Genomic DNA, 55,255 nt, shown 5'->3' on the forward strand with positions numbered 1-55,255 from the left:
GGCCTGGGCGTGCGCGACATCATCCTGCCGGGTGAAATGAAGACCCTGCTGGCGCAGGTGGTGGAGGCTGAGAAGGCGGCCCAGGCCAACGTGATCCGGCGCCGCGAGGAAACCTCGGCGACCCGTTCGCTGCTCAACACCGCCAAGGTCATGGAAGACAACCCGACGGCCCTGCGCCTGAAGGAGCTGGAAACCCTGGAGCGGGTGGCCGAGCGCATCGACCGGATTTCGGTATTCGGCGGGCTGGATCAGGTGTTGAATGGGCTGGTCAGCCTGAAAACCGCATGACACCTGCCAGGCCTTCGGGCCTGGCGGGCTACAAGGACAATTGAGATGAAACACATGAACATCCTCGAAGTGGCCAACGGCAAACCGATCAAGCTCTGGACCCAGGGCGTGCCGGTGGACGAGGACGCACGCCAGCAACTGATGAACACCGCGCGCCTGCCGTTCATCTTCAAGCACCTGGCCGTGATGCCCGATGTGCACGTGGGCAAGGGCTCGACCATTGGCAGCGTGATCCCTACCCTGGGCGCGATCATCCCGGCGGCGGTGGGCGTGGACATCGGCTGCGGCATGATCGCGGCGCGCACCTCGCTGGTGGCGGCCGACCTGCCCGACAACCTGCAAGGGCTGCGCAGCGCCATCGAGAAGGCAGTGCCCCACGGCAAGACCTTCGGCCGGCGCGACCAGGGCGCGTGGAACCACGTACCGACCGCCGCCGATCAGGCGTGGTCGGCCCTGGCCGGGCGTTTCAAGGCGATCACCGACAAGTACCCGCAACTGCAGAAGACCAACAATCGCCAGCACCTGGGCACCCTGGGCGGCGGCAACCACTTCATCGAGGTGTGCCTGGATGAGGCCGACCGCGTGTGGTTCATGCTGCACAGCGGCTCGCGGGGCGTGGGCAATGCCATCGGCAACCTGTTCATCGAGCTGGCCAAGGCCGACATGCGCCAGCACATCTCCAACCTGCCGGACAAGGAACTGGCGTATTTCGAGGAAGGCAGCCGACATTTCGACGACTACGTCCAGGCGGTGGAGTGGGCCCAGGACTTTGCCCGGCAGAACCGTGCGCTGATGATGCACGCGGTGATCGAGGCAACGCGCCAGGTCATCCGCAAGCCGTTCGAGGCCAACCTGCAGGGGGTCAACTGCCACCACAACTACGTGCAGAAAGAGCAGCACTTCGGCCAGGAGATCCTGGTGACGCGCAAGGGCGCGGTGTCGGCGCAGAAGGGCCAGCTGGGGATCATTCCGGGCTCGATGGGCGCCAAGAGTTTCATCGTGCGCGGCCTGGGCAACGAGGAATCGTTCTGCTCCTGCAGCCACGGTGCCGGGCGGATCATGAGCCGTACCCGGGCCAAACAGGCCTTCACCCTTGAGGACCAGGTACGCGCCACCGCGCACGTGGAGTGCCGCAAGGACAAGGACGTGATCGACGAGATCCCGATGGCCTACAAGGACATCGATGCGGTGATGGCGGCGCAGCGCGAGCTGGTGGAAGTGGTGCACACGTTGCGTCAGGTGGTGTGTGTGAAAGGCTGATGGCCTCTTCGCCGGCCGTGCCGGCGAAGGGGTACAACGAGGATTCGAACATGAACATGGAAGACCGTCACCCCCTGCCCAGTGCGATGCGCAGCTGGGTACTCGAAGAACTGCAACGCATCGAGCGCGAGCATGACGTGCGCGTGCTCTACGCCTGCGAATCCGGCAGCCGCGCCTGGGGTTTTGCCTCCACCGACAGCGACTTCGACGTGCGCTTCATCTACGTGCACCGCCAGGACTGGTACCTGCGCATCGACGAGCCACGCGACGTGATCGAGCGCCCGCTCACCGACGAACTCGACATCAGTGGCTGGGAGCTGCGCAAGACCCTGCGCCTGCTGCGCAATGCCAACCCGACCCTGCTCGAATGGCTCGACTCGCCGCTGGTGTACCGCGCCGAGCCGGGGGCGCTGCAAGCCTTGCGCGGCCTGGCCAGGCAGTTCCATTCGCCGCAGGCGGCGTTTCACCACTACCTGTCGATGGCTACCAAGAACTTTCGCATCTACCTGCAGGGCGAAGAGGTGCGCCTGAAGAAGTACCTCTACGTATTGCGCCCGTTGCTGGCGGTGCGCTGGATCGAACAGGGCCTGGGCATGCCGCCCACCGCGTTCGCCCAACTGGTGGAGGCGACCCTGCACGACCCGCTGCTGCTGGCCGACCTGGACGAGCTGCTTCGCGTCAAACGCATCGCCAGCGAAGCCGATTACGGGCCTCGCCGCGTACTGCTGCACCAGTTCATCGAGAGCGAGCTGGCACGAGGGGGAGCCGCCCCGGCACTGCCCAGGCCCCACGGCGATGTAAAACTGCTCGACGACTATTTGCGTGATACTGTGCGCCGTTTTTCATAGGAGCCTGTATGAACAAGGATGTCGACGCATGCTGAACCTGCGGCTGGCGCAACGCTGGGAGCGCCTGGGCAATCGCGATACCGAGGTGGGCCTGATGCTGCTGTTCGCCCTGCTGGCCGCGCTGTTTGCCTGGGGCGCCTATGTCATGGCCTATCCGGAGCATGGCTGTGTGCGCATGGGCAAGGGCAACAGCGGCCCCCTGGAGTGCAACCCGCGCCAGCTGCTCAACAATGCTGTCGGGCTGCTGTTGATCGGTGTCTGCTGCGCAAGCCCCATCTTCTACATCCTGTGGCACTGGATCAAAGACATGGCGCGGCCATTGACGCTGGAAGAGGAATAGCTCGATGGCCGACAGCAAATACGAACGCCTGCCCCACGCCGGTGACTTCGAGCGGGTGGCCGGCACCGAGATCGTCTACCTCTCGCCCCTGCCGATCCCCACCGGCATGCCGGCCTACAGCAGCCGCAACCTGCACCGCGAATCCAACGAGGTGTACCTGGACTTTGCCATCGGCCAGGGCAACTTCGAGTTCATGGCGCGCTGCGGCATCGCCTCGGTGATGGGCGTGGTTACCTGTTTCATGCTCACTGCCTTGCTCGGCTCCTGGGCACGCCGCCATGTGGAGCCGTTCTGGAGCACCTTCGCCGACTTCATGGCCAACGGGTTCATCTGGGGCTTCATCGCCTGCCTGTCGTTGCTGTATGCGGGGATGTTCTGGCGGGTGATGCGCGAGGTGACGATTCACCCGCCGATACGCTTCAACCGCCAGCGCCGCGAGGTGGCGTTCGTGCCCACTCGGGGCGCGGCGCCGATCTTCGTGCCGTGGGAGTCGGTGATCGCCTGCGTCAGCGCGGGGCGCACCGTCACCGAGTACGCCGTGCTGCCCGCCTTCAACCTGATGTTCTGCCTGCGTCAGGCCGACACCGGCAATGTGCTGTGGATCAACGTGCCCAGCGGCCACCTGGGCGCGGCGATTGCCGAATGGGAAGCGATCCGGGTGTACATGGAAGAGGGCCCGGCGAGCCTGCCGCCAGCGCCCGATGAAGAGTTCGAGGAGGGCACCGTGGCGTTCTTCCACATGGCCCGCCAGGGCTATCGCGACAACTTCCCGTGGTGGCAGCACTGGTTTGGCTTTCTGTTTGTGCAGGCCTTCGGCGGCTGGACCTTGCCGTGCCATATCTCGCACTGGGTCAACAACCGGCCCAAGGCGGGCATACCTCCTGAAGTGAAGGCGTGGTCGACGCCGCTGCCGGCTGAACAGCATGCCAGGCCCAGCGCCGAACTGCTGGCGCAGAGCGAAGAGGTGCGCAGTACCTTGCGTCGTGGCCAGACCCTGCTCGACTACTTCAATGTGAAGTTTGGCGACCCGGCTGAACCGGCAGCCGAGGCGGCCTCAGGTTCAGCGCCAGCACGCTGATCAGCACCAACGGCCCGCCCAGCATCACCGAAGCCGAGGGCCGCTCGCCCAGCAGCGCTGCGGCGATCAGCATGGCGAAGGCGGGTATCAGGTACAGCGCCAGGGTCACCCGGGTGACCTCGCAGTGGCGCAGTACCCAGGCCCAGGCCAGGTAGGCCAGCGCGCTGGGGAATACCCCCAGCACCAGCACCGCAGTGTTGGCCTGGGACGGCGCGTGGCCCAGGTCGTCGAGCAGCCCCGGCAGGTACACCATCAGCAATGCAGTGCCCGACCATACGGTGTAGCAGGTGATGGTCAGCGCGTCGTAGCGGTGGCCGTGGTGTTTCTGCAGGGCGAAATAGATGCTCCACGACAATGCCGCCACCAGAATCAGCAACCCGTGCGGGTCGAACTGGCCGAGCCCGCGATCGCCGGCCACCACGATCACCGCGCCGGCCATGCCCAGCAGCAGGCAGCCCCAATGCCAGGCCCCGGCCACCTGCTTGAACACCCAGTGCGCGATCAGCAGGCTGAACAGCGGCGTGGACTGCGCCAGCACACTGGCCGCCCCGGCGCTGACCCCGCGCTGGCCGTAGTTGATGGCCACATGGTGCAGGCTGACCGCGAACAGGCCAAGCAACAGCAGGGTGGGCACGTCCCTGAGCCGGGGCAGGGTGATGCCGCGCAGCAGCGCGATGACCGCCATGAACAGCGACGCCACGATAAAGCGCGCCAGCGCCAGATGCGTGGGCGCATAGCCCTGCAAGCCCAGGCGGATGCCGGTGGGCGAGTAGGCCCAGCACAGCAGCACGAAGAGTACGGCGCAGGCAATTTTCAGTGAGCTGGGGCGGGTCATGGGGTGGGCTTCCGAAGGGCGGGTGCGCTCAGTATCGGAACGCCTACTGCTCACTACAATCGACTTATACTGAGCCAATCGTTCACTTTGGGTGATGTATGGAGCTGATGCAGATCCGCATGTTCAAGACCGTCCACGACACCGGCAGCATTGCCCGTGCGGCCGAGGTGCTGCACTACGTGCCGTCCAACATCACGGCGCGGATCAAGGCGCTGGAGGCCGAGCTGGGCGTGCCGTTGTTCCATCGCCGCGGGCGCGGGCTGGTGATCAGTCCGGCGGGGGAAACCTTCTTGCCCTATGCCACGCAGATGCTGGCCCTGGCCGAGGCCTCCAGGCAGGCGCTGGCGCCGTCCGCCAAACCATCCGGACGCTTGCGCATCGGCGCCATCGAGTCCTCGGCCAGCGGGCGCCTGCCGCGGTTTCTGGCGCAGTACCATGCGCGCTATCCCGAGGTGACGCTGGAGCTGAGCACCGGCACCTGGTCGCAGATGCTCGACGATGTGCTCAACCACCGTCTCGATGGTGCGATCGTGGCGGTGGATGTCGAGCGCCCGCACCTGCGCCGCACCCTGATGTACCAGGAAGACCTGCTGCTGATCGGCGCACCGTCACTGGGGCCGCTGCGCAGCGCCGCGGACCTGGTGGGCAAGGCCGTGTTCATGTGGCCTGAAGGCTGTCCGTATCGGGCGGCACTGGAGCACTGGCTGCAGGCCCAGGGGCACAAGCTGCCCATCGTGGGCATCGGCAGCTACGGTGCGATTGTCAGCTGCGTCAGCGCCGGCACCGGGGTGTCACTGGTGCCGCGCGGCATCTACGAGCAGTACCGCCAGGGCGCAGGGTGGATCGGGCACGAGTTCGCCGACCTGAAGGCGGTCGACAACCTGTTCTACTGGCACGAGGGGGCGGGGCGACATCCGGCGCGGGAGGCATTCGTGCAGATGCTGCGCGATGGCCTGGCAGGGAATGTGCAAGTGGATTCGCTCAGCACCGCTGACGCAGCGGGTACGTAGAACCTGGCGTCGGATCATGGCATGATGCCATTACTTTTTATATTGTTATTCACTCGATGAGCGCCCCGTCTGTGTCAACGATGTCCTTGCTGGTGTGCGATGACTCCATGGTGGCCCGCAAGCAGGTGCTGCGCGCGCTGCCCGCCAACTGGCCGGTAACGGTTACCGAGGCCAGCGACGGGCGCCAGGCCATGGACGCCATACGCCGCGGCCTGGGCCAGGTGGTGCTGCTGGACCTGACCATGCCCACCATGGATGGCTACCAGGTGCTGGCTGCGCTGCGTGACGAAGGCCTGAGCCCCAAGGTCATCGTGATCTCGGGCGATGTGCAGGAAGAGGCCGTGCGCCGGGTGCTGGACCTGGGCGCGCTGGCGTTTCTGAAAAAACCCTTCGACCAGGACGAGCTGCGCCGCCTGCTGGCCCAGCTGGGGCTGTTGGGTGAGCGCTCGGCGACACCGCTGGCCGGCGCGGCGACTGCCGTCATCGGCTTTCGCGAGGTGTTCAGCGAAACGGTCAACGTCGCCATCGGCCGCGCCGCGGCCCTGATCGCCAAGGTGCTGGGCGTGTTCGTGCAGTTGCCGGTGCCCAGCGTCAACCTCTTCGAGGTGGGCGAGTTGCACATGGCGCTGGCCGACGCGGGCAGCAGCCAGCGGCTCACGGCAATCTGCCAGGGCTTCATCGGCAGCGGCATCGCCGGCGAGGCCCTGCTGATGTTCCACGATTCGGAAATCGCCGACATGGCCAAGCTGATGCGCCACCAGAGCATCGAGTATTCCGACATGGAGCTGTTGCTGGACTTCTCCAGCGTATTGATCGGTGCGTGCCTGAGCAGCATTGCCGAGCAGATCGACGTGGTGTTCTCCCAGGGCCACCCGCAGATCCTCGGCCAGCACGGCACCATCGACGAGCTTATCCAGGTCAACGGCCAACGCTGGCAGAAAACCCTGGCGGTCGAGATCAGCTACAGCCTGGAAGGGCACGATATCCGTTTCGACCTGCTGTTGCTGTTCACCGAAGACTCCATCGAGCGCTTGACCCATAAACTTGCCTACCTGATGAACTGAGCCCATGCGCGATCCTATCGACCTGAAGGAATTTCACTGGCTGCTGAGCATCGTGCAGAGCATCGATGTGGGCGTGGTGGTGCTCGACCGCGAACATCGGGTGCAGGTGTGGAACACCTTCATGGAAAACCGCTCGGGGGTGCAGCCCAGGGATGCCTACAACCAGTGCTTCTTCAGCCTGTTCCCCGAGGTCGACCGGCAATGGTTCAGCCACAAGGTGGACAGCGTCGCGACCCTGGGCACCCCGGCTTTCACCATCTGGGAGCAGCGCCCGTACCTGGTGCGGTTCAAGAACTACCAGCCGATCACCGGCCAGGTGGATTTCATGTACCAGAACACCACGCTGCTGCCGTTGCGCTCCACCGACAGCGAGATCCGCCAGATCTGCCTGGTGATCTACGACGTGACCGATGTGGCCACCAACCGCCACCAGTTGCAGGCCGCCAACGCGCAGTTGCAGAAGCTGTCCAGCACCGATTGCCTGACCGGGCTGTACAACCGCGGGCATTGGGAGGAGTGCCTGCAACTGGCGCATGCGCGCAATCAGCGCTATGGCAATGCCACCAGCCTGGTGATGTTCGACATCGACCATTTCAAGCGGGTCAACGACACCTATGGCCACCCGGCGGGCGATGCCGTCATTCGCCAGGTGGCCAGGGTGGTTCGCGAGCAGATCCGTGACAGCGACGTGGCCGGCCGTTACGGTGGCGAAGAGTTCGGCGTGGTGCTGACGGACACCGACAAGGCCGGCGCGCTGATCTTTGCCGAGCGCCTGCGCAAGGCGGTCGAACGCCTGAGCGTCAGCCATGAGGGGCAGGACATCCGTTTCACCATCAGCCTGGGCGTGGCCGATCTGAGCCATCCCTCCAGCAGCCACGCCGAACTGATTGCCTGGGCCGACCATGCGCTGTACCTGTCCAAGCACGGCGGGCGCAACCGGGTGACAGTGCATGAACCCGCGGTGGTGGCGGGCTAGCTCACCTTAAGGCGCAGGAGCAGGCCTGATGTTTCAGTTGATAATCATTCGCAATTGAATGCAGAATAGCGGCCCTCCCAACCCGCTCCTGCCTTCAATGGTCGTCGCCGTGTCCTGCCCCAGCGATAAACTCCAGTTGTACCTTTCCCACCGTGCTGCGCTGGTCGACTATTCGGCACCCATCGTCGGCTGCCGTGCGCAGGCCGAGGACGTGGTGCAGGAGGCCTGGCTGCGTTTCTGCGGGCAGGCCGACGCCGGTGCGCAGTTGGGCAACCCGGTGGGGTACCTGTACCGCATCGTGCGCAACCTGTCGTTCGACCTGCTGCGCCGCACGACCCTGGAAAACCGCCAGCCCGATGGCGGCGAACGGCTCGATGAGCTGCCGTCGAGCGCACCGTCGCCGGAGCATCAGGCCCTGCACCGCGATCAGTTGCGTGTGCTGCAGGACGCCCTGGCGCTGCTGCCGGAGCGGGCGCGGCAGGCCTTTCACATGCACCGCTTGCAGCACATGACTTTTCAGGAAATTGCCGCCCGCTTGAATATTTCGACTAGTCTGGCGCACCAACTGGTGCGTGACGCACTGACCCACTGTGCGGAGCATCTGGCCGATGACTGATACCACCCCGTCTTGCCGAACGCCCGGCTCGCTGAAGGACGACCCGGTGTGGCAGGCCGCCATGGACTGGCTGCTGCAATGCAATGCCGAACCGGACAACGTGCTGCTGCACCAGGCCCATGCGCGCTGGCTGGCCGCTGACGAACGCCATGCGGCGGCCTGGCGCAAGGTGCAAAAGGTCTGGATGCTGAGCGCCGGCATCGACCCGCTGGAGCCACCAACGGCGCATCAGGTGCCCGCCGCACCGCGCATGGCAGCCCGCCGGCGCAGTTGGCCACGCCGGGCGCTGGCGGCGAGCGCGCTGGCGGCCTGCGTGCTGTTGCTGGTGGGGCGTGCACCGCCGGCCGACTACAGCAGCACGGCGGGCGAGCACCGGCAGGTGCGCCTGAGCGACGGCAGCCACATCGAACTGGGCAGCGACAGCGCCATCCGCGTGGCGTTCGAGCCGGGTGCGCGTGCGGTCACGCTGCTCAAGGGCCAGGCATTCTTCGAGGTCAGCCATGACGCCGCGCGGCCCTTCACGGTGCAGGCCGAAGACGTGAAGGTGACCGTCACCGGCACGGCGTTCGATGTGGACCTGAGCCGCAGCGCGGTGTCGGTAGCAGTGCAGAGCGGCTCGGTGCAGGTGCGTGACAGGCGCGGCGAACTGGCAGTGCCGGCGCTGGGTGCGGGCGACAGCCTGCGCGTGGGGCTGAACCAGGGCCCGGCGCAGCGCAGCCGGGTGCAGCTGGAGCAGGTTGCGGCATGGCGCCAATGGCAGTTGCTGGTCAACGACCGTCCATTGGCCGAAGTCATCGAGCAACTGCGTGCGTATTACCCCGGCGTGTTGCTGCTGCAGGACCGTGCCCTGGGCCAGCGGCGCATCACCGCGTCGCTGAACCTGCGGTCGCCAGGTAGCGCGCTGCAACTGGCCATCGCCCCGCTGGGCGGGCAGTTGACGCAATGGGGGCCGTACATCACGGTCATCCGTGAGCGCGCTTCGCCGCCTGGGAAAAAATAAATTCACGAAGTTCTGGAAATTCCCCATCGCCGTTCGTTTATTGCCCCGCTGAGTTAATCGTACAGATTCTCATTTACAGGCGCGTATCGTTCGCGCCGCACGGGGAGTTCACCAGAGCATGTCCATTCGCACCCAAGAGTCGTTGCAGGGTCGTCGGCGCAGTGCGCGCCTGCTGTTGCTGTCAGTGGGGCTGGCAGTGTCGTTGCCGGTGCTGGCCGATGACGAGCCGACGCGCCACAGCATCGATATCGCGCGCCAGCCGCTGGGCTCTGCGCTGATGGCGCTGGGGCAGCAGACCGGCCTTCAGATCAGTGTCGAAAGCCAGTTGCTGGGCAACCTCAGTGCCCCGCCGGTGCGTGGCGAGCTGAGCGCCGATCAGGCGCTGGCGATCCTGCTCAAGGGCAGCGACCTGGAATGGGTGCATATCGGCGACGACGCGCTGCTGCTGCAACGGGTGGTGCGTCCGCGTGCCGACCAGATCCAGCTGGAAAACACCAAGGTCCGTGAACGGGCGCTGCTGCCACAGGGTGAAACCCATATCGATCGCGAGCTTATCGAGGCAATGCCGGCCGGCAACGGCGACATCACCAGCCTGCTGCGCAGCCACCCCAACGTTCAGTTCGACGACAACCAGCTCAGCAGCAAGACACCCGGAGAAATCGCCCCGGCCAACATCAGCATCAACGGCGCGGCGTTCTACCAGAACGCCTTCCTGGTCGACGGCATCAACATGAACAACGACATCGACCCGGCCGAAGACCGCGTGCAGTTGCTGGACAGGGTGCCGGGGCGCAGCCAGGGCCTGGCGCTGGACACCGACCTGCTGGAGAACATCACGGTTCTGGACAGCAACGTGCCGGCCGCCTATGGCGGCTTCAACGGTGGGGTGATCGACGCCCAGACCCGCGCCCCGACCAAGGCCCTGCACGGCAAGTTCTCGGTACAGACCACGCGCTCGGCCTGGACCAAATACCACATCGACGAGACGGAAGAGCAGCGCATGGAGAACTCCGGCTCGCCCGACGAGCAGCTCGAGTTCGACAAGGTCATCGTGCGCGGTACCTTGCAAGGCCACCTGACCGACACCTTCGGCCTGATCGGCAACTTCAGCCAGAAGCGCTCGACCATTCCGCTGAGCCTCTACTCCTACAACAACGTCGAAGAGATGGGCTATCACAAGGAGAAGCAGGAGCGGCGCATCGACAACTACTTCCTCAAGTCGGTGTGGCAGGCCAGCGACCGGCTCACCGTCGAGACCAGCGTGACCCACGCGCCCGAGGAGAGCCATTACTTCCGGGCCAACGTCGCCAACTCCGGCTATGACAACAAGGTTGGCGGTACCCAGTTGAACCTGCGCACCGTGTGGGACGGCGACCTGGCCCGTGTCGAACAGACCCTGGCCTGGAGCCGCCAGGAACAGAGCCGCACCTCGGACTCGGCCGACTACTGGACCTGGCGCAAGTCGACCACCAAGGACTGGGGCATCGGCAGCAAGACCACCGCCAACACCCTGGAGGGGGGCTGGGGCGATATCGAACAGCAGCAGCGCACCTGGCAGTACAAGCTCAATGCCGACTGGCGCAGCTTCGACTGGCTGGGCGCCATTCACCGCCCGCAGACCGGCCTGGAGTTCTCCCGCCAGTACGTACGCTACGAGCGCCTTACCGACAGCAGTACCTACGTGGCCCCGGCCGCCACCAACAGCTGTACCAACAGCGCGGGGGTGACCGATACCGTTGCCTGCAACATGGGCGAGACCGTCAGTGGCTGGGCCGGCCAGTACATGAAGAGCCGCACCCGCTATGCCCCCGGCGAATTCGATTTCACCACCACCACCTGGGGCAGCTGGGTGCAGGACGAGATCACCCTGGGCAAGCTGACCCTGCGCCCCGGCGTGCGCGTGGACAGTGACGACTACATGGACAAGACCACCTGGGCACCGCGCTTCTCCCTGGAGTACGACGTGTTCGGTGACCGCACCACCTTGCTCAGTGCCGGTGCCAACCGCTACTACGGCCGCAGCGTCACCAGCTGGCAGTTGCAGGACGGGCGCAACCGCCTGCGCTTCAACGAAACCCGCGCGAGCCTCGACAAACCCTGGGTGACCAAGTCCAACGGCAGCAACCAGACGCTGTTCAATCAGCTCGACATCCCCTATGACGACGAGCTGATGCTGGGCGTGGTGCAGCAGTGGGCCGGCATCGAGTACGGCCTCAAGTACGTCAACCGCAAGGGCCGTGACCAGGTGGTACAGGTGTCCGGACGCACCCTGGGGCAGCCGTCCACCGACCCTGACCTGGCCAGCAACTACACCACCTACACCAACGACGGCAAGAGCGAGACCGACACCTACACCCTGACCGTGACGCCGATGCAGCGCTGGACGCTGTTGGGTACGCAGACCGGCGGCCAGCTGGCGCTGAACTGGACCGACAGCAAGGCTTCCTCGCCCAGCTATGTGCAGGCCGACGACACCTACTACCAGAACGACGTGATCCAGTACCAGGGCAGCTTCATCAACTATCAGGACCGCCCGGCGACCAACTACAACCGACCGTGGACGGCGCGCCTGACCACCATCACCGACATCCCCCAGGCCAACCTGCAGTGGAGCAACTTCTGGCGCTACCGGGCCGGCTACAAGCGCATCGGCGACACCGGGCGCAACGTCGATTACAGGGGCACCTCGGTGGATGTGTGGGAAGAGCAGAAATTCGACGCGGCGCTGACCTGGGACACGCGTCTGGGCTGGCGTATCCCCACCGCACGGGACCAGGCCATCTTCGTCAACGTCGACGTGTTCAACGTGCTCGACAAGAAGTCGGTCAATGCCAACGCCACGGTCAACAGCAATTCGGTGTCGACCTATGAAGTGGGTCGCCAGTACTGGCTGGAAGTGGGGTACACCTTCTGAGATGCGCCTGTTCCTGATTGACATCGCACTCATGCTGGCCAGCCCGGCCCTGTGGGCGCAGCACCACGCACCCCTGTGTGCATCGGCTGATGCGGCCTGCCTGCGCGAGGCCTACAGCCGCCCGCCGGCACACTGGCCGGCGCCGCAGGTGGACGCCGGCGTGGCCTGGCAGGAGCTGGGGCCACTGCCCGAGCGTGCACCCTCGCCTGCGCATAACCCCTACACCGAACAGAAGGCAGCGCTGGGGCGCACGCTGTTCTTCGACCCGCGCCTGTCGCGGTCGGGGCAGATCGCCTGTGCCTCGTGCCACGAGCCGGACCTGGCGTTCGCCGATGGTCGCCGGGTGTCGTTCGGGCATGGGCGTGCGCCAGGCCGGCGCAATGCGCCGAGCGTGGTCACCAGTGGCCTGGCCCCACAGCTGTTCTGGGATGGCCGCGCCGACAGCCTGGAAACCCAGGCGCTGATGCCGGTCGTCGATCCGGCGGAAATGGCCTTCAGCGTCGACGAACTGGTGGCCCGGTTGCGTGCCAGCGCCGATTACCCGGCACTGTTTGCCGTGGCGTTTCCCGGGCAGGCGCTGGGTGCCGAGCAGATTGCCGCAGCCCTGGCGACGTACCAGCGCGATCTGTTGCGGGTCGCGCAGCGCACGCCGTTCGAGCGCTTCCTGCGCGGTCGCACTGCTGCGCTGAGTGACCAGCAGCTACACGGGCTGCACCTGTTTCGCACCAAGGCGCGCTGCATGAACTGCCACTTCGGGCCGGGAATGAGCGACCAGCGTTTTCACAATGCCGGCCTGACGTTCTACGGGCGCAGCCGCGAGGACCTTGGTCGCCATGAAGTCACCGGCCTGGCCGCGGACGTAGGGCGTTTTCGCACCCCTTCGCTGCGTCTGGTGAGCCGCACCGGCCCGTGGTTCCACAACGGTTTCGCCAGCAGTCTCGATCAGGTGCTGGCGTTCTACAACGTGGGCATGCCGCGGCCGGTGCCGAAGCCTGGGCAGCAGGGCGATCCGCTGTTTCCTGTCACCTCGGCACAGTTCGAGGCGCTGGGGCTGGACCGGGTGGAGTTGAAGGCGTTGAAGGCATTTCTGGAGGCGCTGTGAGCGGGTGCTGCATTACGCGGTAGTATCACCGTCCTGGCCGGCAGGCGCCGTTCGGTGCTGCGGCCGGATGACCGTTGCAATGGTGTTATTGGAGAGGCAATCAGCGTGAACGATTCACAGATGCTCGAGGACCTGGTGTCCCGCTACCTGGCCGGCGAAAGGCCCGAGTTCGTATTCTTCTGGGGCCATCAGGTGAGCCGCAAGGGTGTCACCGCCTCGTGTTTCAGCCAGTGGTACGTGGCGCCGTTCGAGGTGGACGGGCAGTCGTACCAGTCGGCCGAGCACTACATGATGGCCGAGAAGGCGGCGCTGTTTGGTGATGAACAGACGCGGGCACGGATCATCGAGGCGACCGATCCCAATGCGGCCAAGGCACTCGGGCGCCAGGTGCGTGGGTTCGACGAGGCGCGGTGGGCACAGGAGCGTTTCGCGATCGTGGTGCGGGCCAACCAGGCCAAGTTTTCCCAGAACGCGGAACTGGGGGCCTTCCTGCAGGGCACCGGCACGCGGGTGATCGTGGAGGCCAGCCCGGTGGACCGGGTGTGGGGGATCGGCCTGGCGCAGGATGACCAGAACGCCCACCGGCCGGACCGCTGGCGCGGCCTGAACCTGCTGGGCTTCGCGCTGATGCAGGTGCGCGACGCGGCGCAGGCCTGACGGCCCGCCGGCCCTGCGATCAGGGCTGACTCGGCAAGCCGAGCCGCGCCTGGATGAACGCGACGAAGGCAGTGAGCTTGGGCAGTGACTTCTTCGAGCGTGGATACACCATCTGCACCGGTTTGTGGGCCGGTACATACGCCCCCAGAATGCTCACCAGCTCCTTGTTCGCCAGCGCGGCGGCCACCAGAAAGTCCGGCTGCATCAGGATCCCGCTGCCGGCAATGGCGGCCTGCAGCAGTACCTGGCCATCGTTGCTGCGAAGCACCGCCTGCTCGGGCCAGAACACCTCTTTGCCAGCCTGCTTGAGTGGCCAGGCAAAGCGGTTGTTCCAGGAGGTGTGGGTGAGAATTCGGTGGGCGTGGAGCGCCTCCGGTGTTGTCGGCTCGCCGGCCTTCTCGAGGTATTTCGGGGCGGCGCAGATCACCATCTGATAGGGCGGCAGGGGCTGCGAGACCAGGTTGGCGTCAACCAGCTCGGCGATCCTGAAGCCCAGGTCGAAGGCACTCTCGTAGAGGTCCACCACCTCGTTGCTCAGGATCAGCTCGACCTGAACCTGCGGGTAGCGCTGCATGAACTCGGTCACCAGCGGGCCGACCAGCGATACCCCCAGTGTCATCGGCGCGGTCACCCGCAGCAGGCCACTGGGTGCGTCGCTGGAGGCTTCTACCCGGTTGTAGGCGTAGGCGACCTGCTCCAGGGCGGTCCTGGCCTCGGCATAGAAGATGCGGCCTTCGCCGGTTATGGTCTGCCGGCGTGTGGTGCGTTGAACCAGCCGGGTGTTCAGGGTTTTCTCAAGGCTCTGGACATGCCGCCCCACCATCACCGCCGACATCCCCAGCGCGGCAGCCGCCCCGGCAAAGCTGCCGGCTTCGACCACGGCAACAAATACTTCCATCTGCCTGAGCTTGCTCATCGAGTGATCCGAGAGGTGATGATTACTAACGTTGAGTGAGCCAATTGCTAACCTGACGTGCGTTTATTGCGCTTTAGTTTATCCCTATAGTCCGTGGCATTGAACCAGAGCACGAGGTGTCATCCCATGCGACATGTACTGAGCCAGGCGCTGGGCGCATTCGCGCGCGCCGATCTGCTGCAGGGCGCCACCGGCATACAACGCGCCGAGCGTATCGAGCACCATCTGGGCCTGCCGGCCATGGGTGTCGGCCTGTACCTCAAGCGCGATGACCACATGCTTGTCGGCGGTGGCGGCAACAAGCTGCGCAAACTGGAGTTCCACCTGGGCGAGGCGCTGAAGAACGGCGTCGACACCCTGATCACCGTGGGCGGCATTCAGTCCAACCACGCGCGGTTGACGGCCGCCGTGTGCGCCCGGCTGGGGCTTGAATGCGAACTGATCCTCAGCCGTGCGGTGCCCAGGGCCGATCGCGATTACGAGCTCAATGGCAATGTGCTGCTCGACCAGCTGTTCGGGGCCAGGGTGCAGGTGCTGGACAGGGGCGCCGATGCACTGGCAGCGGCCGAGGCGCGCGCGCAGCAGTTACGTGCGGCAGGTCGCAAGGTGCTGGTCATTCCCACCGGCGGTTCCACGCCGCTTGGCAGCCTGGGCTACGCCCGTTGCGCCGAAGAGATCGTGCAGCAGGAAACCACGATGGGCGTGCGATTCGACGAGGTCGTGGTTCCCAATGGCAGCGCCGGCACCCATGCCGGGCTTGCGGCGGGGTTCGAGGTACTGGGGCGGGGTGCGGCGAGCGTCAGGTCCTGGTCGGTGCTGGCCGACCAGCAGACCGCGGCGGCCACGACCCTGCAGTTGACTCGCCAGGCGCTGGCCTTGCTGGGCCATGCTGCAAGCCTCGATGCGAGTGCGATCAACATCGATGGCAGCCAGTTGGGCGAAGGCTACGGGCTGCCGACCCAGGCCATGCTCGAAGCGGTGCGCCTGATGGCGCGCTGCGAAGGTGTGCTGGTGGACCCGGTGTACTCGGGCAAGGCCTTCGCCGGGCTGCTGGCCGACCTGCGACAGGGCCGCTATCGCCGCGGCGAAAACGTGCTGTTCATCATGACCGGTGGCACCCCGGGGCTTTACGCCTACAGGGAAACCTTCGCCGAGCCGGTGCAAGGCGCCAGTTGCGTGGCGTCGAGATAGCCCTTGACCGCCCTTGCCACGCCAGGCGCCTGCAGGCCGATTTCGCGCAGCTGCCCGCTCAAGGGGTTGCGGTAACCGATGAAGAACAGGCCCCGCGCAACGCTCGACTGGCCGTCATCATCCACGGTCGGCTTGCCGTCTGCCGTGAGCGCCTCGGGGTACTGGATCAGCGCCTCCAGGCCGGTGCTGTAGCCGGTGCCCGCAACGATCACGTCCATGCGCAGTGTGCAGCACTCGGTGCGGTCGATGCCGGTGTGGGCCACGGCGCCTTGCTCGTTCAGTTCCAGCAGCGGGCCGACCACCTTGATGCGGCGCTGTTTCAGGTCGTCGATCACCGGCATGAACAGCGTCGGCGTGACACTGCCCAGCCCGGACACGCCCTGTGCCGGTGGTGGCAGGCCGTAGGCCGACAGGTCGCCGACCCAGCGCCGCGACAACCAGCTCAGCACCGCGTCGCTCGCGCGGGGCGGTAGCCGACGGATCAACGTACCCAGTGCCGCCAGCGGCACGCCGAACAGGCTCTTGGGCAGAAAGTGCGGCGCGCGCCGCACCGACAGCGTGACCGACGCGGCATGGGGTACCAGGCGGCTGGCTATCTCGCAGGACGAATTGCCGCTGCCGACCACCACCACGTGCTTGCCGGCGTAGGCACGTGCATTGCCGAAGTGCGCAGCATGCACGATCTGCCCGGCAAAGCGCTGTGCCCCCGGCCACTGCGGGATCGACGGTACGCACGAGGTACCGGTGGCGACCACCAGCGCCGGTGCGCGCCACTCGCGGCCATCACGACAGCGCACCTGCCACATCGATTGCGCCTGAAGGTAGCCGACCGATTCCACGTCGCACCCGGTCAGCACCTCGAAGCCGCCCCGGGCCGGCAGTGACGCCAGCACCCGGGCCAGGTCATCGCGGCTCGGCCAGCGGCCTGCCGCCCATGGAAAGCGCCCGCCCGGCAACCCGGAAAACCAGCGCCCGGTGTTCAGGCGCAGGCCGTCATAGTGGTTGCGCCACACGTCGCCCACGGCCTGCGTGCGCTCCAGCACCAGCGGGCGCAGGCCGGCGCGTACCAGCTCGTAGGCGCAGGACAGCCCCGCCGGCCCGCCCCCCACCACCAGCACCCTGTGCGCGTTGTCAGCCATGGGTGGCGCCGCCGGTGTGTTGCACCTCCACCGTCAGGGGCACGGGACGCATGATGGTGTCGGGGATCGGCGCGGTCGGCAGCAGCTTGGCCAGCAATGCGTCCACGCGCTCGGGTGATTCCTCGGTATCGATCGACACCTGCACCTGGATGCTTTCAAAGCCCGGGTTGCCGCTGGTCACGCCAAATGCGGCGCGAAAATCCACGCGGCCGCTCACGTCCAGCACCAGGCTGTTGACCTTGACCCCGGATGCCGACAGGCCGCCGATGTAGGTGGCCGCCAGGCAGTTGCCGATACCCGCCAACAACAGTTCCTGGGGCGTGGCGCCCAGGCCGGCGCCACCGTAGGCGCAGGGCTCGTCGCCGTGCAGCACGGCACCGGACTTGACCTTGGTGAGGGTCTGGTAGCCCTCGGTCCACTGCACACTGGTGTGGTAGAGCGGGCGTGCAATGTCACCCTCGCCATCGGCCCGGATGCGTTCGCGAACTGCTCGGCCGGCGTTGGCCTGGAGGCCGTTGATGGTGACGCGGTGGGTGGTTTCACTCATGGTCTGTGCTCTTCAAGGGGCGGCATGGCGGTCGAATGACCGTGTGCCAATCAGTTAATCGGGAGGTCCCGTGTCGACTAGAAATGCTCGGCCAGCCGGGTTTCGTGGGTCAGAAACGCGTCCAGCCGTTCTTGCAGGTCAAGCAGTTGCGCCGAGCGCACCTGGCGCGGGCGCGGCAGGTCGATTTCCAGGATCTGGGCGATGCGGCCGTGGGGCGTGCTGGCCATCAGCACGATACGGTCGGCCAGCAGCAGCGCCTCCTGCAGGTCGTGGGTCACCATCAGCACCGTGGCGCCGCTGGTGTTCCAGGCGCGCAGCAACTGGTCCTGCATCAGGCGCCGGGTCTGTGCGTCCAGTGCCGAAAACGGCTCGTCGAGCAGCAGCAGGCGTGGCTCCAGAGCCAGTGCCCTGGCCAGGGCGATGCGCTGGCACATGCCGCCGGACAATGCCGCCGGCCGGTGCCGGGCGAATTCGGCCAGGCCCACGTCGGCAAGCAACTGCTCGGCGCGCCGGGTGGCCGCTTCACGGTCCAGCCCGCGGTTGAGCAGGGCGATGGCAATGTTTTCCACCGCACTCATCCACGGGAACAGGTTGTTCTGCTGGAAGATCAGCGCACTGTCGGGCTGGTTGCCGCTCACTGCCTGGCCGTCGTAAAGCAGGTGCCCGGTGCTGGGTTGCTGCAGGCCCGCGGCGATGTTGAGCAGGGTGCTCTTGCCGCACCCGCTGCGCCCCAGCAGCACGGTGAAACTGGCGGCCTTGATATCCAGGTCACCCACCTCTACCCGTGTGCCGCCTTCGAACTGCTTGCTCAGGCCACGAAAACTCAGCGTGGCGCCCCGGCTCATGACGCCCACCCGGTAAGGCGGCGTCCGAGCAACAGCATCAGGCGATCCACCACGAAACCCACGACACCAATGGTCATCACACCCACCATCACCAACGGCATGTTGTACATCTGCTGGGCCATGATGATCATGTAGCCCAACCCGGAATTGATTCCCGCCATCTCCCCGGCCAGCACCGCCATCCACGCGCCGAAGAACGCCATGCGCAGGCTGGTCATCGCGCTGGGGGCGATTGCCGGCAGTCGCACGCGCAGCCAGATCTGTTGGCGCGTGCACCTCAGGTTGCGGGCGATGTTCAGGTACTGCGGGTCGATGGCATCCAGCGCGGCGACCAGCGACAGCGTCATGGTGCCCAGCACGGCCAGGAACACCACGAACACCGCGGCCTGTCCGCCGATGCCGATCACCGCGATGGTGAAGGGGACCCAGGCCACCGGTGAGATCGGCGCCAGGGTCTGCACCAGCGGCAGGATCAGGCGGCGCAGCAGCTTCACCTCGGTGGTGATCACCGCCAGCAGCAGCGCCACCAGGCTGCCAGCCAGCAACCCGCCGCTGACCCGCAGCAGGGTCACCAGCAAGGCCTCCAGCAAGCCGCTGCGCTGTTGCCCGAAACCCACCACCGCTTCGCCGGAAAACGCATACGGCAGGGTCACGCTAGGCGGCGGGAGCACGCGGCCATCCAGCCAGCCAGACTGCACCGCCAGCTCCCATGCGCCGATCAGCAATGCCCACGCCAGCAGGAACCACAGCGTGTCGCGCAGCGCGCCCAGATAACGCGGGGCACGGCGTGCGTCGGGCTGCCGGCTCAGGGTCAGAACGGCCTGGTTCATCCCGTCACCTGGGCAGCAGGTTGATGGCGCAGGTCGAGAACCGCATCGATCGGGTTGTCGGTGAAGTAGCCGAGTTCGACCAGGTAGCCGGCGCCGCGCTTGAGGCCGGCCACGCCTACCGGGCTGATGACCGGGTTGGGCGCCTGGCGTGCCAGGGCCACCTTGAGCACCTCGTTGGATACCCCGTAGATCGGCTGCAATTGCTGGATGGCGTTGTCGAAGTCGGCTTTCATCGCAGTGGCCGATGCCTGCAGCAGTTCCAGGTAGCGTTTGAGCAGCGGCCCCTGTTCCTGGCTGGTACGCACCTGCGTGGTGATCACGCAGTCGGCGGCCTCCGGGCCCCACACCGCGTTGGAGTCGCTCAGGTAGCGTGCGCCGGTGGTGCTGACCACGTTCTGGGCATAGGGCTGTGCCAGGGTGCACACGTCGAGGCGGCCGTTGGCGATGGCTTCGCCCATCCCGGCCATGCTCGGGAAGAAGGTCATCTGATAGTCGTTGTAGGATTTGCCGTGGCGCGCCATCGAGCCGTAGCCCACCAGTTCCAGGGTATCCAGACGCAGGGTGCCGACGCGCAGCCCGCTGCCTGCGGCGGCGATGAATTCATCCAGGCTGGCCACCGAGCCGTTGCGCGCCACTAGTTCGATGCCGCCTTGCCCCGAGCCACCGATGATGCGCAGCTCCTGGGTGCCCTTGGCGTAGGCGGCTGCGGTCATGGTCCAGGGCCCGTGCATCAGTTCCAGGCGACCTGCCAACAAGGCCTGCAGGGCATCGCTTGGGCTGTTGAATTGCGTCAGCTCCACCTGCAGGCCCGCCGCCGCAAAATCACCGCGCAGCTTTGCCAGCAGCAGGTGCGACACGCAGCCGGCGGGCATGTGCCCCACACGCAGCAGCGGCCCGCCGGTGGCAGCTTCGACCTTGCTGGCCGCTGCCAGCAGCGCGGTGCCGGCGGCGCTCAGCGCCAGCATGCCGCAGCCACAGGCGCACATGAACGAGCGGCGGCTCAGGTTGGACTGGAGTGCGGGCGTCGCTTGCGCGCCACTGGTGGAGAACAATCGCTGGAAAAAATCTCTCATCACACGCATCCCAAAACAGGTAGACCGATCGTTCTCGGCAGGCGTGTGAAGTATGTGAGATCTGCGATATAAGCAGAACTAATATTTTAAGATTAGCTTATGCCTAATTAGCATATAGGCGCCGAGGCCTGCACCGGCAGCGGTGCAGGGGGCGGGCTAGGCGGCTTTCGCTTCGCGCAGCAGGGTCAGCAGGATCGAGCGTGCAACCTGTGCGCTTCTGGCGTTGCGCGAGACCATCGCGGTGGCGATGGCACCGTCGATCAGCAGCGAGATCTGCTGCGCGACCCAGGCCGGTTCCGGCAGCCCGCAGGCCGCGGCCAGTTGCTCGATGCGGTCATGCACCCGATCGAAGTGCGCCTGGGCCAGGTCACGTACCCAGCTGGAAGACTTGTCGTGTTCGGCGACGGCGTTGGTGAACAGGCAGCCGAAGAAGCGCCCGCTGGCGAACCATTCCTCGAGCAGGTCGAACAGAAAGATCAGGCGTTGCTCCGGGTCGTCGGTACGCTGAGGCAGTGACTGGTCAAACCAGCCAAACCACATCGCTGCCTCGCGATCGAACACGGCACGCAGCAGGTTCTCCTTGGAGCCATAGGTCTCGTACAGCGTGCGCCGCGCGACCTTGGCATCGCTGAGCAGGCGCGAAACGCCCGTTGCATGAATGCCTTCACGGCAGAACAGCCGTCGCGCGCTTTCCAGCAGGCGCTCGGCGGCAACGGTCGGGGGTGTGCTTTCCATCAAAATCGGTTCCGGCTGAATCAGTTTGGTGCAGAGTGCAACTTAATGGGTGGGGTGTCATCAGGGAAAGTGCTGGAGGTTGGGTTTTCGCGGGCAGGGGGAGGGGGCAGGTGCGTAGTTTGCCCTGGGCATCATCAGGCCAGATGCACACCTGGCGGGCGGATTGCCCCTTGCACGAACTGCGCTCGCCCTAAATAATGCGATCAATTACCATTTGCATATTTAATGGCCCCCTTATGTCCGCACTCGAGCCTTTGGCACTTCACCAGCTTTATTCCGAACACAACGGTTGGCTGAAAGGCTGGTTGCGCATGCGCCTGGGCAATTCGGCCGATGCTGCGGATCTGGCCCAGGACACCTTCGTGCGGGTCATGACGGCACGCAACGCCGCGCCGATCCGAGAGCCGCGGGGCTACCTGACTGCAATTGCGCGCTCGCTGTTGATCGACAAGTCGAGGCGACGGGCGATCGAGCAGGCGTATCTGGTGGCCCTGGCGCAGAAGCCTGAACCGGTCGAGGTATCACCTGAGGTGCGCTTGTCCATTCTCGAGATGCTGGTGGCGGTCGACAGCCTGCTGGACGGGCTGGGCAAGCGTACCCGGGAGATCTTTCTGTCGGTGCAGCTGGAAGGGCAGACCTATGTGGCGGTGGCCGAACGCCTCGGGGTCTCGGTCACCACGGTGAAGAACCATCTGGTGCGAGCCATGACCGAGTGCCTGTTGCTGGCGGACAACTGATGAGCGCGGCGCTCGATCGTCGGACCCTCGAGGCTGCTGCGACCTGGTACGTGCAGCTCAACGATGCAGGGGTGGACGAGGCTTGCACCCGGGCCTGGCAGCAATGGTTGGGGGCAGATCCTTTGCACGCCGAGGCATGGGCGCGGGTCGAGGCGTTCCAGCGGCAATGGGCAACGGTACCCGCACATGCCGCCCGGTCAGGGCTGGATGCGGCCCAGGCGCAACGCCGCGAGGTATTGAAGATCCTCGGCGTGTTGCTGGCGGTCGGGGGCAGCAGCTGGATGATCGGCAAACCGCTGGCGAACCATGGCCTGTTCGCTCAGCAGAGCACGGGCGCGCGCGAGCGTCGCTCGCTGCGGCTGGACGACGGATCGCAGCTGGAACTCAATGCCAACACCGCGCTGGATGCGAGCTTCGACGGTCAACTTCGGCTTATCCGTCTTTACCGCGGGGAGATCCTCGTGCAAACCGCCAAGGATCCTGGGCAGCGGCCGTTTATCGTCGAGACCCAGGACGGGCGCATCCACGCGCTCGGGACGCGCTTCAGCGTGCGCCAGATGACGGACCGGACCCGCGTGGGTGTGCTGCAGTCGGCGGTCGAGCTCCGTCCTCGCCGTCACCCGGAGCGGGCAGTGCGTCTGAAGGCCGGTCAGCAGGCGGCGTTCGATCCTGATCGCGCCGATCCTGCCGGTGTCTTGGCACAGGGTTCGACCGCGTGGGTACAGGGCATGCTGAGTGTCAACGAGTGGCGCCTCGGGGAGTTCATCGACGAGCTGGGGCGCTATCGCCCGGGCGTGCTGCGCTGCGCCGGAGCGGTTCGCGACCTGAGCATTTCCGGAGCGTTCCGTATCGACGATACAGATGCGGTCCTGGAAAACCTGACCCGGACCTTGCCGGTGAAGCTGCGTTACCTGACCCGCTACTGGGTCAGTGTCGAAGCCGTCTGAACCGTCACTGACAGAAAATACGCGGAGCACCTTGCTGATTATGATTCTCATCCGTCAATGACAGGAGCCGCGATGACAGCGGATTTCTGCCAAGACAACAGAAGGATCATTTCATGCCCCAGCTTTGCTTCTCCCCCTCGATCTCATTGCCCCGCGCAGTGCGCCTGGCGATGTTCAGCCTGACGATGGCGAGTGTGCCGGGGGTGGTGCTGATGCCTGCTGCGGCTCACGCCCAGAGCCGTATCGCCTACCACATCGGCGCAGGCCCGCTGGGTAGCGCGCTGACCCAGTTCGGCGTGCAGGCGGGTGTGACGATTTCCTTCGATCCACGGCAGATCCACGCGCTGACCACCCCGGGCCTTGATGGTGCCTATGGGGTCGATGAGGGGCTGGCGTTGCTGCTGTCCAACAGCGGCTTGCGCGCTCAGCGCCAAGCCAATGGTGGGTATCTGCTGGTCCAGGACGGTTCCTCGGACGCGGTCGTGCTCGGCGCCACCACCGTCAACGGGCAGGGCCTGGGCGCCACGACCGAGGGCACCGGTTCGTACACCACGGGCTCGACCAACACGGCAACCAAGCTCGCCCTGAGCCTGCGGGAAACACCGCAGTCGGTGACGGTGATCACCCGCAAGAGGATGGACGACCAGAACATCCAGAGCCTGGACGACATCGCGCGCACGGCGACCGGTATCACCCTCACCAAGATCGGCACTGATCGCTCCACCTATTACTCGCGCGGCTTCGAGATCAGCGACCTGCAATATGACGGCATTCCGACCAACATCTCGGAAAACTACTCCATGGACGTCATGTCCACCTCGAACATGGCCATCTATGACCGCGTCGAGGTCGTACGCGGCGCCAATGGCCTGATGCAGGGCACGGGCAACCCGTCGGCGGCGATCAACCTGGTACGCAAACGGCCGACCCAGGACTTTCGTCTGGGCGCGGAGCTGGGGGCAGGCTCCTGGGACAACTACCGTGGCCAGGTGGATGTTTCCGGGCCACTGACCCCTACGGGCAATGTTCGCGGCCGTGCAGTGGCCTACTACAACAACGCCAACAGCTATCGCGACGGCTCCGAGCGTGACAACCAGTTGCTGTACCTGGTGGGGGAGGCGGATCTGAACGATTCCACCGTACTGACGGTGGGCGCCACTCTCCAGAAAGACAACCAGAACGGCTATGACTGGGGCGGCTTGAACACTCGTCGTGACGGCTCCTTCTATCCGCTTTCGCGTTCCACCAACCTCAACGGCAAGTGGGCCCATCTGGATCGCAACAACTACACGCTGTTCAGCGACCTCACGCACACCTTCGACAACGAGTGGAAGTTGACCCTGGCCATGAATGCGATCTGGTCGGACGCCGACTTTCTCTCCGCGTACCCGAACCGGGTAGCGGGCGACAACTATCGCATGACCGTCTCCCAGGCCGATTACGAAGACACCCAGTTCGCCCTGGACCTCTATGCTACCGGGCCCTTCGAGCTGTTCGGGCGCAAGCATCAGTTGATGCTCGGGGCCAACACGCGCAAGGACGAGTTCGACGCGGTGATCAAGAGCGCCACCAACAACCCGACGATCGACATCACCGACTTCGACTACAGTGCCCTGCCCAGCCCGATCCTCAATGCTATCGGCGCAGACTACAACTACACCCGCAAGGAGCGTGGCCTGTATGGTGCCTCGCGCTTCAGCCTGACCGATGACCTGAGCCTGATCGTCGGTACGCGGGTGAGCTGGTCGGACTACAAGGTGGCCAGCCCCTACACCAATGACCAATACCGGGAGAATGGCCGGCTGGTGCCATATGCCGGGCTGGTGCTGGACCTGGACAAGCACCACACCTGGTATGCCAGCTACACCGAGATCTACAAGACACAGAGTTACTACGGTGTCGGCAATACCTTGCTTGACCCGATCGAAGGCGAGAATTACGAAACCGGCATCAAAGGTGAATACTTCGATGGTCGGCTGAACACCTCGCTGGCAATCTTCCAGACCAGCTTGGAGAACATGCCCGAGGCGTTGCCGGTGTCGCCCACCTGTGGTGTGACGGGGACGAGCAAGTGCTATGAAACAGGCGCAAAAGTGCGTAACCGTGGCTTCGAACTGGAAGTTTCCGGCGAGCCGTTGGAGAACTGGAATGTCAGCGCTGGCTATACCTATAGCGATCCCGAATATGTGGCGGGCGCCAGCAAGGGTTCGGACTACTACCGCAAGATCCCGCGCCGCCTGCTCAAGGTGGCGACCGACTACCGCTTGCCCGGTGTCCTCGACCACTGGCGTGTGGGCGGCGATGTCTATGCACAGAGCCGCACTGCCGCCGACGTGACGGGGTACGACATCAAGCAGGGTGGCTACACCTTGCTCAACCTGCATGCGCACTATCAGATCAACCAACAGTTCAGCGTGCAGTACAACCTCAACAACGTTCTGGACAAGGTCTACTACCAGTCCTTGCCCACTTCGAACAACTTCGGCGGCCTGTACTACGGTGATCCGCGCAATTTTGCGGTGACGCTGCGCTACCAATACTGATGCAAGGCCTGGGCGTGGCTTTTCGGAGAGTCCCGATGGCGTGGCCATGTCCAGGCGGCCTTTACCCGTCTCCCCATGCAAGGTTTGGGAATGGCTTCAGGGGTTGGGACGGGTTTTTCCGGGCATTAAAAAGCCGGCTTGTGGCCGGCTTCTCGGGGACAGTCTTGGCTGACTTTTGGTAAGCCGCAACCGCCTTCAAATCGTGATCCGGCGCTGGGGCCGGGGGTGGCGGGGGCAGTGTGTGCCGCGCCACGCCCTCAGGATGCAAGGCTGCAACCGGGGCTTGAGTGCGGCACAGCATACTGGGAATGGATCGCAATGCCCAGCAAAAAAACCGCTGCAACCGCTTTAGCGCGGGCGATCATCCCGCAGGTGAGCCCACCAGAACACCCACCCCAGCACCTCCAGACCCTGGTTGCGGATTTGCGACAGGCTGTAGGTTTCGCTCGGAAATTCGTCACCGTCATGGCTGTGCAGACGCAACGCGCCATTGGCCCGTTCGCTCAAGGTGTGCACCCGCAAGCGCCCGTTGTGCAGCAGCGCGTATATCTCGCCCTCGATCACGCGGGTCAGGCTGCGGTCTATCGCCAAGGTCGCGCCGTACTGCAGCAAGGGGTTCATGTTGTAGTCGGGCATGCTCACGCAAAGCGCCTGCGCAGCATCGACCCCGAGGTTGTCCAGCGCACAGCGCGGCAAACGCAGGTGGCTGCCAGGGATTTCGGCAAACTGCCGGGGCTGCGCATGGTAGAAGGGCAGCAGCACGTCCTGCTCGCCATGCGCAGCGAACAGGCTGTGGTCCGGGGCCTGCTGCTCCTGCTCGCCACGGTTGCGGCTGACCCGCGGCAGCGGGTTGTGGTGCTTGGGGCCCTCGCCGGTGCGCAGCCAGCGAGGGCGTACGCACAGCAGCTCGGCAATCTCGTCCAGACGCGCCATGGGCACGCCGCGCTGGAACCAGTTGTTCACATGCTGCGGCGTCACCCCGCGCTGGGCGGCAAAGTCGGAAGCGGTCAGGTTGCACTCGCGCAGGAGCGCTTTCAAACGATCACCAGATGTATTCATGGTGATTGAGTTTAGTGAGGGAAAAGAAGGGTTTATATAAACATTGGGTTGAAGTGTTTCGCGGGCAAAAGCGGGGGTATTACAGGGGGTTCTGTTGGTGTTGTAGGAATAATCGGACGCTGTTGGTTCAAGCAGCGAGCCGCAGATGCAAAAAAGCCCCGCAATCGCGGGGCTTTTCCTCAAGCGCAGTGCTTAGCCCTTGTAGGCTGCCACCGACTTGGTGATCTCGGCACGGGCCGCTTCTGCGTCACCCCAGCCGTCGATCTTGACCCACTTGCCTTTCTCCAGATCCTTGTAGTTCTCGAAGAAGTGCTTGATCTGCTCCAGCAGCAGTGCCGGCAGGTCGGTGTACTCTTTGACGTCGACGTACAGCTGCGACAGCTTGTCGTGCGGTACGGCGATGACCTTGGCGTCGCCGCCGCCGTCGTCGGTCATGTGCAGGATGCCGACCGGGCGAGCACGGATCACCGAACCTGGGGCTACCGGGTACGGGGTCACCACCAGCACGTCCAGCGGATCACCGTCGTCAGCCAGGGTGTTGGGGATGAAGCCGTAGTTGGCCGGGTAGAACATCGGGGTGGCCATGAAGCGGTCCACGAACAGGCAATCGCTGTCCTTGTCGATCTCGTACTTGATCGGTGCGTGGTTGGCTGGAATCTCGATGGCGACGTAGATGTCGTTCGGCAGGTCTTTGCCAGCCGGAATCTTGCTGTAGCTCATTGGGCATTGCCCCCATGTTTGGCCAAAAATTGGTCGCGATTATAGGCACATTCCGTAACGCTTGCCACGCCCGGCCAGATGCCCGGCCTGGTCAATTAGTCGTGTGCTGGTAGTGCGGATGGCTACGTTGCAGCTGTTGCAGGCGGGCCAGCGGATCCTGGCGGTAGAACGCGCTCAGTTGCGCGTAAACCGCGGGGTAGGCCTGCATCAGCAGGTCCGGGGCACTGAAGAAGTACTCGCTGGTCACGGCGAAGAATTCGGCCGGGTTTTCCGCGGCGTAGGGGTCGATGGCCGTTTCGGCATCGGGGTTGCGGTCAAGCTGGCGGTTGAGATCGTCGTAGGCCTGCTGCATGGCCTGCGCCCAGTCCGCCACGCGCATGCTGTCATGCAGCGGCGGCAGGCCATTGGCATCGCCGTTGAGCATGTCGAGCTTGTGCGCCAGCTCGTGAATCACCAGGTTGTAGCCTTCCCAGCCACCGCTGGCCAGCACCCCGGGCCAGGCCAGGATCACCGGGCCCTGCTGCCAGGCCTCGCCACTGTGTTCGCCATCCCATTCATGCTCCACACCGCTGGCATCACGGTGGCGCTGGGGGCTGACGAAGTCATCGGGGTAGAGCACGATTTCATGGAAGCCCTGGTACCAGTTCAGATCGCCCAGGTGCAGCAGCGGCAGTTGCGCCTGGGCCGCCAGGTGCAGGCGCTGCTCGGCATCGGCGTCGACGCCGGGCAGGGTGGTGAGGTGCTTTTGCTGCAGGAACAGGATGCAGGCTTCACGCAGCCAGTGATCTTCTTCGTCGCTGATGCCGTCGAGCATCGGCAGGCCCTCGCGTACCCGCTGCCACTGCTGCGGCTCGATCGGGTAGCGGGCCAGGGTACGACGGCGCCGCCAGGCGCTCAGGCTCCACATGTGCGCGGGTTACTGGGCCTTGGCCTGGCCACGGCCCATGCGGCTGCGCACCAGGCCGATGATCATCGGCACCAGCGACAGCAGGATGATCGCCACGATCATCAGCGACAGGTTGGACTTGATGAACGGCACGTTGCCGAAGAAGTAGCCCAGCGTCACCAGGCCGCACACCCACAGGATGGTGCCGGCGACGCTGAACATCAGAAAACGCGGATAGACCATTTTTGCCAGGCCCGCGACGAAAGGCGCGAAGGTGCGCAGGATCGGCAGGAAGCGCGCCAGGGTGACGGTCTTGCCGCCATGGCGTTCGTAGAAGTCGTGGGTCTGCTGCAGGTAGTCGCGGCGGAAGATCTTCGAGTCGGGGTTGCGGAACAGGCGTTCCCCGGCCGTTCGCCCGATCACGTAGTTGGTGCTGTCGCCCAGGATGGCTGCCGCCATCAGCAGGCCGCACAGCAGTACCGGGTCCATGCCGCCGCCGGCGGCCACGGCACCGGCGATGAACAGCAGCGAATCGCCCGGCAGGAACGGCATGACGACCAGGCCGGTCTCGCAGAAGATCACCAGGAACAGGATGGCGTAGATCCACGGACCGTAATTGTTGACCAGCAAATCGAGGTAGGTATCGAGATGCAGAATGAGGTCCAGCGGGTTGAAATCCATGTACGGCACCTTGTTCAAGACCCGGCTCTACGGGCATGCGAGGACTGGCAGTGCGAAGTGTGTAGCCGTTACCCGGGGTAAGGGTAAAATTTCACACAAATTGAAAGGCCGCATTATACGGGCATGGCGTGATTATGGCGGAGCAGTTTGTAGCGGCGGATTTCTGGGCCCCAGCGCAACGGGGCTGCTATGCAGCCCATCGTCAGCAAGGCTGGCGCCAGTGCGCAGACCTGTGGAAGCCGGCTTTGCTGACGAAGGATGCCCGTCAGTCGGAATGGATCGGGAGGATATAGCTCTTGAACTCGGTATCTGCCTTGAACCCCATCGACTCGTAGGTCTTCATTGCCACCTCGTTGTCGCTGCTGGTCGAGGCACGCAGGCGCACAGCGTTGGTGTCCTTGGCCAGTTTCTTCGCCTCGCGCATCAGGTTGTCGGCCACCAGCATGCGCCGCGAGTCTTCGGCCACATAGATGTCGTTGAGTATCCATACGCGCTTGAGCGACAGCGACGAAAAGCTCGGGTACAGCTGGCAGAAACCCATCAGCTTGTTGTCATCGTCGTCCGGCAGCGCCAGGTAGATGATCGACTCGTCGCGCTCCAGGCGTTTTTCCAGAAACGAGCGCGAAGAGTCCGGATAGGGCAATTGCCCATAGAACTCGCGGTATTTGACGAACAGAGGGGCGAGCAGATCCAGATGCTCAAGAGTTGCTTTGATAATTCGCATAAGCAGGCCTCGGGTCCATGGGGAGTGGCGGCGAACCTCGGGCAGCCGTCACCCCAGATGCTGCCTAAAGCGCGAAAAAAGCGCAATCCGCTAAAAAGTGGTCAGTTCTCAATCATTGCCGAGTAAGAAGTTTCCATTTTTAGGGGTGTCGGCGTCTGATTCCAGGGTCTGGACCTGGGCTTCATCCTTCAGGTTGACCCCCGAGAGCTGCCGACGGCAGGCCTCGCGCATCAGGTACAGCAGGCGGTGGGCGGCCATGCCGTAGCTCAGCCCCTCCAGGCGTACGTTGGAAATGCAGTTGCGGTAGGCGTCGGTGAGGCCGACCCTGGGGCTGTAGGTGAAATACAGGCCCAGGCTGTCGGGGGAGCTCAGGCCCGGACGTTCGCCGATCAGGATCACGGTCATTTTCGCGCCCAGCAATTCGCCGACTTCATCGGCCACCGCCACCCGGCCCTGCTCCACCAGCACCACCGGGGCGGTGGACCATCCCTCGGCATCGATGTGCTCCTGCAGACGGTTGAGAAACGGCAGCGTGTGCCGGTGCACCGCCAGGGCCGAGAGGCCGTCGGCCACGATGATCGCCAGGTCGACCCCGCCCGGGTTGGCCTGGGCGTGCTCGCGCAGTTGCCGGGCCGATTCCTCATGCAGGCGCCGCCCCAGGTCCGGGCGTTGCAGGTAGCTGTGGCGGTCGCTGGCGGCGCTGTGCAAGAGGATGCTGTCGCGCCCGCGTTCGCTCAGCTGTTCGCGCAGGCCCGCATGGTCGAATGCCAGGTGCACGGCATCGCGGGCCTGGGCGTGGGCGCACTGGAAGTCCAGCTGTGCGCGGGTCGGCAGGCTGGTACCGGTGCGCCCCAGGGCGATGCGCGCCGGGGTCAGGCGGCGCAGGTCGAGCCAGGGGTTGTCGCTGTTGTCGTGCTGCGTGGGTTGCTTGTCCATGGCTCGCTTATCCCAGTTGCGCCAGCGCCTGGCGGAAGGCCGGTGGCAGGTTGTCGCCAAACCGCACCCGGCCATCGGCCTGGGTGAAGATGCCCATGCGCGCCAGCCACGCCTCGAACTCCGGGGCCGGTTTCAGGCCCAGGGTCTGGCGTGCGTACAGCGCGTCGTGGAACGAGGTGGTCTGGTAGTTGAGCATGATGTCGTCGGAGCCGGGGATGCCCATGATGAAGTTGATCCCGGCCACCCCCAGCAGCGTCAGCAGCGTGTCCATGTCGTCCTGGTCGGCCTCGGCATGGTTGGTGTAGCAGATATCGCAGCCCATCGGCACGCCCAGCAGCTTGCCGCAGAAGTGGTCTTCCAGGCCGGCGCGGATGATCTGCTTGCCGTTGTACAGGTACTCCGGGCCGATGAAGCCGACCACGGTGTTGACCAGAAACGGCTTGAAATGCCGTGCCACGGCATAGGCCCGGGTTTCGCAGGTCTGCTGGTCGACGCCATGGTGCGCGTTGGCCGATAGCGCGCTGCCCTGGCCGGTCTCGAAGTACATCAGGTTCTGCCCGAGGGTACCGCGGTTCAGGCTCAGGCCGGCGTCGTAGCCTTCCTGCAACAGGTTGAGGTTGATGCCGAAACTGGCGTTGGCCGCCTCGGTGCCGGCAATGGACTGGAACACCAGGTCCAGCGGTACGCCGCGGTTGACGGCCTCGATCGAGGTGGTGACGTGGGTCAGCACACAGGCCTGGGTGGGGATGTCGTAGCGCTGGATGATCGCGTCGAGCATCTCCAGCAGGGCACAGATCGAGGCGATACTGTCGGTGGCCGGGTTGATGCCGATCATTGCGTCGCCGTTGCCGTACAGCAGGCCGTCGAGAATGCTCGCGGCGATGCCGGCCGGCTCATCCGTGGGGTGGTTGGGCTGCAGGCGGGTGGACAGGCGCCCGCGCAGGCCCAGGGTGCCGCGAAAGCGCGTGACCACGCGGATCTTCTGCGCCACCAGCACCAGGTCCTGCACGCGCATGATCTTCGAGACCGCAGCGGCCATTTCCGGGGTCAGCCCCGGTGCCAGGGCGCGCAGGCTGTCTTCGTCGGCCTGCTCGCTCAGCAGCCAGTCGCGCAGCCCGCCCACGGTCAGGTGGCTGACGGCGGCAAAGGCTTGTTTGTCGTGGGTGTCGATGATCAGGCGGGTGACTTCGTCGTCTTCGTAAGGGATCAGCGCCTCGCTGAGGAAGTGACTGAGCGGGATATCGGCCAGCGCCATCTGCGCGGCCACCCGTTCGGCGTCGTTGCCGGCCGCCACCCCGGCGAGAAAGTCGCCGGAGCGGGCCGGGCTGGCCTTGGCCATGACGTCCTTGAGGCTGTCGAAGCGGTAGGTCTGGGTGCCCACCGTGTGTACAAAACTGCTCATACGCAATCTCCATGGCGCCGCAGGCCAGGCCTGCGGCGCGGGGCGGTCAGTGCAAGGCCTCTTCGGCCTTCTGGATCGCGGCAAACTCTTCCTCCGGCGTGCCGGCCACCAGGTGGTGTCGGCTGTAGAAGGCAAAGTACGCAATCAGCACGCCATAGATGATCGCAGCGCCAATCACCACCCGTGGGTCGACCAGGAAACCTGCGACCACCGCCAGGCAGGCCAGCACCAGCGCCACGCCCGAGGTGAAGATGCCGCCCGGGGTCCGGTACGGACGCTCCATTTTGGGGCGTTTTATGCGCAGGGTGATGTGCGCGGCCATCATCAGTACATAGGACAGCGTAGCGCCGAATACCGCCACCAGAATCAGCAGGTCGCCCTGGCCGGTCAGCGACAGCGCAAAGCCGATGATGCCGGGGATGATCAGCGCCAGTACCGGGGCCTTGCTGCGGTTGGTCTGCGACAGCTTGCGCGGCAGGTAGCCGGCGCGCGACAGGGCGAAGATCTGCCGTGAATAGGCGTAGATGATCGAGAAGAAGCTGGCGATCAGGCCAGCCAGGCCCACCAGGTTGACGAAGCCGCCCATCCAGGTCGAGCCGCCGTAGGCCTTGGCCAGCGCCTCCACCAGCGGGTTGCCCGAGCTTTTCAGCGCTTCGGCGCCGGCGCCGCCCGGGCCGATCACCAGGATCAGCAGCGCGAAGCTGAGCAGCACCAGCATCGCACCGATCAGGCCGCGGGGCAGGTCGCGCTTGGGATTCTTGGTTTCTTCGGCGGCCAGTGGCACGCCTTCGACCGCCAGGAAGAACCAGATGGCGTAGGGGATTGCCGCCCACACGCCGACGTAGCCGAACGGCAGGAAGCTGCTGGCGCCGGCTGCGTCGGTCTTGGCGATGTCGAACAGGTTGTTCGAATCGAAGTGCGGCACCATCGCGATCAGGAACACCGCCAGGGCAATCGCGGCCACGGCGGTGATGATGAACATCAGCTTGAGCGCTTCGCCTACGCCGAAAATGTGGATGCCGATGAAGATGATGTAGAACGCCAGGTAGATCACCCAGCCGCCGATGCCGAACAGCGATTCGCAGTACGCACCGATGAACACCGCGATGGCGGCGGGGGCGATGGCGTATTCGATGAGGATCGCGGTGCCGGTCAGAAACCCGCCCCAGGGCCCGAAGGCGCTGCGGGCGAAGCCGTAGCCACCGCCGGCGGTGGGGATCATCGAGGACAGTTCGGCCAGCGAAAAGCACATGCACAGGTACATCGTGGCCATCAGCAGCGTGGCCAGGAACATGCCGCCCCAGCCGCCCTGGGCCAGGCCGAAGTTCCACCCGGCGTAGTCGCCGGAGATCACGTAGGCGACGCCCAGACCCACCAGCAGGACCCAGCCTGCGGCACCTTTTTTCAGTTCACGTTGCTGGAAATACTCGGAACCGACCTTTTCGAAATCGACGGAAGCCGGCGCGTTGCCGGAATGATCGCTTGGCATGGGGATTCACCTGTTCTTTTTTTAGTCACCGGCGGGTGCCGGTCTGTGGTGATGGTCTTGCACGAAAGGGGCCAGAACAGCTGCAAGCTTCAAGCCGCAAGCCGCAAGAGAAGGCAAATCGCATGGGGTCTGCTATTTCTTGCTGCTTGAAGCTTGCCGCTTGCAGCCGGGCTTCCTAGAAGAAGCCCAGTGGATTGATGTCGTAGCTCACCAGCAGGTTCTTGGTCTGCTGGTAGTGGTCGAGCATCATCTTGTGGGTTTCACGACCCACGCCGGACTTCTTGTACCCGCCGAACGCGGCGTGCGCCGGGTACAGGTGGTAGCAGTTGGTCCATACGCGGCCAGCCTTGATGCCGCGGCCCATGCGATAGGCGCGGTTGATGTCGCGGGTCCATACACCGGCGCCCAGGCCAAATTCGGTGTCGTTGGCAATGGCCAGGGCCTCGGCTTCGTCCTTGAAGGTGGTGATGCTGACCACCGGGCCGAAGATCTCTTCCTGGAACACGCGCATCTTGTTGGTGCCCTTGAGCAGGGTCGGCTGGATGTAGTAACCGGTCGACAGGTTGCCCTCGAGTTTTTCCACCTTGCCGCCCGTGAGCAGTTCGGCGCCTTCCTTCTCGGCGATTTCCAGGTACGAGAGAATCTTGTCGAACTGCTGCTCGGAGGCCTGGGCGCCGACCATGGTGTCGGTGTCCAGCGGGTCGCCACGCTTGATCTGCTTGATCTTCTTCATCACCTCCTGCATGAACGCCGGGTAGATCGATTCCTGCACCAGTGCGCGCGACGGGCAGGTGCACACCTCGCCCTGGTTGAAGAACGCCAGCACCAGGCCTTCGGCGGCCTTCTCGATGAAGCTCTGCTCGGCCTGCATGATGTCTTCGAAGAAGATGTTCGGCGACTTGCCGCCCAGCTCCACGGTGCTGGGGATGATGTTCTCGGCGGCGCATTTCATGATGTGCGAACCCACCGGGGTGGAGCCGGTGAAGGCGATCTTGGCGATGCGCTTGCTGGTGGCCAGCGCTTCGCCGGCTTCACGGCCATAGCCCTGCACCACGTTGAGCACGCCCGGTGGCAGCAGGTCGCCGATCACTTCGAGCAGCACGCTGATGCCCAGCGGGGTCTGTTCGGCCGGCTTGAGCACCACGCAGTTGCCGGCGGCCAGGGCCGGGGCTAGCTTCCAGGCGGCCATCAGGATCGGGAAGTTCCACGGGATGATCTGCCCGACCACGCCCAGCGGTTCGTGGATGTGATAGGCCACGGTGTTGCCGTCGATTTCAGCGGCGCTGCCTTCCTGGGCGCGCAGGCAGCCGGCGAAGTAGCGAAAGTGATCGGCGGCCAGCGGGATGTCGGCGTTGAGGGTTTCGCGTACCGCCTTGCCGTTGTCCCAGGTTTCGGTGATGGCCAGCAGTTCGAGGTTCTGCTCGATGCGGTCGGCGATTTTCAGCAGGATCAGCGAGCGCGCCTGCACCGAGGTGGTGCCCCAGGCATCGGCGGCCGCATGGGCGGCGTCCAGCGCCTTGTCGATGTCTTCGGCACTGGAGCGTGGGAACTCGGCAATCGGCTGGCCGTTGACCGGCGAGGTGTTGGTGAAGTACTCGCCTTTGACCGGTGGCACGAACTCGCCGTTGATGTAGTTGCCGTAGCGGCTCTTGAAGGAAACGATCGCGCCGTCGGTACCGGGATGTGCGTAACGCATGGTGTGTCTCCTGGCTATTGTGCTTGTAGGGAGGATGTAAAGCGTAGTGCAAGGCACGGGCCACTGCCCGGTGGCCTAGTGAAATCAAGGGCTTGGCGCCGCGCGGAGGGCGCCCCGCAGGCGCTGTGTGCCAGCCCCGGCACAGCCTGGGTGACACTCTGTACCCGTTGTGGCACACAACGTGACCCGACGGTCCCGCCACCATTGCAATGCACTGGCGGCAGGAGGATGCTGGGTTCATCTCGTGTGCGGAGAACAATAAAAAGTGCAGAGCAATCATCTGAGCCGGCACGCCCGGCAAGTGCTCACCGTCACCCAGGGCAAGGCGCTGTTGCAGGGGCCGGGCAGCGACCCGTCGATCGCCCGTTCCTGGCTGCGCTGCCTGGAGGACTACCACCTCGACCCGGCCCAGAGCGTTGCGCCCACCGTGCTCGAGCACGGGCGGCTGCTGGAGAGCCGTGAGCGCCTGCAGCAGGTGCTGCAGATCGCCGGCAACGAGATGAACAGCCTGCACCAGCAACTCTGCGGCGCCGGGCACGCGGTTCTGCTGACCGATGCGCGCGGTGTGATCCTCAACTGCGTCACCGCACCCACCGAGCGGCGCATCTTCGAGCGCGCCGGGCTCTGGCTGGGCGCCGACTGGAGTGAGGCCTGCGAAGGCACCAACGGTATCGGCACCTGCCTGGTCGAGCGCCAGGCCCTGACCATTCACCAGGATGAACACTTTCGCGGGCGCCATACCGGGCTGACGTGCTCGGCCAGCCCGGTGTTCGATCCGCAGGGCGAGCTGCTGGCAGTGCTCGACGTGTCGTCGGCGCGCCCCGACATGTCGCGCCAGAGCCAGTTCCACACCATGGCGCTGGTCAACCTCTCGGCCAAGATGATCGAGAGCTGCTACTTCCTGCGCCATTTCGAAAACCACTGGCTGTTGCGCTTTCACCTGCAGGCCGAATCGGTCGGGCTGTTCAGCGAGGGGCTGCTGGCGTTCGATGGCGAGGGGCGTATCTGTGCGGTCAACCAGAGTGCGCTGAACCTGCTGGCAACGGCACGCGGTGGGCTGCTCGGCCAGCCAGTGGAGGCGTTTTTCGACTGCGCGCTGGATGAACTGCTCGGGCGTGCCACGGCGGCCGCCAGCACCAGCTGGCCGCTGCGTACCCGCGATGGCCGTGTGCTGTTCGCCAGCCTGCGCGGCCAGGCCCGTGCGGTGGCGCCACCGCTTGCACCGTCGGCCACCAGCACGCCAATGCCGGCACAACGCATCTGCCTGGTCGACCCGGCACTGCAACAGGATTTTCGGCGTGCGCTACGGGTGTTCGAGCGCGACGTGCCGCTGCTGCTCAACGGCGAAACCGGGTGCGGCAAGGAGGCCTTCGCCAAGGCCGTGCACCAGGCCAGCCAGCGCGCGGGCAAACCGTTCGTCGCGCTCAACTGTGCGTCGATCCCGGAGAGCCTGATCGAGAGCGAGCTGTTCGGCTATCGCGGCGGCAGCTTTACCGGGGCGCGCAAGGAGGGCATGCGCGGCAAGCTGCAACAGGCCGACGGCGGCACCTTGCTGCTGGACGAGATCGGCGACATGCCGCTGGCCCTGCAGACGCGCCTGCTGCGGGTGCTCGAGGAGCGCCAGGTGGTACCGATCGGCGGCGAGCCGCAGGCGGTGGATGTGCGCATCATCAGTGCCACCCACCGTGACCTGCTGGGCCGGGTCGAGGCCGGCAGCTTTCGCGAAGACCTGTATTACCGCCTCAATGGCCTGGAGGTCGCCCTGCCGGCATTGCGTGAGCGCAGCGACAAGGCGCAGTTGCTCGACTTTGTCCTGGCCGAGGAGGCCGCGGGCCAACCTGTGCGGCTCGAGCCGTCGGCACGCCGGGCGCTGCTGGAGTTTGCCTGGCCCGGCAACGTGCGCCAGTTGCGCAATGTGCTGCGTACCCTGGTGGCCCTGTGCGAGGATGGCCGCATCGCATTCGACGACCTGCCGCCGGTAGTGCGCCAGCCCCCGGCAGCGCTCGAGCCCACGGTGGCCAGGCCGCAGGCCGAACACCCGCTGGACGACGCCGAGCGGGCCGCGCTGCTGCAGGCGCTGGAGCACAAGCGCTGGCACATGACCCAGGTGGCGGCGCAACTGGGGGTCAGCCGCAATACGCTGTACCGCAAGCTGCGCAAGCACGGGATTGCACGGGGCGCCTAGGCAAACTCAGGATGCGATTTTTCCCACCCTAAGCTACCCTGCCTCCACGTTTCGTGAGGTCGACCATGCACATTCATATTCTCGGTATCTGCGGTACTTTCATGGGCTCGCTGGCGGTGCTGGCCAAGGAGCTTGGCCACCGCGTCACCGGCTCCGACGCCAACGTCTATCCCCCCATGAGCACCCAGCTCCAGGCCCAGGGCATCGAGCTGCATCAAGGCTATGACGCCGCCCAGCTGGAGCCGGCCCCCGACCTGGTGGTGATCGGCAACGCACTGTCGCGGGGCAACCCGGCGGTGGAGTACGTGCTGAACAAGGGCCTGCCCTACGTGTCGGGCCCGCAGTGGCTGGCTGACCACGTGCTGCAGGGCCGCTGGGTATTGGCCGTGGCCGGCACCCACGGCAAGACCACCACCAGCAGCATGCTGGCCTGGGTGCTGGAGCATGCCGGGATGAGCCCGGGCTTTCTGATCGGCGGTGTGCCGCAGAACTTCTCGGTGTCGGCGCGCCTGGGCGCCACGCCGTTCTTCGTGGTCGAGGCCGATGAGTACGACAGCGCGTTCTTCGACAAGCGTTCCAAGTTCGTGCACTACCGTCCGCGCACCGCCATTTTGAACAACCTCGAGTTCGATCACGCAGACATCTTCCCTGATCTGCCTGCCATCGAGCGCCAGTTCCACCATCTGGTGCGCACCATTCCGAGCGAAGGCCTGGTCATTCACCCCACCACCGAGCCGGCCCTGCAGAAGGTGATCGAGATGGGCTGCTGGACCCCGGTGCAGACTACCGGCGCCGGTGGCCAGTGGCAGGTGAAACTGCTCAGCGCCGACGGTTCGCGCTTCGAAGTCAGTTTCGAAGGCCAAGCCCAGGGCGTGGTGGAGTGGGAGCTGACCGGCCAGCACAACGTGGCCAACGCCCTGGCCACCCTGGCCGCTGCCCGCCATGTGGGCGTGGTGCCGGCCATCGGGATTGCCGCCTTGAGCGCGTTCAAGAGCGTCAAGCGGCGCATGGAAAAGGTCGCTGAAGTCCAGGGTGTGACCATCTATGATGACTTTGCCCACCATCCGACCGCCATTGCCACCACCCTCGACGGGCTGCGCAAGCGCATCGGCGACGCCCCGTTGATCGCGGTGATCGAGCCGCGCTCCAACTCCATGAAGCTGGGCGCCCACCGTGATGGCCTGCCCCAGAGCGTGTGCGATGCCGACCAGGTGATCTGGTATGCACCGCCCAATCTGGGCTGGGACCTGGCCGCCACCGCCGCCGAGTGCACGGTGCCGTCGGTTGTCGCCGACAGTCTCGAGGCGATCATCGAGCGGGTCAAAAGCCAGGCCGCGCCGGGCACCCAAGTGGTCATCATGAGCAACGGCGGCTTTGGCGGGCTGCACGGCAAGCTGGCCGAGGCACTGCGATGAGCGGCCCGGAGCGCATCACGCTGGCCATGACCGGTGCCTCCGGGGCGCAGTACGGGTTGCGTCTGCTCGATTGCCTGGTGCGTGAAGACCGCGAGGTGCATTTTCTGATCTCCAAGGCTGCGCAACTGGTGATGTCGACCGAGACCGACGTGGTGTTGCCGGCCAAGCCGCAGTCGATCCAGGCGTTTCTGACCGAGTACACCGGCGCTGCGGCCGGGCAGATCCGGGTATACGGGCGCGAGGACTGGATGTCGCCGGTGGCCTCGGGCTCCGGGGCGCCGGCAGCGATGGTGGTGGTGCCCTGTTCCACCGGCACGCTGTCGGCAATCGCCACCGGGGCCTGCAACAACCTGATCGAGCGGGCCGCGGACGTGACCTTGAAGGAGCGTCGGCAGTTGATTCTGGTGCCGCGCGAGGCGCCTTTCTCGACTATCCACCTGGAGAACATGCTCAAGCTGTCGCAGATGGGCGCGGTGATATTGCCGGCCTCGCCGGGCTTCTATCACCAGCCGCAGACCATCGACGACCTGGTGGATTTTGTGGTGGCGCGGATTCTCAACCTGCTGGATGTTCCGCAGGACATGCTGCCGCGCTGGGGCGAGCACCATGTTGGCGGCGAGGAGTGAAGGCGCTGCTGGTGGCAGGCCTGGCGGTGCTGGCACTGAGCAGCGGCTGCGCCACGGTGCGCACGCTGGATGCGGCCAAGCCGGGGGCACCGGTGGTGTATTCGGGTACGCGGCTGGATCTGTATGCGCTGCGGGGCGGTTGCTGCCCTGAAGACCGTTTTGGCGCGCCGGCACCGGCGTACCCGGGGCTGGACCTGCCGGGCAGTGCACTGCTCGATACGGTGTTGCTGCCGTTGTCGGTGCTGACGGTGCTGGGGGTGGGGTTTCAGGCTACCGGCGGGTTGTAGCCAGCGGCCTCATCGCGGGTCGAGCCCGCTCCCACAAGGGGCTGAGCTGTCCTTGTGGGAGCGGGCTCGACCCGCGATGAGGCCTTTGAATTACTTACCCAATCTACGCAGTTCATCGGACTCCACGGTCCGGACCCCGTCCTGCTCTTCCAGCGCCAGGCGCCACAGCGCCCGCGCCAGTTGGCAGGCTTCGATGCCGCGGTACTTGCCCGGCAGCAGCCGCGACAACGGCCCGGCAAACTGCTCACCGAGCCGAGGCTCGATACGCTCGCCCAGCAGCACCGACGGCCGCGCGATTGTCAATTGCGGCCAGTCCTGCGCCATGAGTGCCTGTTCCATCTCGCCCTTGACCCGGTTGTAGAACACCGACGACTTGGGGTCGGCGCCAATCGCGCTGACCACCAGCAGGTGCCGTGCACCCATTTCCCGCGCCCGCTTGCTGAACGCCACCACCATGTCCAGGTCGACGGCGCGAAACGCCGTTTCTGAACCTGCCTGTTTGATGGTGGTGCCCAGGCAGCAGAAGGCGATGTCCACCCGGCCGCTCAACTGCGGCAGGAACACCGCCGGGTCGCCGACCGGGTTCTCCAGGTGCGGGTGTTCGGCCAGCGGCCGGCGCGTGGGGGCCAGCACACGGCTCACGGTCGGCTCGTTGAGCAGCCGATCCAGCAAATGCTCACCAGTCAGCCCGGTGGCTCCGGCAATCAGGATGTGCTGAGGCGTCAGGTACATGATGTCTCTCCCTTGATACAGTCAGCTTAGTGGCTGCTTGTATTTTCTGCTTGTACCGCATCGGCACTTTGCAGTGCTTTTCGTGCCTGTTGCTGGCGCAGCTTCTGCCAGTGCTGCAGCACCCGTTGCGGCGCCCACAGCTGAGGTTCGGAAGCCTCGAAGCCATCGGCCTGCTCGCGCTGCTGCACCGTGGTCTTGGCCAGTTCGAAGGCCTGCTGCAGGTCGTCGGTCTGGTTCAGTGCCCGGGCGAACAGTGCTTCGCCGAAATAGGTGAAGTCGGCCTCTTCGGAGCAGCCGAATGACACCCGGTCGGCACGCGATGCGGTCATGATCAAGGTCTTGTCGTCCTTGAGTGAATCGATGTAACCCCCCGAGTAGCACGCAGAGATCACGATTATCTTGTCACGTTCCTTTAGTGGGGCAAGCGCGGCCGAGAGTTCATCGGCGGGCAGGTCGGCCAGTTGCAGGCGCGGCAGATCCAGCACCAGTTCATGTTCGTGGCTGCCGTGGCTGGTCAGGTAGATGAACACCAGGTCTTCGGGGCCGCTGCGCTCGGCCAGGGTGCGTGCGGCCCGCGCCAGGTTCTCGCGGGTGGCCAGGGGGCGGTCGGCCATGTGGTCGCGGTGGTTGACCAGGGCGACCTGGCCAGTGGCACCGAAACGGGTCTTGAGCATGTCGCTGACGTAGTCGGCCTCGCGCATGAACACGCTCTGGTTGCCATCGCCGGCCAGGGCCAGGCTGTACAGTTCGATGGCCGGGGTGGAGGCCGGTACCTGGGCCAGCGCCTTGTCGAGCAGGGTGCCCTGCTTGAGCAGGGCCAGCTCCAGGGGGTCGGGCAACAGGCGCCCGTGTTCGTCGCGCACGCGCAGGCCGTTGACCCAGTGGCCGCTTTCGACACTGCCGTCGACCTGCGTCAGCCGGCCTTTGCCCTGGTAGGTGTCGTTTTCGAAACCGCCGACGTACAGGCTGCCGTCGGGCAATTGCAGGCGGCCCTGGCCGGCGAAGCGCCAGTCGCGAAACTCGCCCTTGTAGTGGCTGCCGTCGCTGCCGAACAGCTCGCCCTTGCCGGTCAGCGAGCCGTCGCGGAACTGGCCGATCCACACGTCGCCATCGGCGTTTTCGTAACGGCCACGACCTTGCAGGTGGTTGTCCTTGAATTCACCGATGTACTGGTCGCCTTCGGCGCTGTTGAAGGTGCCGCTGCCCTGCAACTGGCCGTCGACGAAGCGCCCGCTGAACTGGTTGCCACTGGCATCGCTGCGGATGCCTTCGCCGTGGGGTTTGCCCTTGGCGAACAGGCCCTGGTACTGGCTGCCGTCGGCCAGGGTCAGTTCGCCGGCGCCGTTGTACTGGTCGTCCTTGAACTGCCCGCGATACTGTACCTGGCCTTCCCTGAGGGTGCCTTCGCCGTCACGCCGGCCAAGCTTGAAGCCGCCGCTGTAGTGGCTGCCCGGGGTGGTCAGCTCGCCCTGGCCGTGAAACAGACCCTGCTGGAACTCGCCGCGGTACACCTCGCCATTGCTGCCGTGCCATTCGCCGCGGCCCTGCCACTGGCCCTGCTGGAAGTTGCCGGCATACCAGCTGCCATTGGGGTAGTCGATGCGCCCCGGGCCCTGCAGCAGGCCATTGACCACGTCGCCACGGTAGCGGCCGCCATCGGGCAGGCGTGCATCGGGCGGTGACAGCGGTTCACCGTCGCCACAGGCGGCGAGCAGCAGGGTCAGGGCAAGGGGTACGAATGGGCGCATGGCGGGGTCCGGGCAAGTCAGGCCCCGAGTATGCCGCAGTTTGTCGCGGGTGAAACAGCCGCTGGCAGCTGTTTCACCTTGGGCGGGTCAGACGAAGCAGAGCGACAGTGGCTCGGCGATATAGGCGGGTTTGTCCTGGCCTTCGATTTCCAGGGTGGTGGTGGCCTTGAGCAACCACTGGCCCGGTTTCTTCTCGATGGCCTCGCTCAGGTCGACCTTGAGACGAACCCGCGAACCGACCTTCACCGGCTGGATGAAGCGCACGCTGTCCAGGCCATAGTTGACGACCATCTTCAGCCCCTCGGGCAGCACGAGGATGTCTTCCATCAGCTTGGGAATCAGCGAAAGGGTGAGAAAACCGTGGGCAATGGTGCTGCCAAATGGCGTTTTTGCCGCCTTCACCGGGTCCACATGAATGAACTGGAAGTCGCCGGTAGCCTCGGCGAACAGGTTGATGCGCTCCTGGTCGATGGTCAGCCACTCGGAACGTCCCAGTTCCTTTCCAACGTACTGCGCCAGCTCTGCAACGGGTACATAGGGCATTGCGACTCTCCTGGTTGTCTTTGATTTTGTTGTGACTGCTACAGGTTCGACTGCTTAAGATCAGCACGCCGACCGGATGCGGTCAAGTCACCGTTGTTTCAGCGAATATCGGGGTATAGACCAGTCGTTAGCGTGCTTATAATGGCCGCCAGGCCTGAGGGAGAAGTGCAATGTTGTTGCGTGGTTTGACGTGGCTCGTGCTGTTCCAGTTGCTGGGGACGGCGATCAATCACCTGTTTCTGTCGATGCTGCCGGGGCCGATCATCGGGCTGGTGCTGTTGCTGGCGTACCTGATGCTGCGCGGCGAGGTCAGTGCGCCGTTGAGCGAGGCGGCCAGCAGCCTGCTGCGCTACCTGCCGTTGCTGCTGGTGCCGCCGGCAGTGGGTGTGATGGTGTACGCCGCCGACATTGCTGCCGACTTCTGGGCCATCGTCGGTTCGCTGGTGCTGTCGGTGCTGATCGCCCTGGCGTTCTGTGGCGTGCTCATGCAGAAGATGATTGCCCGTCAGGCCCGTCGTGAGGAAAAGCCATGAGCCTGGACTGGCACGGCGCCCTCGATGCGGTCATCCACCACCCGCTGTTCGGCATCGGTATCACCCTGGGGGCCTATCAGCTGGTGTTGGCGGCCTATGACAAGACCCGCTGGATCTTCCTGCAGCCGGTACTGGTATCGATGCTGGTGGTGATCGTTGTACTGGTGACGTGCGGCGTGTCCTACGCCGAGTACCGCAAGAGCACCGAAATCATGAACATCCTGCTGGGCCCGGCCACCGTGGCCCTGGCGGTCCCGCTCTACCTGAACCTGCGGCGTATTCGCCAGCTGTTGTGGCCGACCTTGACTACGCTGGTAATCGGCGGCCTGGTCGCGACCTGTGCCTGCCTGTTGCTGGGCTGGTGGTTCGGTGCCGAACACATGATCCTGATGACCATGGCGCCCAAGTCGGTGACTTCGCCGATTGCGATGCTGGTGGCCGAGCAGATCGGCGGGGTGGCGGCGCTGGCGGCAGTGTTCGTGCTGATCACCGGGGTGATCGGGGCGATCTTCGGCCCGGCCCTGCTGTCGGCCTGCGGGGTGAGCAGCCCGGAAGCCCGCGGCATGGCACTGGGCATCAGTGCGCACGCGGTGGGCACGGCGGTGGCGTTGGAAGAAAGCGAGGAAACCGGGGCCTTCGCGGCCCTGGGCATGAGCCTGATGGGAGTGGTCACGGCGGTGTTCCTGCCGTTGGCGGTCAGCCTGGTTGCCTGAGGATATTCGATGACATTGCCCCTGTTTCCACTCAATACCGTGCTGTTCCCCGGCTGCAAGCTCGACCTGCAGATCTTCGAGGCGCGCTACCTGGACATGATCGGCCGCTGCATGAAGCAGGGCGGCGGGTTCGGCGTGGTGTGCATCCTCGAAGGCGAGCAGGTGGGCAATGCCCCGTCGGGGTTCGCGACAATCGGCTGCGAGGCGTTGATACGCGACTTCCAGCAGCAGGACAACGGCCTGCTGGGCATTCGCGTCGAAGGTGTGCGGCGCTTCGATGTCGGCCCCTACGAGGTGCAGAAGGACCAACTGCTGCTGGCCGACGTGAACTGGCGCAGCGAACAGCCCGACGCCCCCCTGGAGGAGGACGATCACGACCTGCTGGCATTGCTCGGCGCGCTGGGCGAGCACCCGATGGTGGCGGCACTGGATATGCCGGTCGAAGTCATCGGCCAGCAGGCACTGGCCAACCAGCTGGCCTACCTGCTGCCCTTCGAGGATGAAGACAAGCTCGACCTGCTGGCCATCGATTCGCCCCGCCAGCGCCTGGACGCGATCCAGGCGCTGCTCGAGCGGCTGCAGGGCGAGTTGTTCGCCTAGGTCTCAGTACTGGTAGCGCAGCAGGGCATGGGGCAAGGCATGCAGGGCGAAGAACGCCAGGGTGCCGGCGCAGGCCGGCAGGATCAGCCACCACACCTTGAGCGGCATGGCGCCGAGCGGTTCGCGGTGCTGCACCAGGCTCAGGCTGGCGGCGCACACGCAGCAGGCCAGCAGCGAGCCGGCGAGGATGTCGGTGGGCCAGTGTGCACCCAGGTAGACCCTGGACAGGGCAATCGACATCGCCGGCAGGCACCCCAGCAGAATCCAGGTCAGGCGCATGCGTGGCGGCTGGCCACGACCGGCCAGCACCGCCAGCGTCAGAAAGAACGCGAATGACGCCGAACTGTGGCCACTGGGCATGCTGTAGGAGGTCAGCGGGTCGCTGAGCACTTCGGGGCGCGCGCGGGCGAACAGCCACTTGAGTGTGCCGTTGGCCAGCGCCGTGCCCATCAGCGTGCAGGCGGCGAAGATCGCCGGGCGCCACTGCCGGCTCAGCAGCAGCAGGCCGGTGAGCACACCGCCCACCACGAACTGCGTACGGAAGTCGCCCAGGCGGGTGATCAGTACGATGGTGCCGTCCAGCGTGGCGCGGCGGTGTTCCTGCACCAGGGTCATCAGGCCCTGGTCGAAATCGTTCAGGTACGGCCAGCCGATGAACACCGCAGCCAGCATTACCAGGCTCAGGCCGGCGATCAGCCGTGTGCCGTAGCGCTTGCTGCGCAGGCTGGTGCTGATGCTCAGGCCGATCAATAGTGCGAGGCCGGCGGCGATGATGCCTGCTTCGGTCCAGAACCCTTCGGGCAGCGGCAGGCGCATGGCCGCGCCGGTGGCCCAGCCGGGCAGCAGGTAGGCCACCGCCCAGCCGGCACCTGCCAACAGGCTGACGGCGATGAAGCGTGGCAAGGGCATGTCGAACATGCCCGCCACCATCGGCAGCATCGGCCGCAGCGGGCCGATGAAGCGCCCCACCAGCAGGCTGGCGATGCCATAGCGCTGGAAGTAGCTCTCGGCGCTGCCGATCCATTCGGGGTGGTGGCGCAGCAGCGGCAGGCGCCGGATGTTCTGGTGGAAGCGCCGGCCCAGGGTGTAGGAAATCGCATCGCCCAGCAGCCCGCCCAGAAAGCCCAGCAGCAGGGTTTCGCTCAGGCCCAGTGCGCCGCTGCCGGCGAGAACCGCCACGGCGAACAGCAGGATGGTGCCGGGCACGATGAGCCCGGCGATGGCCAGGCATTCGACGCAGGCCACGATGAAGATTGCCAGGCCGAGCCATTGCGGGTTCGCGGTCAGCCAGCCGGTCAGGCTGTCGAGCCATGGGCCCATGGTGTCAGTTTCCTTGTGTCAGTAAGAAATAGTCGCGGCCTTCGACTTGCCCACGGCGCAGTGGGTTCCGGGTGCAGTGCGCGGCGAAGTCGGCGTCGACGAAACGGTAGGGCAGATGTTCGTCGCGCCCTTGGGGAATGCCCAGGCGTGTGGTCTGAATAATGTGTTTCACGGTTATGCCGCAGTCTTCGACGAACAGCCGCTCGGGGTCGAAACGCTGGGCGTCCCAGTGCGGGACTTTCAGCCCCAGGGCCTTGCACAGCAGGGTCTGGCCGGCACACAGGCGCTGATCGGCGCGCGGCTGGCCGCTGGCGTCGGGGTTGTTCAGCTGCATCTGCGCCAGGCTGTTGTGGTCGCTGACGGCATCCACCCAGGGGTAGGCCGACTTGATCAGCACCGCGTTGCCGGGGCCGTGGGCGCTGAAGTTGAGCGAATCGCCGCCACGGGCGTAGTACATGTAGATGTGGCCGCCATCGAGGAACAGGGCCTTGCGTTTTTCGGTGTAGCCCAGCGAGGCGTGGCTGCCCTTGTCGGTGACGTAATAGGCTTCGGTCTCGATGATGCGCGCCGACAGCCACAGCTCGCCCTGACGATGGCGGATTACCTTGCCGAGCAGGGCCTTGGCCAGGGTCTGGGCGTCGCGGTCGAAGAAGCTGTCGGGGAGGGCCCGGGGCGGGCAGGGGGCGAATTCGGTCATGGGCGCGATAATAGCAATTTATGGTCCGGGTCGGCGGCGGGGCTTTGCTGGAGCCGGCCTTGCCGGCGAAGGGACGCGCTACGGTACATCTTCATACACTGTTTTCGACCATCCGCCTGACACCGCTGGGCGTATACCTGCATGACAGTTATAATCAGCCGATTTTCCCCTCCGCCAAGACACTGAGCCCATGACTGAGTCCGTTCTTGACTACATGACCCGCCTGGGTCGCGCCGCCCGTGAGGCCGCGCGCGTGATTGCCCGCGCCAGCACCGCGCAGAAGAACCGCGCCCTGCACGCTGCCGCCAATGCCCTGGACGCCGCCCGCGCCGAGCTGGGCGCCGCCAACGAACTGGACCTGGCTGCCGGCCGCGCCAATGGTCTGGAGCCGGCCATGCTCGAGCGCCTGGCGCTGACCCCGGCCCGCATCGACGGCATGATCGTCGGCCTGCGCCAGGTGGCCAGCCTGCCGGACCCGGTCGGTGCCATCCGCGACATGAGCTATCGCCCCTCCGGCATCCAGGTCGGCAAGATGCGCGTACCGCTGGGCGTCATCGGCATCATCTACGAGTCGCGCCCCAACGTGACCATCGACGCTGCCAGCCTGTGCCTGAAGTCGGGCAACGCCACCATCCTGCGTGGCGGCTCCGAAGCCATTCATTCCAACCGTGCCATTGCCGCCTGCATCCAGCGCGGCTTGGCCGAGGCCGACCTGCCCGCGGCGGTGGTGCAGGTGGTCGAGGTCACCGACCGCGAGGCGGTGGGCGCGCTGATCAGCATGCCCGAGTACGTCGACGTGATCGTGCCCCGTGGCGGCAAGGGCCTGATCGAACGGGTCAGCCGCGACGCACGGGTGCCGGTGATCAAGCACCTGGACGGCATCTGCCACGTGTACGTGGCCGAGCACGCCGAGCTGGACAAGGCCCAACGCATCGCCTTCAACGCCAAGACCTATCGCTACGGCATCTGCGGCGCCATGGAAACCCTGCTGGTCGACCAGTCGGTCGCTGCGGCGTTCCTGCCGGCGATGGCCAGCCAGTTTCGCGACAAGGGCGTGGAGCTGCGGGGCTGCGAGCGCACCCGGCAGATCATCGAGGCACTGCCGGCCAGCGAAGACGACTGGAGCACCGAGTACCTGGCGGCGATTCTGTCGATTCGCGTGGTCGATGGCCTGGATGCGGCCATCGAGCACATCAACCACTATGGTTCGCACCATACCGATTCGATCGTCACCGAACACCAGGGTCAGGCCCGGCGCTTTACCGCCGAGGTCGACTCCTCGTCCGTGATGATCAACACCCCGACCTGCTTTGCCGACGGCTTCGAGTACGGCCTGGGGGCCGAGATCGGCATTTCCACCGACAAGCTGCACGCACGCGGCCCGGTCGGCCTGGAAGGGCTGACCTGCGAGAAGTACGTGGTGATCGGTGACGGCCAGCTGCGCGGTCAGGAGTCGTTCTGACCTTGGCCGAGCACAGCTCGCTCGCCGTTGCTGCCACGCCGTCGCCCGCCCGGCGCATCGGCGTGCTCGGCGGCACGTTCGATCCGGTGCACATCGGTCACCTGCGCAGTGCGCTGGAGGTGGCCGAGGTGCTGACGCTGGACGAACTGCGCCTGATGCCCAATGCGCGCCCGCCGCACCGCGACATGCCGCAGGTGTCGGCGCAGGATCGCCTGGCCATGGTCGAGCGCGCGGTCGAGGGCGTGCCCCTGCTGAGCGTCGATGCGCGTGAGCTGGCCCGGGACAAGCCGTCCTACACCATCGATACGCTGGAGCTGATGCGCGCCGAAATGGCCGCTGACGACCAGTTGTTCCTGCTGCTGGGCTGGGACGCATTCTGCGGCCTGCCGAGCTGGCATCGCTGGGAAGAGTTGTTGCAACACTGTCATATCCTGGTGCTTCAGCGCCCGGATGCCGACGTCGAGTCGCCGGATGCCCTGCGCAACCTGCTGGCCGCACGTTCGGTGAGTGACCCGCAAGCCCTGCAGGGGCCGGCCGGGCACATAGCATTCGTCTGGCAGACACCCTTGTCGGTGTCGGCCACGCAGATCCGACAGCTGCTGGCCAGCGGCAAGTCGGTGCGGTTTCTGGTGCCGGACGCAGTACTGGCCTATATCGATGCGCACGGCCTGTACCGTGTGCCGAACTGAGTGCGCCAACGGCGCCTCATACCTACGAGTTGAATGAGTTTTATATGAGCAAGCAAGAAATGATTAAAGGCGAAGAGCTGGTCAAGGTCGCGGTAGCTGCCCTTGAAGACGTCAAGGCCCAGGACGTCCTGGTCATCGACGTTCGCGACAAGCAGAGCATCACCGACTACATGATCATCGCCACCGGTACCTCCAACCGTCAGATCAGCGCGATGCTGGACAAGGTCCGCCAGATGGTCAAGGAGAAGGGCGTTCGTCCGCTGGGCGAAGAAGGCAAGGGCGACAGCGACTGGGTGCTGCTGGACCTGGACGACGTCATCGTGCACATGATGACCGCCTCGGCCCGTCAGTTCTACGACCTGGAGCGCCTGTGGAAAGGTGCCGAGCAGAGCCGTGCCGCCGATGGCAAGCACCACAGCCCGGAGCACACCCACGAGCACTTCGCCAAGCTCAACAAAGACCAGGAATAAGGTAGCCCCGTGCGTCTGCGTCTGATCGCGGTCGGCTCGCGCATGCCCAAATGGGTCGAGGACGGCTGGCATGAATATGCCAAGCGCCTGCCGTCGGAGCTGTCCCTGGAGCTGGTGGAGATACCGCTCAACACGCGCGGCAAGAATGCCGACGTTGCCCGCCTGATCCGTCAGGAGGGCGAGGCCATGCTGGCCAAGGTCCAGCCGGGCGAGCGTATCGTCACCCTCGAGGTGCACGGCAAGCCGTGGAGCACCGAACAGCTGGCGGTCGAACTGGACCGCTGGCGCCTCGACTCGCGTACCGTCAACTTCATGGTCGGCGGCCCCGAAGGGCTGGCGCCGGAAGTCTGTGCGCGGGCCGAGCAGCGCTGGTCGCTGTCGCCGCTGACCTTGCCGCACCCGTTGGTAAGGATACTGATCGGCGAACAGCTGTACCGCGCCTGGACCGTGTTGTCCGGGCACCCTTACCACAAATAGTCGTAAGCCTTTTCAATGTCGCAGCCGATTCGCCTCAAGGACCACGAGAAAGACGCCCGCCTGGTGCGTAGCCGCGTCGTGGTCGGCGCAGTCGCGATCGTGCTGCTGATTTGCGTGCTGATCGCCCGGCTGTACTACCTGCAGGTCATTCAGTACGACTACCACTCCACGCTGTCGGAGAACAACCGGGTGCATGTGCAGCCGATCCCGCCGACACGCGGGCTGATCTTCGACCGCAACGGGGTGATCGTCGCCGACAACCGGCCAAGTTTCAGCCTGACCATGACCCGCGAGCGTTCCGGTGACTGGCAGCAGGTGCTCGATTCCATCGTCGAGGTGCTGGAGCTGACCGAGGACGACCGGGCACTGTTCGAAAAACGCATGCGCCAGGGGCGTCGGCCCTTCGAGCCGGTACCGATCCTGTTCGAGCTGACCGAAGAGCAGATCGCCCGGATAGCGGTGAACCAGTTCCGTCTGCCCGGTGTGGAGGTGGCGGCGCAGCTGGTACGCCATTACCCGCAGGGTGCGCACTTTGCGCATTCGGTCGGCTATGTGGGGCGCATCAACGAAAAAGAGCTCAAGTCCCTCGACCCGGTCAACTACAGTGGCACCCACCATATCGGCAAGACCGGTATCGAGCGCTTCTACGAAGCCGAGCTGCATGGCCAGGTCGGCTACGAAGAGGTCGAGACCAACGCCCGTGGCCGGGTGCTGCGGGTGCTCAAGCGTACCGATCCGATCCCCGGCAAGGACATCGTCCTGAGCCTGGACATCAAGTTGCAGGAAGCCGCCGAAGCGGCGCTGGGCGGTCGTCGTGGCGCGATCGTGGCGCTCGACCCGAACACAGGTGAAGTGCTGGCGATGGTCAGTCAGCCGAGCTTCGACCCCAACCCCTTCGTCACCGGCATCAGCTTCAAGGCCTATGCCGAGCTGCGCGACTCGATCGACCGCCCGCTGTTCAACCGCGTACTGCGCGGCCTGTATCCGCCGGGGTCGACGATCAAGCCGGCAGTGGCCATCGTCGGCCTGGACACCGGCGCGGTCACGGCCACCTCGCGGGTGTTCGACCCGGGCTACTACCAACTGCCCAACTATGACCACAAGTACCGCAACTGGAACCGCACCGGCGATGGCTGGGTCGACCTCGACACGGCGATCATGCGTTCCAACGACACCTATTTCTACGACCTGGCGCACAAGGTCGGCATCGACCGGCTTTCGGCGTACATGAACCGCTTCGGCATCGGCCAGAAGGTCGCGCTGGACATGTTCGAGGAATCCTCCGGGCTGATGCCGTCGCGTGACTGGAAGCGCGCGACCCGGCGCCAGGCCTGGTTCCCCGGCGAGACACTGATCCTCGGCATCGGCCAGGGCTACATGCAGGCCACGCCGCTGCAACTGGCCCAGGCCACCGCGCTGATCGCCAGCAAGGGCAAGTGGAACCGCCCACACCTGGCCAAGACCGTCGAGGGCGTGCGCCCGGTGGACGAGAACCCGATGGAAGACATCGTGCTGCGTGACAAGGCCGACTGGAACAGGGTCACCCACGGCATGGAGATGGTGATGCACGGTGCCCGCGGCACCGCGCGCAAGGCCGCCATCGGCGCGCAGTACCGCATCGCCGGCAAGAGTGGTACCGCACAGGTGGTCGCGATCAAGCAGGGCGAGAAGTATGACCGCAACAAGGTGCAGGAGCGTCACCGCGACCACGCCCTGTTCGTGTCCTTCGCCCCGGCCGAAAACCCGAAGATCGTGGTGTCGGTGATGGTCGAGAACGGCGAGTCCGGCTCCGGCGTGGCCGCCCCCGTGGTGCGCCAGGTGATGGACGCCTGGCTGCTCGACCAGAACGGTCGCCTCAAGCCTGAATACGCCAACCCCGCGGGTGCCCCGACCAATGTGTCGGTGACCACCCCGGCCGCCCCGCCAGCCAACCCTACAACCGCGCAGGAAACGGCCCGTGAAGAGTAATTTCGATCGCATGCTCTCCAGCGAGGACGTGATGCGCCGCCGCGCCAGCTTCCTGCAGCGCATCCACGTCGACGGCCCGCTGCTGGTGCTGCTGCTGACCCTGGCCGCCGGCAGCCTGTTCGTGCTGTATTCGGCCAGCGGCAAGAACTGGGACATGCTGCTCAAGCAGGCGTCCTCGTTCGGCCTGGGCCTGGTGTCGATGTTCGTCATCGCCCAGCTGGAGCCACGCTTCATGGCGCGCTGGGTGCCACTGGCGTACGTCGGCGGGGTGATCCTGCTGGTGGTGGTGGACGTGATGGGCCACAACGCCATGGGCGCCACGCGCTGGATCAACATCCCCGGGGTGATCCGCTTCCAGCCGTCGGAGTTCATGAAGATCATCATGCCGGCGACCATCGCCTGGTACCTGGCCAAGCGCACCCTGCCGCCGCACCTCAAGCACGTGATGATCAGCCTGATCCTGATCGGTGTGCCGTTCATTCTCATCGTGCGCCAGCCCGACCTGGGCACCGCGTTGCTGATCCTGGCCTCGGGCGCGTTCGTGCTGTTCATGGGCGGGCTGCGCTGGCGCTGGATCCTCAGCGTGCTGGCGGCGGCAGTGCCGGTGGCGGTGGCGATGTGGTTCTTCGTCATGCACGACTACCAGAAGCAGCGCGTGCTGACCTTCCTCGACCCGGAAAGCGACCCGTTGGGCACCGGCTGGAACATCATCCAGTCCAAGGCGGCGATCGGCTCGGGTGGGGTATTCGGCAAGGGCTGGCTGCTCGGCACCCAGTCGCACCTGGACTTTCTGCCCGAGAGCCACACCGACTTCATCATCGCCGTGCTCGGCGAGGAATTCGGCCTGGTGGGCATCTGCGCGCTGCTGCTGATCTACCTGCTGCTGATCGGTCGCGGCCTGGTGATCACGGCCCAGGCGCAGACGCTGTACGGCAAGCTGCTGGCCGGCAGCCTGACCATGACCTTCTTCGTATACGTGTTCGTCAATATCGGTATGGTGAGCGGCCTGTTGCCCGTGGTGGGCGTGCCGCTACCCTTCATCAGCTATGGCGGAACTTCGCTCGTGACGCTGCTGTCAGCGTTTGGGGTTTTGATGTCGATCCACACGCACCGCAAATGGATCGCGCAGGTTTGAATAAGGTGAACAATTCAATGCAAGCAATGCGTGGCTGGGTGGCTCGCTGTGCCCCCTGGGTCGGGCTGTTGGGGCTGCTGGCCCCAGGTCAGCAGGCGAGTGCCGCCGATTATGACGGCTCGCCCCAGGTGGCCGAGTTCGTCGGCGAGATGACCCGCGACTACGGCTTTGCCGGCGAGCAACTGATGGCGGTGTTTCGCGAGGCGCAGCGCAAGCAGTCGATCCTGGATGCGATCTCGCGCCCGGCCGAGCGGGTCAAGCCGTGGAAGGAATACCGGCCGATGTTCATCACCGACGCGCGCATCGCCCGCGGTGTGGACTTCTGGCGCCAGCACGAGGCCACCCTGGCGCGCGCCGAAAAGGAATACGGCGTGCCTGCCCAGGTGATCGTGGCGATCATCGGCGTGGAGACCTTCTTTGGCCGCAACACCGGCAATTACCGGGTGATCGACGCGCTGTCGACCCTGGGCTTCGATTACCCGCCGCGGGCCGAGTTCTTCCGCAAGGAGCTGCGCGAGTTCCTGCTGCTGGCCCGCGAAGAGCAGGTCGACCCGCTGACCCTCAAGGGCTCGTACGCCGGCGCCATGGGCCTGCCGCAGTTCATGCCCAGCAGCTTTCGCGCCTATGCCGTGGACTTCGACGGCGACGGCCACATCAATATCTGGACCAACCCGGACGATGCCATCGGCAGCGTGGCCAGCTACTTCAAGCGCCATGGCTGGGTGGCCGGCGAGGGCGTGGTCAGCCGCGCCCAGGTGCGTGGCGAACGTGTCGACGAGGGCCTGAGCCCGGGTATCGAGGCGGTCAAGACCGTCGCGCAGTTGCGGGCACTGGGCTGGTCGAGTCATGATGCGCTGCGCGATGATCTGCCGGTCACCGCCTTCCGGCTCGAAGGCGACAACGGCCCGGAATACTGGCTGGGCCTGAAGAATTTCTACGCGATCACTCGCTACAACCGCAGCGTGATGTACGCCATGGCGGTACATCAACTCTCGGATCAGCTGGTCCAGGCAAGGGGCGCCAGGTAATGCGCGTACTGTTTACTGACACATCTCTCAAACTGATCGGTTGCGCGGCCCTGGGCCTGTTGCTGGTCAGCTGCTCCTCCAGCCGCCCGACGCCGCAAGGTGGCAGCAACGTGGTTCGCGCCAAGCCGGGCCTGGACATCAACCGGGCCCACAAGGACGGCGCGCCGTGGTGGGACGTGGATGTCTCGAAGATCCCCGACGCCACCCCAACGGTGCACACCGGCAACTACAAGGCCAACCCCTACACGGTGCTGGGCAAGACCTACTTCCCGATCCAGGACTCGCGCAATTACCGCGCCGAGGGTACGGCGTCGTGGTACGGCACCAAGTTCCACGGGCAGAACACCGCCAATGGCGAGGTGTACGACCTGTACGGCATGAGTGCGGCGCACAAGACCCTGCCACTGCCGGCCTACGTCAAGGTGACCAACCTGGACAACCAGCGCAGCGTGATCCTGCGGGTCAACGACCGTGGTCCGTTCTATTCGGACCGCATCATCGACCTGTCCTACGCCGCGGCCAAGAAGCTCGGCTACGCCGAAACCGGTACCGCCCGGGTGCGCGTCGAGGGCATCGACCCGCAGCAATGGTGGGCCCAGCGTGGTCAGCAGGCGCCGATGGTGCTCAACCAGCCCCAGGTGGCCCAGACCCAGCCGCTGCCGGCCAGTACCGGCACCGTAGAGCAATGGACCCCGCCGCCGCAGCAGCACGCGGCGGCCGTGGTGCCGGTGCAGGTTGCCAACAACGGCAGCGGGCCGGCCAGCAATGGTCTTTACTTGCAGGTCGGCGCGTTCGCCAACCCGGACGCGGCCGAACTGCTGCGCTCCAAGCTCAGCGGCATGGTCAGTGCGCCGGTGTTCATCAGTTCCATCGTGCGCAACCAGCAGACCCTGCACCGCGTGCGCCTGGGGCCGATCAACAGCCAGGGCGAGGCCCAGCAGATGCAGGACAGCGTGCGCCTGGCCAACCTGGGGCAACCCAAAGTCGTCACGGCAGACTGATCGGGGGGACTGATCGGTTTGTCATGCAGTCGGGCAGAGCAGCCATGTACAATGGCCGTTTTGCTCGCCAGGCCCAGCGCCTGGAATACGTTTTGCCCGCGAGGGCATGAGCCCAATAGCCATTTCGAGAGACGGATGAACATAACCAGCTTTGCCAAACGCCTTTGCCTGCTTGTACCGCTGATGATCGCTCCTGCCGCTTTCGCGGCAGAGCAGATGATGCCGTCGCCGCCGCAACTGGCAGCCAAGTCCTACGTGCTCATGGAAGCCTCCAGCGGCAACATCCTGGTCGAGAACAATGGCGACCAGCGCCTGCCTCCGGCGAGCCTGACCAAGCTGATGACCGCCTACATCGCCACCCTGGACATCCGTCGCGGGCAGATCGGCGAGAACGATCCGGTCACCGTCAGCGAAAACGCCTGGCGTACCGGCGGTTCGCGCATGTTCATCAAGGTCGGCACCCAGGTCAGCGTCAGCGACCTGCTGCACGGCATCATCATCCAGTCCGGCAACGACGCCAGCGTCGCCCTGGCCGAGCACAT

The 55,255-nt window shown here is 65.2% G+C and carries 55 protein-coding genes (2 of these 55 cut by a window edge); 33 read left to right on the forward strand and 22 right to left on the reverse strand.

What is annotated here, in order from left to right; genetic code table 11:
• The 5 genes in view from ACPRTJ_RS13285 to ACPRTJ_RS13305 are tightly spaced (at most 50 nt apart) and all read left to right on the forward strand, a layout consistent with a single transcriptional unit that may run on beyond the window.
• Positions 1-288, forward strand: partial view of a slipin family protein gene (locus ACPRTJ_RS13285; protein ID WP_054916416.1) — the end only. The gene continues 858 nt to the left of window position 1, outside the view; only the last 288 of its 1,146 coding nucleotides appear in the window; its start codon lies off the left edge, out of view; its stop codon occupies positions 286-288.
• 45 nt (positions 289-333) lie between these two features.
• Positions 334-1,548 (forward strand): RtcB family protein, encoded by a 1,215-nt coding sequence (locus tag ACPRTJ_RS13290; RefSeq protein ID WP_426429026.1) that lies wholly within the window; start codon positions 334-336, stop codon positions 1,546-1,548.
• Positions 1,549-1,598: 50 nt separating this feature from the next.
• On the forward strand, positions 1,599-2,396 hold the full coding sequence (locus ACPRTJ_RS13295; protein WP_043861877.1) for a nucleotidyltransferase domain-containing protein: 798 nt from the start codon (positions 1,599-1,601) through the stop codon (positions 2,394-2,396).
• A 28-nt stretch (positions 2,397-2,424) separates the two neighbouring features.
• Positions 2,425-2,736, forward strand: a complete 312-nt coding sequence (locus ACPRTJ_RS13300; protein ID WP_043861876.1) for a hypothetical protein — start codon at positions 2,425-2,427, stop codon at positions 2,734-2,736.
• A gap of 4 nt (positions 2,737-2,740) precedes the next feature.
• Complete coding sequence (locus ACPRTJ_RS13305; RefSeq protein WP_426429029.1) at positions 2,741-3,814, forward strand: DUF6708 domain-containing protein; 1,074 nt, start codon at positions 2,741-2,743, stop codon at positions 3,812-3,814.
• Here ACPRTJ_RS13305 and ACPRTJ_RS13310 read toward each other — a convergent pair.
• The gene (locus ACPRTJ_RS13310; protein WP_054916415.1) at positions 3,744-4,649 is read right to left on the reverse strand and encodes a DMT family transporter; all 906 of its coding nucleotides are present in this window, start codon (positions 4,647-4,649) and stop codon (positions 3,744-3,746) included. The genes ACPRTJ_RS13305 and ACPRTJ_RS13310 overlap by 71 nt on opposite strands.
• A 98-nt stretch (positions 4,650-4,747) precedes the next feature.
• Here ACPRTJ_RS13310 and ACPRTJ_RS13315 point away from each other — a divergent pair, with 98 nt between their 5' ends.
• The 8 genes from ACPRTJ_RS13315 to ACPRTJ_RS13350 all read left to right on the forward strand — a co-directional run bounded on the left by ACPRTJ_RS13315 (position 4,748) and on the right by ACPRTJ_RS13350 (position 13,988).
• Positions 4,748-5,659: a LysR family transcriptional regulator gene (locus ACPRTJ_RS13315; RefSeq protein ID WP_054916414.1), complete on the forward strand. Its 912-nt coding sequence runs from the start codon at positions 4,748-4,750 to the stop codon at positions 5,657-5,659.
• Positions 5,660-5,715: 56 nt separating this feature from the next.
• The gene (locus ACPRTJ_RS13320) at positions 5,716-6,723 is read left to right on the forward strand and encodes a response regulator (RefSeq protein WP_043861873.1); all 1,008 of its coding nucleotides are present in this window, start codon (positions 5,716-5,718) and stop codon (positions 6,721-6,723) included.
• A 4-nt stretch (positions 6,724-6,727) separates the two neighbouring features.
• A complete protein-coding gene (locus ACPRTJ_RS13325; protein WP_123753515.1) occupies positions 6,728-7,699 on the forward strand; it encodes a sensor domain-containing diguanylate cyclase in 972 nt (323 codons plus the stop codon).
• A gap of 97 nt (positions 7,700-7,796) precedes the next feature.
• The gene (locus tag ACPRTJ_RS13330; protein ID WP_043861871.1) at positions 7,797-8,315 is read left to right on the forward strand and encodes a sigma-70 family RNA polymerase sigma factor; all 519 of its coding nucleotides are present in this window, start codon (positions 7,797-7,799) and stop codon (positions 8,313-8,315) included.
• Complete coding sequence (locus ACPRTJ_RS13335) at positions 8,308-9,315, forward strand: FecR family protein (protein WP_231390680.1); 1,008 nt, start codon at positions 8,308-8,310, stop codon at positions 9,313-9,315. The genes ACPRTJ_RS13330 and ACPRTJ_RS13335 overlap by 8 nt, the downstream gene beginning before the upstream one ends.
• A gap of 118 nt (positions 9,316-9,433) precedes the next feature.
• Positions 9,434-12,229 (forward strand): TonB-dependent receptor plug domain-containing protein, encoded by a 2,796-nt coding sequence (locus ACPRTJ_RS13340; protein WP_426429032.1) that lies wholly within the window; start codon positions 9,434-9,436, stop codon positions 12,227-12,229.
• A gap of 1 nt (position 12,230) precedes the next feature.
• Entirely contained in the window at positions 12,231-13,331 is a 1,101-nt protein-coding gene (locus tag ACPRTJ_RS13345; protein ID WP_426429033.1) for a cytochrome-c peroxidase, read from the forward strand.
• 105 nt (positions 13,332-13,436) lie between these two features.
• Positions 13,437-13,988 carry an NADAR family protein gene (locus ACPRTJ_RS13350; protein ID WP_054916411.1) on the forward strand — a complete coding sequence of 184 codons (552 nt, stop codon included), beginning with the start codon at positions 13,437-13,439 and terminating at the stop codon, positions 13,986-13,988.
• 19 nt (positions 13,989-14,007) lie between these two features.
• Here ACPRTJ_RS13350 and ACPRTJ_RS13355 read toward each other — a convergent pair whose 3' ends face one another.
• Complete coding sequence (locus ACPRTJ_RS13355) at positions 14,008-14,904, reverse strand: LysR substrate-binding domain-containing protein (RefSeq protein WP_054916410.1); 897 nt, start codon at positions 14,902-14,904, stop codon at positions 14,008-14,010.
• 126 nt (positions 14,905-15,030) lie between these two features.
• Here ACPRTJ_RS13355 and ACPRTJ_RS13360 point away from each other — a divergent pair, with 126 nt between their 5' ends.
• On the forward strand, positions 15,031-16,095 hold the full coding sequence (locus ACPRTJ_RS13360; RefSeq protein ID WP_426429036.1) for a D-cysteine desulfhydrase family protein: 1,065 nt from the start codon (positions 15,031-15,033) through the stop codon (positions 16,093-16,095).
• On the opposite strand, the gene ACPRTJ_RS13365 is transcribed toward ACPRTJ_RS13360, so the two are convergent.
• The 6 genes from ACPRTJ_RS13365 to ACPRTJ_RS13390 all read right to left on the reverse strand — a co-directional run bounded on the left by ACPRTJ_RS13365 (position 16,038) and on the right by ACPRTJ_RS13390 (position 21,264).
• On the reverse strand, positions 16,038-17,234 hold the full coding sequence (locus ACPRTJ_RS13365; protein WP_426429038.1) for a flavin-containing monooxygenase: 1,197 nt from the start codon (positions 17,232-17,234) through the stop codon (positions 16,038-16,040). The two genes, ACPRTJ_RS13360 and ACPRTJ_RS13365, sit on opposite strands and share 58 nt — an antisense overlap.
• Positions 17,227-17,781 carry an OsmC family protein gene (locus tag ACPRTJ_RS13370; RefSeq protein ID WP_043863935.1) on the reverse strand — a complete coding sequence of 185 codons (555 nt, stop codon included), beginning with the start codon at positions 17,779-17,781 and terminating at the stop codon, positions 17,227-17,229. Before ACPRTJ_RS13370 ends, ACPRTJ_RS13365 begins: the two co-directional genes overlap by 8 nt.
• 77 nt (positions 17,782-17,858) lie before the next feature.
• Entirely contained in the window at positions 17,859-18,626 is a 768-nt protein-coding gene (locus tag ACPRTJ_RS13375; protein WP_043863934.1) for an ABC transporter ATP-binding protein, read from the reverse strand.
• A complete protein-coding gene (locus ACPRTJ_RS13380) occupies positions 18,623-19,456 on the reverse strand; it encodes an ABC transporter permease (RefSeq protein WP_043863933.1) in 834 nt (277 codons plus the stop codon). The genes ACPRTJ_RS13375 and ACPRTJ_RS13380 overlap by 4 nt, the downstream gene beginning before the upstream one ends.
• Positions 19,453-20,529, reverse strand: a complete 1,077-nt coding sequence (locus ACPRTJ_RS13385) for an ABC transporter substrate-binding protein (protein WP_052504310.1) — start codon at positions 20,527-20,529, stop codon at positions 19,453-19,455. Before ACPRTJ_RS13385 ends, ACPRTJ_RS13380 begins: the two co-directional genes overlap by 4 nt.
• Positions 20,530-20,685: 156 nt before the next feature.
• Positions 20,686-21,264, reverse strand: coding sequence for a TetR/AcrR family transcriptional regulator (locus ACPRTJ_RS13390; RefSeq protein WP_282362150.1), 579 nt, complete (start codon positions 21,262-21,264; stop codon positions 20,686-20,688).
• Between the two features lie 236 nt (positions 21,265-21,500).
• Here ACPRTJ_RS13390 and ACPRTJ_RS13395 point away from each other — a divergent pair, with 236 nt between their 5' ends.
• The 3 genes from ACPRTJ_RS13395 to ACPRTJ_RS13405 all read left to right on the forward strand — a co-directional run bounded on the left by ACPRTJ_RS13395 (position 21,501) and on the right by ACPRTJ_RS13405 (position 25,491).
• A complete protein-coding gene (locus tag ACPRTJ_RS13395) occupies positions 21,501-22,001 on the forward strand; it encodes a sigma-70 family RNA polymerase sigma factor (protein WP_043863930.1) in 501 nt (166 codons plus the stop codon).
• The gene (locus ACPRTJ_RS13400) at positions 22,001-22,948 is read left to right on the forward strand and encodes a FecR domain-containing protein (RefSeq protein ID WP_426429042.1); all 948 of its coding nucleotides are present in this window, start codon (positions 22,001-22,003) and stop codon (positions 22,946-22,948) included. Before ACPRTJ_RS13395 ends, ACPRTJ_RS13400 begins: the two co-directional genes overlap by 1 nt.
• 113 nt (positions 22,949-23,061) lie before the next feature.
• Entirely contained in the window at positions 23,062-25,491 is a 2,430-nt protein-coding gene (locus tag ACPRTJ_RS13405) for a TonB-dependent siderophore receptor (RefSeq protein WP_426429044.1), read from the forward strand.
• 348 nt (positions 25,492-25,839) lie between these two features.
• Here the strand turns inward: ACPRTJ_RS13405 and ACPRTJ_RS13410 are convergent, their stop codons facing one another.
• The 9 genes from ACPRTJ_RS13410 to exaC form a co-directional block, all read right to left on the reverse strand.
• Positions 25,840-26,550, reverse strand: coding sequence for a LexA family transcriptional regulator (locus ACPRTJ_RS13410; protein ID WP_426429046.1), 711 nt, complete (start codon positions 26,548-26,550; stop codon positions 25,840-25,842).
• 192 nt (positions 26,551-26,742) lie between these two features.
• The gene (ppa, locus tag ACPRTJ_RS13415) at positions 26,743-27,270 is read right to left on the reverse strand and encodes an inorganic diphosphatase (protein WP_043863926.1); all 528 of its coding nucleotides are present in this window, start codon (positions 27,268-27,270) and stop codon (positions 26,743-26,745) included.
• 91 nt (positions 27,271-27,361) lie between these two features.
• Entirely contained in the window at positions 27,362-28,177 is an 816-nt protein-coding gene (locus ACPRTJ_RS13420) for a zinc-dependent peptidase (RefSeq protein WP_043863925.1), read from the reverse strand.
• 9 nt (positions 28,178-28,186) lie between these two features.
• A complete protein-coding gene (locus ACPRTJ_RS13425) occupies positions 28,187-28,837 on the reverse strand; it encodes a DedA family protein (protein WP_043863945.1) in 651 nt (216 codons plus the stop codon).
• A gap of 265 nt (positions 28,838-29,102) precedes the next feature.
• On the reverse strand, positions 29,103-29,561 hold the full coding sequence (locus ACPRTJ_RS13430) for a GNAT family N-acetyltransferase (protein WP_043863924.1): 459 nt from the start codon (positions 29,559-29,561) through the stop codon (positions 29,103-29,105).
• Positions 29,562-29,669: 108 nt separating this feature from the next.
• The gene (eutC, locus tag ACPRTJ_RS13435) at positions 29,670-30,497 is read right to left on the reverse strand and encodes an ethanolamine ammonia-lyase subunit EutC (protein ID WP_054916334.1); all 828 of its coding nucleotides are present in this window, start codon (positions 30,495-30,497) and stop codon (positions 29,670-29,672) included.
• A 7-nt stretch (positions 30,498-30,504) separates the two neighbouring features.
• Positions 30,505-31,899 carry an ethanolamine ammonia-lyase subunit EutB gene (locus ACPRTJ_RS13440; protein WP_054916335.1) on the reverse strand — a complete coding sequence of 465 codons (1,395 nt, stop codon included), beginning with the start codon at positions 31,897-31,899 and terminating at the stop codon, positions 30,505-30,507.
• Between the two features lie 46 nt (positions 31,900-31,945).
• Positions 31,946-33,388 carry an ethanolamine permease gene (gene eat, locus ACPRTJ_RS13445; RefSeq protein ID WP_043863921.1) on the reverse strand — a complete coding sequence of 481 codons (1,443 nt, stop codon included), beginning with the start codon at positions 33,386-33,388 and terminating at the stop codon, positions 31,946-31,948.
• A gap of 175 nt (positions 33,389-33,563) precedes the next feature.
• Positions 33,564-35,084, reverse strand: a complete 1,521-nt coding sequence (exaC, locus tag ACPRTJ_RS13450; protein ID WP_043863920.1) for an acetaldehyde dehydrogenase ExaC — start codon at positions 35,082-35,084, stop codon at positions 33,564-33,566.
• A gap of 265 nt (positions 35,085-35,349) precedes the next feature.
• Between exaC and ACPRTJ_RS13455 the strand changes: the two genes are divergently transcribed.
• The 4 genes from ACPRTJ_RS13455 (at position 35,350) to ACPRTJ_RS13470 (ending at position 39,597) form a co-directional block, all read left to right on the forward strand.
• Positions 35,350-37,269 carry a sigma-54-dependent Fis family transcriptional regulator gene (locus ACPRTJ_RS13455; protein ID WP_104571892.1) on the forward strand — a complete coding sequence of 640 codons (1,920 nt, stop codon included), beginning with the start codon at positions 35,350-35,352 and terminating at the stop codon, positions 37,267-37,269.
• A 65-nt stretch (positions 37,270-37,334) separates the two neighbouring features.
• A complete protein-coding gene (mpl, locus tag ACPRTJ_RS13460; RefSeq protein ID WP_104571893.1) occupies positions 37,335-38,684 on the forward strand; it encodes a UDP-N-acetylmuramate:L-alanyl-gamma-D-glutamyl-meso-diaminopimelate ligase in 1,350 nt (449 codons plus the stop codon).
• Complete coding sequence (gene ubiX, locus ACPRTJ_RS13465) at positions 38,681-39,310, forward strand: flavin prenyltransferase UbiX (RefSeq protein ID WP_043863917.1); 630 nt, start codon at positions 38,681-38,683, stop codon at positions 39,308-39,310. The genes mpl and ubiX overlap by 4 nt, the downstream gene beginning before the upstream one ends.
• Positions 39,307-39,597, forward strand: coding sequence for a YceK/YidQ family lipoprotein (locus ACPRTJ_RS13470; RefSeq protein WP_088514348.1), 291 nt, complete (start codon positions 39,307-39,309; stop codon positions 39,595-39,597). Before ubiX ends, ACPRTJ_RS13470 begins: the two co-directional genes overlap by 4 nt.
• A gap of 90 nt (positions 39,598-39,687) precedes the next feature.
• Here the strand turns inward: ACPRTJ_RS13470 and ACPRTJ_RS13475 are convergent, their stop codons facing one another.
• From ACPRTJ_RS13475 to ACPRTJ_RS13485, 3 genes are all read right to left on the reverse strand, one after another.
• Positions 39,688-40,329, reverse strand: a complete 642-nt coding sequence (locus tag ACPRTJ_RS13475) for an oxidoreductase (protein WP_043863915.1) — start codon at positions 40,327-40,329, stop codon at positions 39,688-39,690.
• 26 nt (positions 40,330-40,355) lie between these two features.
• Positions 40,356-42,077, reverse strand: coding sequence for a C13 family peptidase (locus tag ACPRTJ_RS13480; RefSeq protein ID WP_078481390.1), 1,722 nt, complete (start codon positions 42,075-42,077; stop codon positions 40,356-40,358).
• An 87-nt stretch (positions 42,078-42,164) separates the two neighbouring features.
• A complete protein-coding gene (locus ACPRTJ_RS13485) occupies positions 42,165-42,620 on the reverse strand; it encodes a MaoC family dehydratase (protein ID WP_043863913.1) in 456 nt (151 codons plus the stop codon).
• A gap of 170 nt (positions 42,621-42,790) precedes the next feature.
• On the opposite strand from ACPRTJ_RS13485, the gene ACPRTJ_RS13490 reads away from it, so the two are divergent.
• The 3 genes from ACPRTJ_RS13490 to ACPRTJ_RS13500 are packed head-to-tail and all read left to right on the forward strand — an operon-like array spanning position 42,791 to position 44,466.
• Positions 42,791-43,153, forward strand: coding sequence for a CidA/LrgA family protein (locus tag ACPRTJ_RS13490; protein WP_043863912.1), 363 nt, complete (start codon positions 42,791-42,793; stop codon positions 43,151-43,153).
• Positions 43,150-43,866: an LrgB family protein gene (locus ACPRTJ_RS13495; protein WP_426427003.1), complete on the forward strand. Its 717-nt coding sequence runs from the start codon at positions 43,150-43,152 to the stop codon at positions 43,864-43,866. Before ACPRTJ_RS13490 ends, ACPRTJ_RS13495 begins: the two co-directional genes overlap by 4 nt.
• A 9-nt stretch (positions 43,867-43,875) precedes the next feature.
• Positions 43,876-44,466, forward strand: a complete 591-nt coding sequence (locus ACPRTJ_RS13500; RefSeq protein WP_043863910.1) for an LON peptidase substrate-binding domain-containing protein — start codon at positions 43,876-43,878, stop codon at positions 44,464-44,466.
• A gap of 3 nt (positions 44,467-44,469) precedes the next feature.
• Here the strand turns inward: ACPRTJ_RS13500 and ACPRTJ_RS13505 are convergent, their stop codons facing one another.
• Both ACPRTJ_RS13505 and ACPRTJ_RS13510 read right to left on the reverse strand, forming a co-directional pair.
• Positions 44,470-45,786, reverse strand: coding sequence for a bifunctional DedA family/phosphatase PAP2 family protein (locus tag ACPRTJ_RS13505; RefSeq protein ID WP_054916340.1), 1,317 nt, complete (start codon positions 45,784-45,786; stop codon positions 44,470-44,472).
• A gap of 4 nt (positions 45,787-45,790) precedes the next feature.
• Entirely contained in the window at positions 45,791-46,483 is a 693-nt protein-coding gene (locus ACPRTJ_RS13510; protein WP_043863908.1) for a DNA-3-methyladenine glycosylase, read from the reverse strand.
• A 190-nt stretch (positions 46,484-46,673) separates the two neighbouring features.
• Between ACPRTJ_RS13510 and ACPRTJ_RS13515 the strand changes: the two genes are divergently transcribed.
• The 9 genes from ACPRTJ_RS13515 to ACPRTJ_RS13555 all read left to right on the forward strand — a co-directional run.
• The gene (locus tag ACPRTJ_RS13515; protein ID WP_043863907.1) at positions 46,674-47,945 is read left to right on the forward strand and encodes a glutamate-5-semialdehyde dehydrogenase; all 1,272 of its coding nucleotides are present in this window, start codon (positions 46,674-46,676) and stop codon (positions 47,943-47,945) included.
• A 2-nt stretch (positions 47,946-47,947) separates the two neighbouring features.
• On the forward strand, positions 47,948-48,634 hold the full coding sequence (nadD, locus tag ACPRTJ_RS13520; protein WP_426427004.1) for a nicotinate-nucleotide adenylyltransferase: 687 nt from the start codon (positions 47,948-47,950) through the stop codon (positions 48,632-48,634).
• Between the two features lie 44 nt (positions 48,635-48,678).
• Complete coding sequence (rsfS, locus tag ACPRTJ_RS13525; RefSeq protein ID WP_088514344.1) at positions 48,679-49,104, forward strand: ribosome silencing factor; 426 nt, start codon at positions 48,679-48,681, stop codon at positions 49,102-49,104.
• A gap of 9 nt (positions 49,105-49,113) precedes the next feature.
• Positions 49,114-49,581: a 23S rRNA (pseudouridine(1915)-N(3))-methyltransferase RlmH gene (gene rlmH / locus ACPRTJ_RS13530; protein WP_010222895.1), complete on the forward strand. Its 468-nt coding sequence runs from the start codon at positions 49,114-49,116 to the stop codon at positions 49,579-49,581.
• A gap of 15 nt (positions 49,582-49,596) precedes the next feature.
• Positions 49,597-51,549, forward strand: a complete 1,953-nt coding sequence (mrdA, locus tag ACPRTJ_RS13535) for a penicillin-binding protein 2 (RefSeq protein ID WP_054916341.1) — start codon at positions 49,597-49,599, stop codon at positions 51,547-51,549.
• Positions 51,550-51,580: 31 nt separating this feature from the next.
• Complete coding sequence (gene rodA, locus ACPRTJ_RS13540) at positions 51,581-52,684, forward strand: rod shape-determining protein RodA (protein ID WP_043863944.1); 1,104 nt, start codon at positions 51,581-51,583, stop codon at positions 52,682-52,684.
• A gap of 17 nt (positions 52,685-52,701) precedes the next feature.
• Positions 52,702-53,712, forward strand: coding sequence for a lytic murein transglycosylase B (gene mltB / locus ACPRTJ_RS13545; protein ID WP_043863903.1), 1,011 nt, complete (start codon positions 52,702-52,704; stop codon positions 53,710-53,712).
• Positions 53,712-54,713: a septal ring lytic transglycosylase RlpA family protein gene (locus ACPRTJ_RS13550; RefSeq protein WP_043863902.1), complete on the forward strand. Its 1,002-nt coding sequence runs from the start codon at positions 53,712-53,714 to the stop codon at positions 54,711-54,713. Before mltB ends, ACPRTJ_RS13550 begins: the two co-directional genes overlap by 1 nt.
• Positions 54,714-54,848: 135 nt before the next feature.
• Positions 54,849-55,255, forward strand: partial view of a D-alanyl-D-alanine carboxypeptidase family protein gene (locus ACPRTJ_RS13555; protein ID WP_043863901.1) — the start only. It continues 754 nt past the right edge of the window; the window shows 407 of its 1,161 coding nt (coding positions 1-407); it begins with the start codon at positions 54,849-54,851; its stop codon lies beyond the right edge, outside the window.

Origin of the sequence: Pseudomonas palmensis, from assembly GCF_049942755.1 — a bacterium.
Taxonomy (GTDB): domain Bacteria; phylum Pseudomonadota; class Gammaproteobacteria; order Pseudomonadales; family Pseudomonadaceae; genus Aquipseudomonas; species Aquipseudomonas palmensis.

Bases quoted from the DNA above. Each gene is read 5' to 3' on its own strand.
- ACPRTJ_RS13370 (WP_043863935.1), bottom strand. From the start codon at position 17,781: ATGAGTGAAACCACCCACCGCGTCACCATCAACGGCCTCCAGGCCAAC.
- ubiX (WP_043863917.1), top strand. From the start codon at position 38,681: ATGAGCGGCCCGGAGCGCATCACGCTGGCCATGACCGGTGCCTCCGGG.
- ACPRTJ_RS13345 (WP_426429033.1), top strand. From the start codon at position 12,231: ATGCGCCTGTTCCTGATTGACATCGCACTCATGCTGGCCAGCCCGGCC.
- ACPRTJ_RS13340 (WP_426429032.1), top strand. From the start codon at position 9,434: ATGTCCATTCGCACCCAAGAGTCGTTGCAGGGTCGTCGGCGCAGTGCG.
- ACPRTJ_RS13320 (WP_043861873.1), top strand. From the start codon at position 5,716: ATGAGCGCCCCGTCTGTGTCAACGATGTCCTTGCTGGTGTGCGATGAC.
- mpl (WP_104571893.1), top strand. From the start codon at position 37,335: ATGCACATTCATATTCTCGGTATCTGCGGTACTTTCATGGGCTCGCTG.
- ACPRTJ_RS13380 (WP_043863933.1), bottom strand. From the start codon at position 19,456: ATGAACCAGGCCGTTCTGACCCTGAGCCGGCAGCCCGACGCACGCCGT.
- ACPRTJ_RS13475 (WP_043863915.1), bottom strand. From the start codon at position 40,329: ATGTACCTGACGCCTCAGCACATCCTGATTGCCGGAGCCACCGGGCTG.
- ACPRTJ_RS13410 (WP_426429046.1), bottom strand. From the start codon at position 26,550: ATGAATACATCTGGTGATCGTTTGAAAGCGCTCCTGCGCGAGTGCAAC.
- ACPRTJ_RS13305 (WP_426429029.1), top strand. From the start codon at position 2,741: ATGGCCGACAGCAAATACGAACGCCTGCCCCACGCCGGTGACTTCGAG.
- ACPRTJ_RS13385 (WP_052504310.1), bottom strand. From the start codon at position 20,529: ATGAGAGATTTTTTCCAGCGATTGTTCTCCACCAGTGGCGCGCAAGCG.
- ACPRTJ_RS13550 (WP_043863902.1), top strand. From the start codon at position 53,712: ATGCGCGTACTGTTTACTGACACATCTCTCAAACTGATCGGTTGCGCG.
- ACPRTJ_RS13500 (WP_043863910.1), top strand. From the start codon at position 43,876: ATGACATTGCCCCTGTTTCCACTCAATACCGTGCTGTTCCCCGGCTGC.
- ACPRTJ_RS13290 (WP_426429026.1), top strand. From the start codon at position 334: ATGAAACACATGAACATCCTCGAAGTGGCCAACGGCAAACCGATCAAG.
- ACPRTJ_RS13375 (WP_043863934.1), bottom strand. From the start codon at position 18,626: ATGAGCCGGGGCGCCACGCTGAGTTTTCGTGGCCTGAGCAAGCAGTTC.
- eutC (WP_054916334.1), bottom strand. From the start codon at position 30,497: ATGGACAAGCAACCCACGCAGCACGACAACAGCGACAACCCCTGGCTC.
- eat (WP_043863921.1), bottom strand. From the start codon at position 33,388: ATGCCAAGCGATCATTCCGGCAACGCGCCGGCTTCCGTCGATTTCGAA.
- ACPRTJ_RS13485 (WP_043863913.1), bottom strand. From the start codon at position 42,620: ATGCCCTATGTACCCGTTGCAGAGCTGGCGCAGTACGTTGGAAAGGAA.
- ACPRTJ_RS13505 (WP_054916340.1), bottom strand. From the start codon at position 45,786: ATGGGCCCATGGCTCGACAGCCTGACCGGCTGGCTGACCGCGAACCCG.
- ACPRTJ_RS13400 (WP_426429042.1), top strand. From the start codon at position 22,001: ATGAGCGCGGCGCTCGATCGTCGGACCCTCGAGGCTGCTGCGACCTGG.
- ppa (WP_043863926.1), bottom strand. From the start codon at position 27,270: ATGAGCTACAGCAAGATTCCGGCTGGCAAAGACCTGCCGAACGACATC.
- ACPRTJ_RS13515 (WP_043863907.1), top strand. From the start codon at position 46,674: ATGACTGAGTCCGTTCTTGACTACATGACCCGCCTGGGTCGCGCCGCC.
- ACPRTJ_RS13430 (WP_043863924.1), bottom strand. From the start codon at position 29,561: ATGCGAATTATCAAAGCAACTCTTGAGCATCTGGATCTGCTCGCCCCT.
- ACPRTJ_RS13490 (WP_043863912.1), top strand. From the start codon at position 42,791: ATGTTGTTGCGTGGTTTGACGTGGCTCGTGCTGTTCCAGTTGCTGGGG.
- ACPRTJ_RS13425 (WP_043863945.1), bottom strand. From the start codon at position 28,837: ATGGATTTCAACCCGCTGGACCTCATTCTGCATCTCGATACCTACCTC.
- ACPRTJ_RS13355 (WP_054916410.1), bottom strand. From the start codon at position 14,904: ATGAGCAAGCTCAGGCAGATGGAAGTATTTGTTGCCGTGGTCGAAGCC.
- ACPRTJ_RS13420 (WP_043863925.1), bottom strand. From the start codon at position 28,177: ATGTGGAGCCTGAGCGCCTGGCGGCGCCGTCGTACCCTGGCCCGCTAC.
- ACPRTJ_RS13315 (WP_054916414.1), top strand. From the start codon at position 4,748: ATGGAGCTGATGCAGATCCGCATGTTCAAGACCGTCCACGACACCGGC.
- ACPRTJ_RS13440 (WP_054916335.1), bottom strand. From the start codon at position 31,899: ATGAGCAGTTTTGTACACACGGTGGGCACCCAGACCTACCGCTTCGAC.
- ACPRTJ_RS13480 (WP_078481390.1), bottom strand. From the start codon at position 42,077: ATGCGCCCATTCGTACCCCTTGCCCTGACCCTGCTGCTCGCCGCCTGT.
- rsfS (WP_088514344.1), top strand. From the start codon at position 48,679: ATGAGCAAGCAAGAAATGATTAAAGGCGAAGAGCTGGTCAAGGTCGCG.
- ACPRTJ_RS13510 (WP_043863908.1), bottom strand. From the start codon at position 46,483: ATGACCGAATTCGCCCCCTGCCCGCCCCGGGCCCTCCCCGACAGCTTC.
- rodA (WP_043863944.1), top strand. From the start codon at position 51,581: ATGCGCCGCCGCGCCAGCTTCCTGCAGCGCATCCACGTCGACGGCCCG.
- ACPRTJ_RS13365 (WP_426429038.1), bottom strand. From the start codon at position 17,234: ATGGCTGACAACGCGCACAGGGTGCTGGTGGTGGGGGGCGGGCCGGCG.
- ACPRTJ_RS13295 (WP_043861877.1), top strand. From the start codon at position 1,599: ATGAACATGGAAGACCGTCACCCCCTGCCCAGTGCGATGCGCAGCTGG.
- ACPRTJ_RS13300 (WP_043861876.1), top strand. From the start codon at position 2,425: ATGCTGAACCTGCGGCTGGCGCAACGCTGGGAGCGCCTGGGCAATCGC.
- ACPRTJ_RS13390 (WP_282362150.1), bottom strand. From the start codon at position 21,264: ATGGAAAGCACACCCCCGACCGTTGCCGCCGAGCGCCTGCTGGAAAGC.
- ACPRTJ_RS13335 (WP_231390680.1), top strand. From the start codon at position 8,308: ATGACTGATACCACCCCGTCTTGCCGAACGCCCGGCTCGCTGAAGGAC.
- ACPRTJ_RS13495 (WP_426427003.1), top strand. From the start codon at position 43,150: ATGAGCCTGGACTGGCACGGCGCCCTCGATGCGGTCATCCACCACCCG.
- ACPRTJ_RS13330 (WP_043861871.1), top strand. From the start codon at position 7,797: ATGGTCGTCGCCGTGTCCTGCCCCAGCGATAAACTCCAGTTGTACCTT.
- ACPRTJ_RS13310 (WP_054916415.1), bottom strand. From the start codon at position 4,649: ATGACCCGCCCCAGCTCACTGAAAATTGCCTGCGCCGTACTCTTCGTG.
- mltB (WP_043863903.1), top strand. From the start codon at position 52,702: ATGCAAGCAATGCGTGGCTGGGTGGCTCGCTGTGCCCCCTGGGTCGGG.
- ACPRTJ_RS13405 (WP_426429044.1), top strand. From the start codon at position 23,062: ATGCCCCAGCTTTGCTTCTCCCCCTCGATCTCATTGCCCCGCGCAGTG.
- ACPRTJ_RS13325 (WP_123753515.1), top strand. From the start codon at position 6,728: ATGCGCGATCCTATCGACCTGAAGGAATTTCACTGGCTGCTGAGCATC.
- ACPRTJ_RS13395 (WP_043863930.1), top strand. From the start codon at position 21,501: ATGTCCGCACTCGAGCCTTTGGCACTTCACCAGCTTTATTCCGAACAC.
- ACPRTJ_RS13360 (WP_426429036.1), top strand. From the start codon at position 15,031: ATGCGACATGTACTGAGCCAGGCGCTGGGCGCATTCGCGCGCGCCGAT.
- exaC (WP_043863920.1), bottom strand. From the start codon at position 35,084: ATGCGTTACGCACATCCCGGTACCGACGGCGCGATCGTTTCCTTCAAG.
- mrdA (WP_054916341.1), top strand. From the start codon at position 49,597: ATGTCGCAGCCGATTCGCCTCAAGGACCACGAGAAAGACGCCCGCCTG.